The organism is Thermoanaerobacter sp. YS13, from assembly GCF_000806225.2.
Lineage (GTDB): Bacteria > Bacillota > Thermoanaerobacteria > Thermoanaerobacterales > Thermoanaerobacteraceae > Thermoanaerobacter > Thermoanaerobacter uzonensis.
In genome coordinates this window covers 1,407,230-1,463,093 of the sequence record NZ_JOOI01000001.1, presented here as the reverse complement: position 1 = coordinate 1,463,093, position 55,864 = coordinate 1,407,230, and the positions used below count along the sequence as shown (strand labels likewise).

At 33.8% G+C, this 55,864-nt stretch carries 73 protein-coding genes, 2 tRNA genes and 1 pseudogene (2 of these 76 cut by a window edge); 68 read left to right on the top strand and 8 right to left on the bottom strand.

What is annotated here, in order from left to right; translation table 11 throughout:
- From THYS13_RS07480 to THYS13_RS07390, 21 genes are all read left to right on the top strand, one after another.
- Positions 1-351 carry the 3' portion of a DnaB-like helicase C-terminal domain-containing protein gene (locus THYS13_RS07480; protein WP_042833845.1) on the top strand. The gene continues 864 nt to the left of window position 1, outside the view, so 351 of the gene's 1,215 nt are visible here — the last part of the coding sequence; its start codon lies beyond the left edge, outside the window; the stop codon is at positions 349-351.
- Between the two features lie 5 nt (positions 352-356).
- Entirely contained in the window at positions 357-572 is a 216-nt protein-coding gene (locus THYS13_RS07475) for a hypothetical protein (RefSeq protein ID WP_042833844.1), read from the top strand.
- The gene (locus THYS13_RS07470) at positions 572-766 is read left to right on the top strand and encodes a hypothetical protein (RefSeq protein WP_042833843.1); all 195 of its coding nucleotides are present in this window, start codon (positions 572-574) and stop codon (positions 764-766) included. Before THYS13_RS07475 ends, THYS13_RS07470 begins: the two co-directional genes overlap by 1 nt.
- A gap of 14 nt (positions 767-780) precedes the next feature.
- On the top strand, positions 781-1,104 hold the full coding sequence (locus THYS13_RS07465) for a hypothetical protein (protein WP_042833842.1): 324 nt from the start codon (positions 781-783) through the stop codon (positions 1,102-1,104).
- Positions 1,091-1,393 (top strand): hypothetical protein, encoded by a 303-nt coding sequence (locus THYS13_RS07460; protein WP_042833841.1) that lies wholly within the window; start codon positions 1,091-1,093, stop codon positions 1,391-1,393. Before THYS13_RS07465 ends, THYS13_RS07460 begins: the two co-directional genes overlap by 14 nt.
- Positions 1,380-1,571, top strand: a complete 192-nt coding sequence (locus THYS13_RS07455) for a hypothetical protein (protein ID WP_042833840.1) — start codon at positions 1,380-1,382, stop codon at positions 1,569-1,571. The genes THYS13_RS07460 and THYS13_RS07455 overlap by 14 nt, the downstream gene beginning before the upstream one ends.
- Positions 1,572-1,573: 2 nt before the next feature.
- Positions 1,574-1,960: a YopX family protein gene (locus THYS13_RS07450; protein ID WP_042833839.1), complete on the top strand. Its 387-nt coding sequence runs from the start codon at positions 1,574-1,576 to the stop codon at positions 1,958-1,960.
- Between the two features lie 4 nt (positions 1,961-1,964).
- A complete protein-coding gene (locus tag THYS13_RS07445; RefSeq protein WP_042833838.1) occupies positions 1,965-2,156 on the top strand; it encodes a hypothetical protein in 192 nt (63 codons plus the stop codon).
- Positions 2,157-2,175: 19 nt separating this feature from the next.
- Positions 2,176-2,499, top strand: a complete 324-nt coding sequence (locus THYS13_RS07440) for a hypothetical protein (RefSeq protein WP_153039603.1) — start codon at positions 2,176-2,178, stop codon at positions 2,497-2,499.
- A gap of 20 nt (positions 2,500-2,519) precedes the next feature.
- Positions 2,520-2,723: a hypothetical protein gene (locus THYS13_RS07435; protein WP_042833835.1), complete on the top strand. Its 204-nt coding sequence runs from the start codon at positions 2,520-2,522 to the stop codon at positions 2,721-2,723.
- Complete coding sequence (locus THYS13_RS07430) at positions 2,710-3,234, top strand: RusA family crossover junction endodeoxyribonuclease (RefSeq protein ID WP_153039602.1); 525 nt, start codon at positions 2,710-2,712, stop codon at positions 3,232-3,234. The genes THYS13_RS07435 and THYS13_RS07430 overlap by 14 nt, the downstream gene beginning before the upstream one ends.
- Positions 3,235-3,250: 16 nt before the next feature.
- Positions 3,251-3,532 (top strand): zinc finger-like domain-containing protein, encoded by a 282-nt coding sequence (locus THYS13_RS07425; RefSeq protein WP_042833834.1) that lies wholly within the window; start codon positions 3,251-3,253, stop codon positions 3,530-3,532.
- 33 nt (positions 3,533-3,565) lie between these two features.
- The gene (locus tag THYS13_RS07420) at positions 3,566-4,087 is read left to right on the top strand and encodes a helix-turn-helix domain-containing protein (RefSeq protein WP_052210495.1); all 522 of its coding nucleotides are present in this window, start codon (positions 3,566-3,568) and stop codon (positions 4,085-4,087) included.
- Positions 4,074-4,277, top strand: coding sequence for a hypothetical protein (locus THYS13_RS07415; protein ID WP_042833833.1), 204 nt, complete (start codon positions 4,074-4,076; stop codon positions 4,275-4,277). Before THYS13_RS07420 ends, THYS13_RS07415 begins: the two co-directional genes overlap by 14 nt.
- A gap of 18 nt (positions 4,278-4,295) precedes the next feature.
- A complete protein-coding gene (locus tag THYS13_RS07410; protein WP_042833832.1) occupies positions 4,296-4,475 on the top strand; it encodes a hypothetical protein in 180 nt (59 codons plus the stop codon).
- Between the two features lie 343 nt (positions 4,476-4,818).
- Positions 4,819-5,334: a hypothetical protein gene (locus THYS13_RS07405; protein WP_201035663.1), complete on the top strand. Its 516-nt coding sequence runs from the start codon at positions 4,819-4,821 to the stop codon at positions 5,332-5,334.
- 47 nt (positions 5,335-5,381) lie between these two features.
- Positions 5,382-6,008 (top strand): hypothetical protein, encoded by a 627-nt coding sequence (locus THYS13_RS07400; protein WP_042833831.1) that lies wholly within the window; start codon positions 5,382-5,384, stop codon positions 6,006-6,008.
- A 109-nt stretch (positions 6,009-6,117) separates the two neighbouring features.
- Complete coding sequence (locus tag THYS13_RS14295) at positions 6,118-6,261, top strand: hypothetical protein (RefSeq protein ID WP_161485932.1); 144 nt, start codon at positions 6,118-6,120, stop codon at positions 6,259-6,261.
- Positions 6,258-6,431 carry a hypothetical protein gene (locus tag THYS13_RS14290; RefSeq protein WP_161485931.1) on the top strand — a complete coding sequence of 58 codons (174 nt, stop codon included), beginning with the start codon at positions 6,258-6,260 and terminating at the stop codon, positions 6,429-6,431. Before THYS13_RS14295 ends, THYS13_RS14290 begins: the two co-directional genes overlap by 4 nt.
- A 14-nt stretch (positions 6,432-6,445) precedes the next feature.
- Positions 6,446-6,793, top strand: coding sequence for a hypothetical protein (locus THYS13_RS07395; RefSeq protein WP_042833830.1), 348 nt, complete (start codon positions 6,446-6,448; stop codon positions 6,791-6,793).
- Between the two features lie 134 nt (positions 6,794-6,927).
- Positions 6,928-7,740 carry an RNA polymerase sigma factor RpoD/SigA gene (locus THYS13_RS07390; protein WP_052210494.1) on the top strand — a complete coding sequence of 271 codons (813 nt, stop codon included), beginning with the start codon at positions 6,928-6,930 and terminating at the stop codon, positions 7,738-7,740.
- A gap of 166 nt (positions 7,741-7,906) precedes the next feature.
- On the opposite strand, the gene THYS13_RS07385 is transcribed toward THYS13_RS07390, so the two are convergent.
- Positions 7,907-8,695, bottom strand: coding sequence for an exodeoxyribonuclease III (locus THYS13_RS07385; RefSeq protein ID WP_042833829.1), 789 nt, complete (start codon positions 8,693-8,695; stop codon positions 7,907-7,909).
- A gap of 219 nt (positions 8,696-8,914) precedes the next feature.
- Between THYS13_RS07385 and THYS13_RS07380 the strand changes: the two genes are divergently transcribed.
- The 7 genes from THYS13_RS07380 to trxB all read left to right on the top strand — a co-directional run bounded on the left by THYS13_RS07380 (position 8,915) and on the right by trxB (position 12,608).
- Positions 8,915-9,000: transfer RNA gene (locus tag THYS13_RS07380), tRNA-Tyr, on the top strand.
- Positions 9,001-9,003: 3 nt separating this feature from the next.
- Positions 9,004-9,079: transfer RNA gene (locus THYS13_RS07375), tRNA-Lys, on the top strand.
- Between the two features lie 119 nt (positions 9,080-9,198).
- Positions 9,199-10,719 carry an FAD-dependent thymidylate synthase gene (locus THYS13_RS07370; protein WP_042833828.1) on the top strand — a complete coding sequence of 507 codons (1,521 nt, stop codon included), beginning with the start codon at positions 9,199-9,201 and terminating at the stop codon, positions 10,717-10,719.
- Between the two features lie 17 nt (positions 10,720-10,736).
- The gene (locus THYS13_RS07365) at positions 10,737-11,051 is read left to right on the top strand and encodes a MazG-like family protein (protein WP_042833827.1); all 315 of its coding nucleotides are present in this window, start codon (positions 10,737-10,739) and stop codon (positions 11,049-11,051) included.
- A gap of 80 nt (positions 11,052-11,131) precedes the next feature.
- A complete protein-coding gene (locus THYS13_RS07360; RefSeq protein WP_042833826.1) occupies positions 11,132-11,314 on the top strand; it encodes a spore coat protein in 183 nt (60 codons plus the stop codon).
- Positions 11,315-11,330: 16 nt separating this feature from the next.
- Entirely contained in the window at positions 11,331-11,606 is a 276-nt protein-coding gene (locus tag THYS13_RS07355) for a spore coat protein (protein WP_042833825.1), read from the top strand.
- A 24-nt stretch (positions 11,607-11,630) separates the two neighbouring features.
- A complete protein-coding gene (gene trxB, locus THYS13_RS07350; protein WP_201035662.1) occupies positions 11,631-12,608 on the top strand; it encodes a thioredoxin-disulfide reductase in 978 nt (325 codons plus the stop codon).
- Between the two features lie 29 nt (positions 12,609-12,637).
- Here trxB and THYS13_RS07345 read toward each other — a convergent pair whose 3' ends face one another.
- On the bottom strand, positions 12,638-13,621 hold the full coding sequence (locus tag THYS13_RS07345) for a LysM peptidoglycan-binding domain-containing protein (RefSeq protein ID WP_042833823.1): 984 nt from the start codon (positions 13,619-13,621) through the stop codon (positions 12,638-12,640).
- Between the two features lie 105 nt (positions 13,622-13,726).
- Between THYS13_RS07345 and cwlD the strand changes: the two genes are divergently transcribed.
- From cwlD to THYS13_RS07315, 6 genes are all read left to right on the top strand, one after another.
- Positions 13,727-14,407, top strand: coding sequence for an N-acetylmuramoyl-L-alanine amidase CwlD (cwlD, locus tag THYS13_RS07340; RefSeq protein ID WP_042833822.1), 681 nt, complete (start codon positions 13,727-13,729; stop codon positions 14,405-14,407).
- An 83-nt stretch (positions 14,408-14,490) separates the two neighbouring features.
- Positions 14,491-15,123, top strand: coding sequence for a pyrophosphatase PpaX (gene ppaX, locus THYS13_RS07335; RefSeq protein ID WP_042834007.1), 633 nt, complete (start codon positions 14,491-14,493; stop codon positions 15,121-15,123).
- An 18-nt stretch (positions 15,124-15,141) separates the two neighbouring features.
- Positions 15,142-16,086, top strand: coding sequence for a MoxR family ATPase (locus THYS13_RS07330; RefSeq protein ID WP_042833821.1), 945 nt, complete (start codon positions 15,142-15,144; stop codon positions 16,084-16,086).
- Positions 16,079-17,233, top strand: a complete 1,155-nt coding sequence (locus THYS13_RS07325) for a DUF58 domain-containing protein (RefSeq protein ID WP_042833820.1) — start codon at positions 16,079-16,081, stop codon at positions 17,231-17,233. Before THYS13_RS07330 ends, THYS13_RS07325 begins: the two co-directional genes overlap by 8 nt.
- Complete coding sequence (locus tag THYS13_RS07320; protein WP_042833819.1) at positions 17,202-19,382, top strand: transglutaminase domain-containing protein; 2,181 nt, start codon at positions 17,202-17,204, stop codon at positions 19,380-19,382. Before THYS13_RS07325 ends, THYS13_RS07320 begins: the two co-directional genes overlap by 32 nt.
- A 99-nt stretch (positions 19,383-19,481) precedes the next feature.
- Complete coding sequence (locus THYS13_RS07315; protein WP_042833818.1) at positions 19,482-19,895, top strand: universal stress protein; 414 nt, start codon at positions 19,482-19,484, stop codon at positions 19,893-19,895.
- Between the two features lie 9 nt (positions 19,896-19,904).
- On the opposite strand, the gene THYS13_RS07310 is transcribed toward THYS13_RS07315, so the two are convergent.
- A complete protein-coding gene (locus THYS13_RS07310) occupies positions 19,905-20,564 on the bottom strand; it encodes a BON domain-containing protein (RefSeq protein WP_042833817.1) in 660 nt (219 codons plus the stop codon).
- 141 nt (positions 20,565-20,705) lie between these two features.
- On the opposite strand from THYS13_RS07310, the gene cdaA reads away from it, so the two are divergent.
- The 18 genes from cdaA (at position 20,706) to THYS13_RS07220 (ending at position 38,658) form a co-directional block, all read left to right on the top strand.
- Complete coding sequence (cdaA, locus tag THYS13_RS07305) at positions 20,706-21,539, top strand: diadenylate cyclase CdaA (RefSeq protein WP_042833816.1); 834 nt, start codon at positions 20,706-20,708, stop codon at positions 21,537-21,539.
- Complete coding sequence (locus tag THYS13_RS07300; protein WP_042833815.1) at positions 21,529-22,719, top strand: YbbR-like domain-containing protein; 1,191 nt, start codon at positions 21,529-21,531, stop codon at positions 22,717-22,719. The genes cdaA and THYS13_RS07300 overlap by 11 nt, the downstream gene beginning before the upstream one ends.
- A gap of 197 nt (positions 22,720-22,916) precedes the next feature.
- A complete protein-coding gene (buk, locus tag THYS13_RS07295; RefSeq protein ID WP_201035674.1) occupies positions 22,917-23,981 on the top strand; it encodes a butyrate kinase in 1,065 nt (354 codons plus the stop codon).
- Positions 23,982-23,994: 13 nt separating this feature from the next.
- Complete coding sequence (gene ptb, locus THYS13_RS07290; RefSeq protein WP_042833813.1) at positions 23,995-24,891, top strand: phosphate butyryltransferase; 897 nt, start codon at positions 23,995-23,997, stop codon at positions 24,889-24,891.
- Between the two features lie 37 nt (positions 24,892-24,928).
- Positions 24,929-25,990 (top strand): Glu/Leu/Phe/Val dehydrogenase, encoded by a 1,062-nt coding sequence (locus tag THYS13_RS07285; RefSeq protein ID WP_042833812.1) that lies wholly within the window; start codon positions 24,929-24,931, stop codon positions 25,988-25,990.
- Positions 25,991-26,113: 123 nt separating this feature from the next.
- On the top strand, positions 26,114-27,187 hold the full coding sequence (gene buk / locus THYS13_RS07280) for a butyrate kinase (RefSeq protein ID WP_201035673.1): 1,074 nt from the start codon (positions 26,114-26,116) through the stop codon (positions 27,185-27,187).
- A 14-nt stretch (positions 27,188-27,201) separates the two neighbouring features.
- Positions 27,202-27,876, top strand: coding sequence for a hypothetical protein (locus THYS13_RS07275; RefSeq protein WP_042833809.1), 675 nt, complete (start codon positions 27,202-27,204; stop codon positions 27,874-27,876).
- A 14-nt stretch (positions 27,877-27,890) separates the two neighbouring features.
- Positions 27,891-28,103, top strand: coding sequence for a 4Fe-4S binding protein (locus THYS13_RS07270; protein ID WP_012995861.1), 213 nt, complete (start codon positions 27,891-27,893; stop codon positions 28,101-28,103).
- Between the two features lie 15 nt (positions 28,104-28,118).
- Positions 28,119-29,186 carry a 3-methyl-2-oxobutanoate dehydrogenase subunit VorB gene (locus THYS13_RS07265; protein ID WP_042833808.1) on the top strand — a complete coding sequence of 356 codons (1,068 nt, stop codon included), beginning with the start codon at positions 28,119-28,121 and terminating at the stop codon, positions 29,184-29,186.
- Positions 29,186-29,935, top strand: coding sequence for a thiamine pyrophosphate-dependent enzyme (locus THYS13_RS07260; RefSeq protein WP_042833807.1), 750 nt, complete (start codon positions 29,186-29,188; stop codon positions 29,933-29,935). The genes THYS13_RS07265 and THYS13_RS07260 overlap by 1 nt, the downstream gene beginning before the upstream one ends.
- Positions 29,936-29,937: 2 nt before the next feature.
- Positions 29,938-30,495: a 2-oxoacid:acceptor oxidoreductase family protein gene (locus THYS13_RS07255; protein WP_042833806.1), complete on the top strand. Its 558-nt coding sequence runs from the start codon at positions 29,938-29,940 to the stop codon at positions 30,493-30,495.
- 38 nt (positions 30,496-30,533) lie between these two features.
- Positions 30,534-31,424, top strand: a complete 891-nt coding sequence (locus tag THYS13_RS07250) for a bifunctional enoyl-CoA hydratase/phosphate acetyltransferase (RefSeq protein WP_042833804.1) — start codon at positions 30,534-30,536, stop codon at positions 31,422-31,424.
- A 30-nt stretch (positions 31,425-31,454) separates the two neighbouring features.
- A complete protein-coding gene (gene iorA, locus THYS13_RS07245; RefSeq protein WP_042833803.1) occupies positions 31,455-33,188 on the top strand; it encodes an indolepyruvate ferredoxin oxidoreductase subunit alpha in 1,734 nt (577 codons plus the stop codon).
- A 6-nt stretch (positions 33,189-33,194) separates the two neighbouring features.
- Positions 33,195-33,770: an indolepyruvate oxidoreductase subunit beta gene (locus tag THYS13_RS07240; protein ID WP_042833802.1), complete on the top strand. Its 576-nt coding sequence runs from the start codon at positions 33,195-33,197 to the stop codon at positions 33,768-33,770.
- Positions 33,771-33,897: 127 nt separating this feature from the next.
- On the top strand, positions 33,898-34,497 hold the full coding sequence (locus tag THYS13_RS07235; RefSeq protein ID WP_042833801.1) for a 1-acyl-sn-glycerol-3-phosphate acyltransferase: 600 nt from the start codon (positions 33,898-33,900) through the stop codon (positions 34,495-34,497).
- A gap of 130 nt (positions 34,498-34,627) precedes the next feature.
- Entirely contained in the window at positions 34,628-35,971 is a 1,344-nt protein-coding gene (glmM, locus tag THYS13_RS07230; protein ID WP_042833800.1) for a phosphoglucosamine mutase, read from the top strand.
- Positions 35,972-36,230: 259 nt separating this feature from the next.
- Complete coding sequence (glmS, locus tag THYS13_RS07225; protein WP_042833799.1) at positions 36,231-38,057, top strand: glutamine--fructose-6-phosphate transaminase (isomerizing); 1,827 nt, start codon at positions 36,231-36,233, stop codon at positions 38,055-38,057.
- A gap of 211 nt (positions 38,058-38,268) precedes the next feature.
- On the top strand, positions 38,269-38,658 hold the full coding sequence (locus tag THYS13_RS07220; protein WP_042833798.1) for a secondary thiamine-phosphate synthase enzyme YjbQ: 390 nt from the start codon (positions 38,269-38,271) through the stop codon (positions 38,656-38,658).
- 2 nt (positions 38,659-38,660) lie between these two features.
- On the opposite strand, the gene ligD is transcribed toward THYS13_RS07220, so the two are convergent.
- The 4 genes and pseudogenes from ligD to ytaF form a co-directional block, all read right to left on the bottom strand.
- The gene (gene ligD / locus THYS13_RS07215; RefSeq protein ID WP_042833797.1) at positions 38,661-39,584 is read right to left on the bottom strand and encodes a non-homologous end-joining DNA ligase; all 924 of its coding nucleotides are present in this window, start codon (positions 39,582-39,584) and stop codon (positions 38,661-38,663) included.
- 14 nt (positions 39,585-39,598) lie between these two features.
- The gene (locus tag THYS13_RS07210; protein ID WP_042833796.1) at positions 39,599-40,411 is read right to left on the bottom strand and encodes a Ku protein; all 813 of its coding nucleotides are present in this window, start codon (positions 40,409-40,411) and stop codon (positions 39,599-39,601) included.
- Positions 40,412-40,685: 274 nt separating this feature from the next.
- A pseudogene (locus THYS13_RS07205) lies at positions 40,686-40,991 on the bottom strand (redoxin domain-containing protein); the annotation flags it as partial.
- A gap of 66 nt (positions 40,992-41,057) precedes the next feature.
- Positions 41,058-41,705 carry a sporulation membrane protein YtaF gene (gene ytaF, locus THYS13_RS07200; protein WP_369819216.1) on the bottom strand — a complete coding sequence of 216 codons (648 nt, stop codon included), beginning with the start codon at positions 41,703-41,705 and terminating at the stop codon, positions 41,058-41,060.
- 117 nt (positions 41,706-41,822) lie between these two features.
- Between ytaF and THYS13_RS07195 the strand changes: the two genes are divergently transcribed.
- Positions 41,823-42,110, top strand: a complete 288-nt coding sequence (locus THYS13_RS07195) for a DUF503 domain-containing protein (protein WP_042833794.1) — start codon at positions 41,823-41,825, stop codon at positions 42,108-42,110.
- A gap of 114 nt (positions 42,111-42,224) precedes the next feature.
- Complete coding sequence (gene hcp / locus THYS13_RS07190; RefSeq protein WP_042833793.1) at positions 42,225-43,868, top strand: hydroxylamine reductase; 1,644 nt, start codon at positions 42,225-42,227, stop codon at positions 43,866-43,868.
- Between the two features lie 87 nt (positions 43,869-43,955).
- On the opposite strand, the gene THYS13_RS07185 is transcribed toward hcp, so the two are convergent.
- The gene (locus THYS13_RS07185) at positions 43,956-44,354 is read right to left on the bottom strand and encodes a helix-turn-helix domain-containing protein (RefSeq protein ID WP_042833792.1); all 399 of its coding nucleotides are present in this window, start codon (positions 44,352-44,354) and stop codon (positions 43,956-43,958) included.
- Positions 44,355-44,529: 175 nt separating this feature from the next.
- On the opposite strand from THYS13_RS07185, the gene THYS13_RS07180 reads away from it, so the two are divergent.
- The 14 genes from THYS13_RS07180 to THYS13_RS07115 all read left to right on the top strand — a co-directional run.
- Positions 44,530-44,715 carry a helix-turn-helix transcriptional regulator gene (locus THYS13_RS07180; protein WP_042833791.1) on the top strand — a complete coding sequence of 62 codons (186 nt, stop codon included), beginning with the start codon at positions 44,530-44,532 and terminating at the stop codon, positions 44,713-44,715.
- 298 nt (positions 44,716-45,013) lie between these two features.
- A complete protein-coding gene (locus THYS13_RS07175) occupies positions 45,014-45,379 on the top strand; it encodes a DUF6514 family protein (protein WP_042833790.1) in 366 nt (121 codons plus the stop codon).
- A 95-nt stretch (positions 45,380-45,474) separates the two neighbouring features.
- Positions 45,475-45,891 carry a holo-ACP synthase gene (gene acpS / locus THYS13_RS07170; RefSeq protein WP_042833788.1) on the top strand — a complete coding sequence of 139 codons (417 nt, stop codon included), beginning with the start codon at positions 45,475-45,477 and terminating at the stop codon, positions 45,889-45,891.
- Positions 45,854-47,386, top strand: a complete 1,533-nt coding sequence (locus tag THYS13_RS07165; RefSeq protein ID WP_042833787.1) for a bifunctional ADP-dependent NAD(P)H-hydrate dehydratase/NAD(P)H-hydrate epimerase — start codon at positions 45,854-45,856, stop codon at positions 47,384-47,386. Before acpS ends, THYS13_RS07165 begins: the two co-directional genes overlap by 38 nt.
- A 14-nt stretch (positions 47,387-47,400) precedes the next feature.
- Complete coding sequence (locus THYS13_RS07160) at positions 47,401-48,408, top strand: outer membrane lipoprotein carrier protein LolA (RefSeq protein WP_042833786.1); 1,008 nt, start codon at positions 47,401-47,403, stop codon at positions 48,406-48,408.
- Positions 48,409-48,427: 19 nt separating this feature from the next.
- Positions 48,428-49,594, top strand: coding sequence for an alanine racemase (gene alr / locus THYS13_RS07155; protein ID WP_042833785.1), 1,167 nt, complete (start codon positions 48,428-48,430; stop codon positions 49,592-49,594).
- A gap of 89 nt (positions 49,595-49,683) precedes the next feature.
- The gene (locus THYS13_RS07150; protein WP_003867471.1) at positions 49,684-49,959 is read left to right on the top strand and encodes a CopG family ribbon-helix-helix protein; all 276 of its coding nucleotides are present in this window, start codon (positions 49,684-49,686) and stop codon (positions 49,957-49,959) included.
- Between the two features lie 2 nt (positions 49,960-49,961).
- Positions 49,962-50,312: a type II toxin-antitoxin system PemK/MazF family toxin gene (locus THYS13_RS07145; protein WP_003867472.1), complete on the top strand. Its 351-nt coding sequence runs from the start codon at positions 49,962-49,964 to the stop codon at positions 50,310-50,312.
- A gap of 100 nt (positions 50,313-50,412) precedes the next feature.
- Positions 50,413-50,865, top strand: a complete 453-nt coding sequence (locus THYS13_RS07140) for a hypothetical protein (RefSeq protein WP_042833783.1) — start codon at positions 50,413-50,415, stop codon at positions 50,863-50,865.
- Between the two features lie 113 nt (positions 50,866-50,978).
- A complete protein-coding gene (locus THYS13_RS07135) occupies positions 50,979-52,991 on the top strand; it encodes a DUF5693 family protein (RefSeq protein WP_042833782.1) in 2,013 nt (670 codons plus the stop codon).
- Between the two features lies 1 nt (position 52,992).
- The gene (gene csaB, locus THYS13_RS07130) at positions 52,993-54,084 is read left to right on the top strand and encodes a polysaccharide pyruvyl transferase CsaB (RefSeq protein ID WP_042833781.1); all 1,092 of its coding nucleotides are present in this window, start codon (positions 52,993-52,995) and stop codon (positions 54,082-54,084) included.
- A gap of 2 nt (positions 54,085-54,086) precedes the next feature.
- Positions 54,087-54,824 (top strand): WecB/TagA/CpsF family glycosyltransferase, encoded by a 738-nt coding sequence (locus tag THYS13_RS07125; protein ID WP_042833780.1) that lies wholly within the window; start codon positions 54,087-54,089, stop codon positions 54,822-54,824.
- A gap of 11 nt (positions 54,825-54,835) precedes the next feature.
- Entirely contained in the window at positions 54,836-55,681 is an 846-nt protein-coding gene (locus THYS13_RS07120; protein ID WP_042833779.1) for a YitT family protein, read from the top strand.
- A 15-nt stretch (positions 55,682-55,696) separates the two neighbouring features.
- Positions 55,697-55,864: the start of a transketolase gene (locus THYS13_RS07115; protein ID WP_042833778.1), read on the top strand. The gene runs 654 nt beyond the window's last position; only the first 168 of its 822 coding nucleotides appear in the window; its start codon is at positions 55,697-55,699; the stop codon falls past the right edge of the window.

Sequence of the window (55,864 nt, the reverse complement as noted above, 5' to 3'; positions counted from 1 at the left end):
TTACAATTAATGCAGACAAGAGAAAGGGCAGAAAATAGGAATTTAGAAATAGGTAAAATGACAAGAATACTAAAGATGATGAATATAGATTTAAAAATTCCAATATTTGTATTATCACAATTAAATAGGGAAGGTGAAAGAGAACCCACATTAAAGAATTTAAGAGAAAGTGGAAATATTGAACAAGATTTTAATAACGTAATATTCCTTCACACACAAGAAGAAGAATTAGAAAAAGATATTAGAAAAATAAAATTAATTATTGCCAAGCATAGAGATGGCAACGTAGGGAAATATGACATTTTATTTGAACCTCGTTATATGGAATTTTATGAAATAGATAAAAGGTGATAATGATGGATATTCCAAAAAGAGAACAAGAATATCAGGAGTTGTTTAAACTGCTTAATGCTATAGAGAAACTGCCAAAGGAACAACAAAAATTTTATCAAACTATATTTAAAAAGAAATTTGATGTGCTTTACAGAGAATTTGATATATGGCTCACAAAAGTAAATGCGGAGTTAGATAAAAAAATTGAAGAGCAGCTCAAAAGAAAGGAGAATGTGTAGTGATTTACTTTAACTTTGATGAATTAGAGATAAGAAAAGAAGAAAGCAGGCAATTACGACAGCTTGTGTACAAGCTTGCAGAGGAAAATACAAAGCTTATGGGAGAAAACAAGCGACTTAAAGAAGAGAACGAGCGGTTAAGGAGAATTATAAGAATTTTTGCAGGGGAAGAAAAAACAATACTTAAGCAATAAAAAGGAGGAGAAAAATGACAGCGGAAGAGTACATGGAAAGATTATATAAAGCTTTATTGATTTATTTTGGTAGTGCAGGTAGTCCATTACCTATGCGTACTGGTGGAGAGGTAGAAACACAAAATATTTATGCAGGTAGGGAAGGTTGTTTACGTCTCGCAAGAGAATTTGGTGTTGGCTTAAAAGATTATGCGAAAGAAGAAAGAGAAAGAGTTATGAAGGAGAGTTATAGTTTTTTGTGTGTAAGATTGTATAATTTACGTCCGCCTGTAGATGCGAAAGAGTGGGCTAAAGAAATAATAAAAGCATGGGAGGAGAGAAAGCATGAAAGTATTTGAGAAGATGATATTAGAAGTGTTGTTAAATAAGATAGGGAATAAAGAGCAGTACAAAGAAGAACTTATAGATGACATTATGGCAGGTACAATAAGAATTACTTTCCCAGATGGCACAGTAGAAGAACAAGTACCATGTCCACTTTTCTGGGAACACGTAAAGCCGTGTATAGGAAGAGATAGAGTTATTGATGAAGTATGCGCTGAATTTGGAGGATGTGATAAAAATGACATTAAAAGGTGCTGGAAAAGATATTTTGATTTAGAGGTGAACGGTAATGTACGATTATGATGGGCTTATAAGAGAAACACTGAAGATGAAGTTATACAAAAAAATATGTAAAAAATGTGGGAAAGTATTTCTTACTGACGTAAGAAATCAAAGATTGTGTAAGTTTTGCAGAATAGAAAACAGAGAAGAGACAAATAGAAAGTATGAACTTAAGAGAAGAGAAAAGGTGGTGAAATAGAGGTGCGTGAAATAAAATTTCGTGCTTGGCACAAAGAAAGAAAAGAAATGTATTATCAAGACAAACCAATTCAAGCGGATTTTATCTTTATGGGAAATACCCTTGCAGTAGATTGTAAACAGATAAAAGAATTTATACCCTATGAAAAAGTTGTGCTGATGCAATACACAGGGCTAAAAGATAAAAATAACAAAGAAATTTATGAGGGAGATATAGTAAGATATTTTGACGGAATGACAGGAGGAATATATTTTGACGAAGAATTTGCAGCGTTTAGAATCGAGTGGCTAAAGTGTGACAAATATTCTAACATAGAAGAAATCATTGCAAAAAATTGTGAAGTTGTTGGTAATATTTTTCAAAATCCAGAATTATTAGAGGAGGAGTAATGCGATGAATAAAAATTCATGGTCTGGAAGAGTATTTGATAAAGAATCAGCTAAAAAGGAAGGGATTAACAATGAAAAATTTGTAGAGTCAATACAAATAAATACCGAAGTGAGATGTCCAGTTTGTGGTTCAAAGTTGGTACATGAGAGCGGGTGTGTGACCTGTTACAGTTGTGGTTGGAGTGCATGTGAATAAAAAAGGAGGGGAAAAAAGGATGGAAAGAATTAGAGCCCTAAAATACAAATATAGAATTTCTGAACTACAAAAATTATCAACAGCGGTCAAAAGGCGCAGGAGAAAAGAAAATATGTGGATAACAAAAATTATAGAACTAACGGACAAGTTAAAGAAATTAGAAAAAGCAAACTTAAGAGAAGAAGCAGAATTAAGACAGGTTTTATATATAACAGGGGTTGTATGGGAATGTTCAAATTGTCATAGAACATTTGTATTATACAACCCTAAGTCTGAAGGATATAATTACTGCCCTGTTTGTGGCGCAAAATTTAAAGAATATGTTTATCTGGAAGATGATTAAAAAAAGGAGGGTAAAAAAGGATGTTGATTGAAAAACTTATGGTAACTGAACAGCTTTATGACTTACTTCATAACGAAATAAACGAGGCAAGGCAACAAGAAAACCATGCAGAAACAATTATATCAACAAACTACTGGCGTGGTTATCGTGAAGGATTAGAAAGGGCATTATCAATAATGTTGAAGATGTTAAAAAGAGAGGGGAAAATGGATGGAACAAATTAATGGTGATGCAAGAATATTTGATGATGAAACTGCAAAAAAACTTAGATTACAAGGAAAAGAATGTGTGGGGAATATACAAATTCCTGCACGATTGAAGAGAATATTACTTACAATACCTGGCAAGCCATTTGGAAAACAAAGACCACGAGTCACAAAGAGAGGAGTCACGTACACACCAGCCGAAACAGTAAATTATGAAGCATTTGTAAAACTGCTATATATGCATGAATATAGAAATATCAAACTAGAAGGACCTCTAAGAATGATTATAAGAGCTTTTTATAAAATTCCTAAGGGTACAAATAAAAAAGATAAAGAACTGATGTTACAAAACATTCTAAGACCAACTAAAAAGCCAGACATGGACAATGTAGTAAAAATTATAGCAGATGCATTAAATGGACTGGCATACGACGATGATAAGCAAATTGTTGAAATGTATATAAGCAAGTTTTATTCAGAGGATGAATTTGTTGAAGTTGTGATAGAAAGCTGTAACGAAAAAGTTTGAACGAAGGGGGGTAAGAATGTTGAATTTACTACCTGTTATAAAAGAGATAAAGAAAAAGATAGAAGAGCTTGAAGAAGAAAAGAATGAACGAATCAAGGAAATTAATCAGCAGTACGAAGAAAGAATACAAAGATACAGTAATGCTCTGTTGGTTATACAAGAATTAAATGAGGCATGCGAATATTGTGAAGGGACAGGAAAAATTTTACCGAAAGATAGTGAATTAGAACCTTATTATACATCACAGTTCGTTAACTGTCCAGTTTGCTTGGGCACAGGAAGAAAAATACCAGATTAAGAAGAAAAAATTATATCAAAAGGAGATGAAAAAATGACAAAATTAGAGTATTTAAGACGGCAAAAAGGATTGACGCAAAGGGAATTTGCAGAAAAACTCCATATTTCACAAAGTATTATTTCTCAAATTGAAAGGGGCTTTAGGAAACCCTATCCCAAATTCATGGAATTAGTCTCTAAAGTCCTGGAAGTTCCACAATCTGAACTTTTTACGGAAAATGGGGAATGCAAATTTGTAGAAATGGAGTTAGAGGGAGAGATTATAAAAGCAACTGATATGTTAGTAAGATTAATTAAGGGAGAGGATAAAATGAAAACAACAGTAACATTTGCGGTTACTTTTAAAAATTTGGCGGAAATAATAGACAGTTTAAAGAAAGACAGCATAATGCGATTAGATATTGGTGATGTAAAAAAGTTGACAGTGAATGATTTAATAAGCTATTTACAAAGCTATGCCGATGAAGTGACGTATTTCAACGTGGATATTGATAAATCAGTATTGCCTTACATTTTAGAAGCAATAGGAAGGGATGAGGAGGATGATACTTTTTAAGCTGGCTACTGCACAAACTGGATATAAACCTGCTTATAAAAAACGAAAAGACAATGCTATTTTAAAAATTTCAAAATTTGAAGATGGCAGTATAGAATTTGCTTTATTATCGCTAGACGGTCAAATAGAATTAGGGCATGTCACAATTGAAGATGCAAAGCATGCATTGGGTCCTTTCTTGTTTAATTAATGCAAAAGGAGGTGTAATATGATGGAAAAAATCCAGTTTATAGCATCCTTACCACCAATTCAAAGTGCAATCAAAATAGGTGGCAATGGTGCAAGCAGAATACAATTAGATGTACCGTCAATAGAAATAGCAAATGTTGTTAAATTAGTAATGGCAGCAGGCAAAACTGTAAAAGTAACAATAGAAATAGAAGATTAATAAAAAGGTCGTAGTAAAAATAAAGCAGATACGGCACGTAGGCGAGTAGGAAAAAAAGTAAATTAATTTCAAAAAAAATTTCAAAAAACATGTCGCTTTTAGCTAAAAAATAGACACTAATATATATGGAAGGGCATATAGAAAGGGGAGGCAAAGAGGAGAGGCACAATACAAAATTATTAGCAGCAAAATTATATGGCTGCTAATAAATACCCTTCAGGCGGTCATATTTGGCTTAGAATCGATTTTTAACAGGTAAGTAATATTCTTATGTCTTACGAAAGTCAAAACGAAATAAATCCTTTTCATAAAAGCTAAAAAAATAAAGGCGGTGATGTGTACAATGGAATGTGAAGTAAAAAATAATTGCAAAACTTACTTAGAAGGTAAAAATCAATGTTGGATATGTGAAAATTACAGCTTATACAATCCTGTAAATCCCAAGATATTATCCAGAAGACAAATTCAACAGAGGGAAGAAAGAAAAGCTAAAAAGAAGGAACTAAAAAACAGCGAAGCAAGTAAGCGAGGGAAAAGGGCAAAAAGAAAAGGCTGGGAAGGTGAAACAGAAGTAGTAAAGCTATTAGAAAAATATAATATAAAAGCTGAGAGAGTACCTCTGTCAGGAATGTTAAAAAGTGAAAAGTATTCATGCGATGTATTATTAGAAAACGGCAAAAGAATAGAAGTGAAAAGACGAAAAAGTGGTTTAAAAACAATTCAGAATTGGCTTGATGAAGATCCAAATTCAAATTATGTCTTTTTTAGAGAAGATGGGAATAAAAGCAACTGGATTGTGATTATGCCAATTGAGGAATTTATCGAATTAACTCAAAAAGCTGAGGGGATAATGAAATAAACTTGGCCATATAAACATGGGAAAAATTTTTAAAAGGGGGATAAATAATGGCAAAATTTTGTTCCGAAGATTGTAAAGCATTATGTGATTTTTGCAAATATTATCGGGATTTTAAGATGGACATGGGGTTAAATAGTGCTGAATTAGAAAACAAAGGTTATTGTATTAAAAGGGAGATGGTGGTGGAAAGGGACGAGTCATGCAGTGATTTTATATGTTTCAATTTAGAATTTCAAAAAAGAAAAATTGTGATTAATACATGTTTTGGTGGTTTTGAATTGTCAGATTTAGGTTTTAAAAGATTGTTAGAATTACAAAACAAAGAATTTTATATGTACAATTATGTTTTTGATACACACGAACGTGATTTTAAATATATAAAAATTAATGAGGTTGGAAAATTACCAGTAGTATTTAGTAAGAAAGACTTTGGAAATAGCACTGATGATATTCCTGCAGATGACATATGGTATGAATACGAAGAAATATCATCACTATCAAGGGATGGTTCTATATTGGTTCAGGTAGTAGAAGAATTAAAAGACAAAGCAAGCGGTAAATTTTCAAGCTTAGAGATTGTAGAAATACCTGCTGATATAGATTGGGAAATAGAAAGTGACCGTGGTAAAGAATGGGTGGTAGAAAAACATAAAAAATGGGGGAAGGATTTATGACAATGCAGGAAGTTTATGAAACTATTATCGAAGACCTAAATAAAATATATCTAAAGAAAAATCACGATGCAGAAAGAAAATACATTAGTGAAAAAAGAAGGTGATAAGAATGTTTATGACTTTTGTAATAGTGTTGTATGGTACTGTATGCGTATTTGTAGGGTTTATGCTATGTGCGGTATTCACAAGTGGTAAAATAGCAGATTTAGAAACTCAATTAATGATGATAAAAAACAAGGGGGAATATAAATGAGTAATGATGTAATAAAATATTGCAGTCGTGCAATTGTGAGATACTTAAACGGCAATTATAAATTGTTTGAAGTTTATGTTAGACGGGCAGTGAAATTATATGAAGAAGAAAAGAAAAATGAAAGGTTACATGTACCTATAGCTGAACTAGCCAGAATAAAACGCTGGTAGAAAGGGTTGATATAATGGGATTGATAGATGAAAAGTTTAGCGAAGAAAAAGTAGAAATAGAAAAAGTTTTACATAACTATTGGAGTTATAAAAATAATCCAAATAAAGAGAAAAAAGAATTGATAGAGATGATAGATGAAGCGATTGAAGATATGAGAGAATATGATAGAGAGCATGGGACTCAATATTGTAAAGTGATTGAAAAAAGATTTTTTGAAGAATTGGGATGGCAACATGTATGTATGGAACTGAATATAGAAAAAAGCACCGTATACAACCTAGAAGAACAAATTTTAAATTATATTTTGACATTTCTATTAAAACATGGATGGCGTGTAGATAAAAAGGCAGAGGCTATTTAGCTCTGCTATTTTTTTAATAATAAGTGTCAGAATGTTCCTAAAATCAAGAATATAGTCTTGGAACAAATTAAGGTGTTTTTGTGGTATATGTACTAATAGAAGGAAAATTTGATAACTAAAGAAAGGTGAGACTTTTGAAAAATCTATATTTTAAACAAATTGAGCAAATATCACCTTTAACTGTTGAAGAAGAAATGGAATTAGCAAAAAAAATAAAAAACGGAGACTTAAAAGCTAAAGAAAAGCTTATTAAAGCAAATTTAAAGCTTGTAACAGATATAGCACAAAGGTATAAAAATTGTGGTTTAGATTTCATGGATTTAATACAAGAAGGCAATATTGGACTCATAAAAGCAATAGAAAAGTTTGATTATGATAAAGGATATAAGTTTGCTACATATGCTCAATGGTGGATAAATAAAGCGATAATTAAAGCTATACAGGATAAATCGCAAAATATTAGATTACCAAATTACATAATGGATTATATTGCAAAAATAAATAAATTAGAAAGTCAGTTTGAAAATAATTTAACCATGGAAGAATTATTAAAAGAACTTAATGTTACAATTCAAATGTTAAATGAAATAATGAGCCAAAGAAAAAATGTTTTATCATTAGATGTATATATTGACGATGAAGGAAATACAACATTAGGGGATACCATTGGAAGCAACGAAAATATTGAAGAAGATGTTACAAACAATATTGAACGCCAAGAAATACGTAAAGCTTTAGAGATTCTGTCTCCTTTAGAACGTACGGTCATAAAGATGAGATATGGGATTGACTATAAAGAGCCTTATTCATTAAAAGAAATAGGGAAAAGAATTGGTTACTCTTATAGTCGTGTACGTGATATTGAAATGCAGGCATTAACTAAACTTAGACAATATTTTATAATTAAAGGAGATGAGAGATTTGTACGCGGAATTAACAGAGGATGAAATAAAAAAAAAGATAAAAAAAGCAGACAAGTTTTTAAAAGAAAAGTCACGACTGATGACATCATGGCCGCCACCCGCGCCATCACCCCTATAGCCGTGGGCATGGCGGACAAAATTGAAGCTCTACGTGCATGGGCGGAAAAAGCAGCACGTAAGGCAAATGGAATCACACCCGTGCATTTTCTATGAGTCCATCTTTTAAGAGTAAAACAACAGGGCAATGATCACTTCCTAATATTTCTGAATGAATTTCTGCATCAATTAAATAATCTTTTAACCTTTCTGAAACAATGAAATAGTCAATTCTCCATCCTATATTTTTTTCTCTTGCGTTATACATATAGGACCACCATGTATAGGTATCTTTTTTATCTGGATAAAAATATCTAAAAGCATCAATGAATCCAGAGTTTAATAGAATTGTAATTTTTTCTCTCTCTTCATCTGTAAAACCGGCATTTCTTCTATTAGCAGATGGATTTTTTATATCTATTTCTTTATGGGCTACATTTAAATCTCCGCATAAAATTATAGGTTTTACGGAATCTAATTTTAGCAAATAATTTCGAAAGTCTTCTTCCCATTCCATTCTGTAAGAAAGTCTTGTCAATCCTCTTTGAGAATTAGGAGTATAGGTATTTACTAAGTAAAATTTTTCATATTCCAACGTTATAACTCTTCCTTCGTTGTCATGTTGAGGAATGCCTATTCCGTAGTTAACGGATAAAGGTTTATATTTTGTGAATACAGCAGTTCCTGAATAAGCCTTCTTTTCAGCAAAGTTCCAAAAAGCGGAATAACCTTCTACATTAAGTTCTTCAAGGTCTGTCTGATGGAGCTGTAATTTGGTTTCTTGTATACAAAAAATATCAGCATTTACTTTTTTGAAATAATCCATAAACCCTTTTTGCAAGCAGGCCCGTAAGCCATTTACATTCCATGAAACAAATTTCATATTTTTTCCTCCAATATTTTTGAGTTGCTATGTATTAAAAACTATGTGATTACTATCTTCATTATATAAAAAATAAATCAAATTCCAAAATTGTTTACATATTTTTACACAAAAATAACTGCATAAAAGCCCTTTACAAATAGAATTCTATATGATAAAATAAGCTACGTGGTTTTTGTTAAAGCTTCAGAGCAAAACTTTTTATTGTTTTAAAAATGTGGAGGGATACCCAAGTGGCCAAAGGGGGCAGACTGTAAATCTGTTGGCTGTCGCCTTCGATGGTTCAAATCCATCTCCCTCCACCATATGACCCATTAGCTCAGGAGGTAGAGCACCTGCCTTTTAAGCAGGGTGTCCCGCGTTCGAGTCGCGGATGGGTCACCAGTTGTAAAAGACAGTTATCAGTGATAACTGTTTTTTGTTTTTTTACAGCAAAAGTTTATGGTATAATAATATAAAATGTCGAAAAGGTCGGTTTTATAATTTTGAAGGGAGTTTTTGACATGAAAATGAGAAAATTGACTCCTGAAGAGGAGAAGCTTTTAGAGAATTTTGTGACAGATGTATACGGACCTGTCTATTTTATACATTCATTGCCGGAGTTTATCATTCCACCTATAAATTCGAAGGTCAGTAGAAGAGATACCAGCTGGAGGCTTAATATACTTGAGTCTTTGACAGATGGAGATTTAAACATAACTGACTACATACCCAAACATAACATACCTTTAGAAAAAGCAATACAAAAGGCGAAAGAATTTCACGAAAAGTGGGTTGAAAGATTTGGACATTCTTCTATTGCTGAGCAGCATTTAATGCACTTGTGCGTGGAAGATGTCTCAAGGCTTTTGTCAGGGGATATTGAACTTATGAACAGGCGGCCTGCCTTTATAGAGTGGAGCCAAAGGTATCAAAAGCCTACAAGAGATAAAGTAGTGATACCAAAAGAATTAGAAGGAAAGCCTGATTTGAAAGAAAAGTTTTTAAAAGTCTGGAACAACTCCTATGATGCCTATGAAAAACTTGTAGAAGTTTTGACAGGATATTTAGCCAGGGCGGAAGAGAAAAAAGAGGGGGAAAGTGAAGAAAGATTTTACAATAGGATTAGTAAAATTGCCTTTGAAGATGCGAGATATGCACTTCTTTTAGCTACCAAGACAAGTTTTGCAGTAGCTTTAAATGCCTTAGATTTACAGGATATAGTGAGAAAACTTTTCGCGCATCCTACTAAAGAGGCAAAGTTATTAGCCGAAAGAATAGTAGAACAAGGGGAAAAAATTGCACCTAGCATGTTACGACATACAACTCCTACTGTTTATCAATTAAAAGTTCACGATAGATTAAAGAATTTAGCAAGTGTTGTAAAGGAAGATGAGCTTTCAGATTCAGATGAGGATGTCATTTTAATAGACTATACAGGGAAAGATAGTAAATATTCTCCGGTAGATATTGTAATTATGCATATTTTGTTTACATATTCAGGTAAAAGTTTTGAAGCGGTGAGAAAAACAGTGAAGGAGATGGACGAAGAGGGGAAAAGTACAATCTTACAGCAGGCAGTTGAAGATATAGGGGAATTTGACCATTTAATAGAGGCATTTAAATCGGTCAGATTTAAATTTCAATTAAAGATAAGTGAAGCTAATTGGCATCAGCTTTTAAGGCATAGAACTATTGTCTTTGATTGCGGTGAACCGACAGTTGAAAATGGTTTTGTTATTCCTCCAAATATCGAAAAAGCGAAGGCTTCCGAAATTTTAATAAAAGCGATAAAGGCTTCAGAGGAATTGTTTATAGAATTAAAAGAAAAATTGCCTGAAGTAAGTCCTTACGTGGTAACAAATGCACACAAACGCTTGGTTCTTATGAATGCGGATTTATGGGCTTTTGATCATTTTGCAAATTTGAGATGCACTAATGAAGCTCAGTGGGATATCAGGAATGTTTCTTTTAAGATGCTTGATTTGATTAAGGAAGTAGCGCCCCAGTTAGCAACCTTTATGGCAAGGCGAAAAAAAGCTTAAAAGATGGAGATGAAATCATGAAAACCAGCTTTAAAGAAATAAGTTTGCCAAAGCTTAATAATTTGGCACCCTCATTGGAATCTACTGCCCTTAAATTAATGGAAGAAGCGGGAGAATTGGCACAAGCTATAGGAAAATTTAGAGGTTTAAACGGAGAAAATGTCACTTTAAGCGAAAAAGAGATAATGGAAAAAATTTCAGAGGAGCTTTTAGATGTTGCTCAAGTCGCAGTTTCAATGATGTTTGTCTTGGAGGAAAAGTATAATATAAATATTGAAGAAAAACTTAAAGAACATATCGAAAAATTAAAGAGGAAAGGGTATATAAAATAAAAAATATGCAGAAAAACTCTGCATATTTTTTATTTTTGTGCGCATATTAAAAATGAAATCTAAGAAAAAGGAGGATATGTATGCAACTATCAACCAAAGAATTACTTTATGTGGATGATATTTTATCAATGCAACAAAATATGACAAAAACTTTAAACGACTTTGCAACGAGATGTCAGGATCCCCAACTTAAAGCTTTATGTCAAAACCTTGCAGATAGGTGCCAAAATAATTTTAATTCTTTATTAAAACACCTAAGTTAAAGGAGGAAAAAGTATTATGTATGGAAATACTCAAATAACAGATAAAGAGATAATGATGAATATTTTGAACAGTTATAAACTGGCAGTAGAAATATTAAGTCATGCTGCAGTCGAAGCAGCGAATGAAAGTATACGAAGAGAGCATATCAATCTTTTAAATTCTACTTTGGAAGATCAAAGGACAGTTTGGAATGCTATAAATCAAAGAGGATGGTATCCTATAAAGGCAGCTCAACCACAAGATATACAAGAAACAAGGAACAAATTTAGACAACCTGTAGGGATGATGTAAATATAAGAAGTTTGTGATATAATAATGGAAGCAGTGATTTCACTGCTTCCATATTATATTTATTTTCAAAGGAGGAGTGATTTTATTATGTACGATCTAATTATTTTAGGAGGAGGTCCTGCGGGACTTACTGCTGGATTATATGCTGCAAGGTCAAGGCTTAAAACGGTACTCATTGAGAAAACTTATCTTGGTGGTCAGATTGTAAATACATATCAATTAGAAAATTACCCTGGTTATGAGGAAATAAGTGGTGCTGACCTTGTGGCAAAAATGGAAGCTCAGGTTAGAAGACATGGTCTTGAGATTGTTATGGAAGATGTTGAAAGCTTAGATATTACAGGAGATGTAAAGAAAGTTAAGACTTCTAATAAAACTTATGAAGCAAAAGCTATTATTTTAGCGATGGGCGCTACACCTAAAAAGTTAGGTGTTCCAAATGAGGATAGATTTATAGGGGCTGGTATCTCCTTCTGTGCTACCTGTGACGGAGCTTTTTACAGAGATGCCACAGTGGCAGTTATAGGCGGAGGGAATACAGCAGTAGAAGATGCGTTATACCTTACTAAATTTGCAAAAAAAGTCTATATAATTCATAGAAGAAATGAACTTAGAGCTACGAAAATTGAACAGGAAAAAGCCTTCGCAAATGAAAAAATTGAGTTTATTTGGGATACTGTAGTAGTTGATGTAGAAGGAGAGTATGGAGTAGAAAGACTCAAACTTAAAAATGTTAAAACAGGTGAAGAAAGCACTTTAGATGTAGAAGGAGTTTTTGTGGCTATTGGCTATTCACCAAATACAGAATTAGTGAAAGGGATTGTGGAACTTGATGAATATGGATATATCATGACAGATGATGATATGAGGACAAATATACCTGGAGTTTTTGCAGCTGGAGACATAAGGCATAAATCTTTAAGACAAGTTATAACGGCTGCTGGAGATGGTGCAACAGCAGCTTATGTAGCAGAAAAATATATAGACAGCGTCAAAAAATAGTCAGGATTTTTCCTGACTATTTTTTGACTTTATTCTTCTTTGCTTTCTTCTTGTTCTGCATTTATTTCTTGTACTTCTTGGTTGTAGGCTATTTCCTGTGAAGATGTAGGAATTATAATTCTCTGACCGGGATAAATCAAATTGGGGTCTTTAATATCTGCATTTGCCTTTAATATAGCGTCTACTGTTGTATTGAAAGTTTTTGCTATATTCCATAAAGTATCACCAGGTTTTACTATATAAACTTTTCCTGGTAGTGTAGGGGTAGTCACAGGAGGAGTTCCAAACAAGAGTGCATTCCATGTCACATTATCGACAATTCCTGTTACTGGAAGTCCTCTGCTTTGCTGATACGCTTTTACGGCTTCTTCTGTTTTTCTTCCAAAGATACCATCAATAGGACCAGGGTCAAAGCCCAAAGATTTTAGTCTTGCTTGCAAGTTTACTACAAAGGGTCCTTTATCTCCAATCTTTAGTGTGGGATATTCAATGGGTGGCGATGCGGGACAAGGAATTATTAATGTTTGTCCAGGGTATATCATATTTGGATTTATTAAATAATTTGCTTTAATTAGCTCCTCCAATGATACTCCAAATTTTTGTGCTATAGTCCATAAAGTATCTCCTGGCTGTACTGTGTAATAAGTTGGACAAGGCTTTTGTGCGGGAGGCAGTGAAGGTAGTGGTGGTTGTGGTGCGATTATTTTTGCTCCAGGGATGAATAACTTTTGACTCGGATATATTGTATAAGGGTATGTGAGATTATTTGTATAAATAATAGCTTCGTAAGGAACATTAAATTTTTGAGCAATAAGATATAGAGTATCTCCAGGCTGGACAGTATAATAACTTCCTTGTACTGGAATGATAAGCCTTTGTCCAGGATATATTAAAGATGGATTTATAATGTTGTTTCTTGTGATTATAGCGTCAACTGAGGTGTTAAATTTTTTAGCAATTGAAAATACCGTGTCTCCTGGTTGTACTACGTATGTGAATTCTAAAGTGACCATATTTTTACCCCCTTCCTTTAATCATAATATGTGGATTTTATTATTAAGTGACATATAAACTTTTTTAGATGAATAATTTTTACTAAAAGATAAGGGGATGGGGACATGGTATTTAAAAGGTGGATGATGTTTTTACTAATAGTAAGTTTAATAGTAGGGCTATATAGTTTTAAAAAAGGGTATTATATAACTGCTTTTAAAACTGTTCCAATAATTAATAAAGTTATTGTCATAGATGCGGGGCATGGAGGGCCAGACCCTGGTAAACCTGGTAAATATGGTAAAGATGAGGATGAGTTAAATCTTGAGATTGCTCAAAAATTAAGAGAACTTATTGAAGAAAGTGGTGGTATTGTAGTGATGACAAGGGAAGACGACACTTTGTCAGATAGTTCTCTTTCAAAGGATTTAAAAAATAGAGTGGTAAAAGCAAATGAAGTAATAGCAGATGTTTTAATTAGTATTCATTTAAATAGTTTTAGTCAATCTAAATACAAGGGGGCACAGGTATTTTATCAAAATAATTCTGAAAAAGGTAAACTATTAGCAGAACTTATTCAACAAGAGCTAAGAAATACATTAGATCCTAATAACGACAGGATGGCTAAAAGTTCTAATAGTTATTATATTTTGCGAAACGCTAAAATGCCGGCAGTTATTGTGGAATGTGGTTTTATGTCAAATCCTGAAGAAGAAAAACTTTTAAATGACGAAAATTATCAATATAAAATTGCTTGGGCAATATATAAAGGTTTAATACATTATTTTCAAAAAGTTTCAGAATAGCAAAATTTTTCACTTCATATCTTGTTATGAAGTGATTTTTTTTGTATACTAAAAGAAGAAGAGAATTTATGAAGGGAGATAATATGGGGATAAAAACAGTACTTTTCGATTTAGATGGGACGATTATTGATAGCAATGAACTTATTATTGAGTCTTTTAAATACACAATAGAAAAGCATTTAGGATATACCGTAAAACCGGAAGACGTTACTCCTTATTTTGGAGAACCCCTTCCAATAACTTTAAAAAGATTTAGCCAAGACAAATGGGATTTAATGCTGGATACTTATAGACAATACAATGAGTTTAATCATGATAAATATACCAGAATAAGAAAAGATGTAAAAGAAGCCCTTGAACTCATGTATAAAAATGGAATTAAAATGGGTATAGTTACATCTAAGAGGAGAGAATTGGCTATAAGGGGGTTAAGGCTTTTTGACTTGGAAAAATATTTTAAGGTAATTGTGGCATTGGAGGACACAGAAAAACATAAGCCAAATCCGGATCCAATTTTGAAAGCTTTGGAACTACTCAATGCTAATAAAGAAGAGACTTTAATGGTGGGAGACAGTCCTTATGACATATTATGTGCTTCTAATGCTGGAGTAAAAAGTGCGGCTGTTAAATGGACAATCTTGCCCTTTAATCTCTTAGAGGAAGCAAAACCGGATTATGTCATAAATAATATGCTGGAAATTCTAAAAATAATTTGAATATCTGGTGGGGTAAAAATGGAGAATATTGCTGTAGAAAAAATTATAGAGAATATAGAAAAGGTAATAATAGGAAAAAGAAAAGTTATTGAACTTGTGGTAATAGCTTTATTGGCTGAAGGTCACGTCCTAATTGAGGATGTTCCTGGTGTAGGAAAAACTTCTTTAGTTAAGGCTTTGGCTAAATCAGTAAATCTTAAATTTAAACGAATACAATTTACACCGGACTTGTTGCCTTCAGATGTTATAGGCATAACTATTTACAATCAATTAAAGAATGACTTTGAATTTAAAGCAGGTCCTATAATGAGTCAGATAGTTTTAGCTGATGAAATCAACAGAACTTCTCCTAAGACTCAATCTAGCCTTTTGGAGGCAATGGAAGAAAGACAAATAACTGTTGATGGGGTTACTTATTCTTTACCTAAGCCTTTTATGGTATTGGCTACCCAAAACCCAATTGAATATGAAGGGACTTTTAGATTGCCAGAAGCTCAATTGGACAGATTTATGATAAAAATAGAGATAGGTTATCCCGATGAATATCAAGAAATGAGGATTTTAAAAAATTTTGAGAAAGAGGACCCTTTAGAGTCTCTTTCTCCAGTAGCCGATGCTGAAGACATAAAGGAAATGCAAATGAAGGTAAAGTCTGTCTATGTAGATGACTTGGTCAGAAATTATATTGTCACATTAGTTGCTAATACCAGAAAAAGCAAAGCAATAAGGTTAGGTGCAAGTCCAAGAGCTACTGTAAATTTAATGAGAGCTGCTCAGGCAAAGGCCTTTTGCGAAGGAAGAAATTATGTTTTACCAGATGATGTAAAAGAATTAGCGGTACCTGTGTTATCGCATAGAATCATTTTAAAAAATGAAGAAAGATTTGAAGGATTGGACGAGAAAATGTTTATTAAAAATATTGTAGATACCACAAAGGTGCCGGTGATAAAAAGATATGCATAATAAAATTTTTCTTTTATTGCTCCTAATAGTTTCTTTTGCCTTTGCCATTTTTAGCGGTGGGAAAATACTTTATTTGCTTGTCTATGAATTTGCATTTTTTATCCTTTTGAATTACCTTTATATAAGGCATATAAAGAATTCTATATATATCCATGTTATATCTCATAAAAATGAAATTACTGTTGGAGAAGAGATAGCCTATGAAGTAACCTTGATAAACAATAGTTTTTTTCCTGTTTTTAATCTCAAAATTATTGACTATTCTTCACTAAATGCTAAATTTAAATCAGAAGAATGGTATCTTATGCCTTTTAAAAATAAAAAGGTACAAAAAAAATTTGTGATTACAAAAAGAGGAATATATTTTCTTGGACCTTTTGAAGTAGAGATAAAAGATCCTTTTGGAATTTTTAAGGTAGTAAAGAAATATGATTTTAAATTAAAGTTTGTAGTGCTACCAAGGGTTCATAATATAGAGGTGGAATTGAAGGCAAGACAACAGTTAGGGAATATAGAGGTGGAAAATAAAGCTTTTGAAGATTATACTAATATATCGCAATTAAGAAAGTACAATTATGGCGACAGTATTAAAAGGATTCATTGGAAGGTGTCAGCAAAGAAAAGAGAATTCTATGTGAAAGAATTTCAAGTATCCGCGATGAGTGAAGTTTATATTTTGTGGGATTTAGATAAAAACCATTTTGCTATGGATACCCAAGGAATAATGGATGAAAATAGTGCGGAGTGCATGCTATCTATAGCAAAATTTTGCCTTTTGCACGGCATCCCTGTAAGTGTTATAGATTACAATACTGGTATGGTTCAAGTGAAAGGGAGAAGGATTAAAGATTTTAAAAATTTTATTGAGGTTTCTTTAAGGAATTTTCCAGTTTACGAAAAAAGTTTAGAGGACTTTTTGAGATTATATAAAAGTATTCCCTATGATGTAACTCTTATTTTAATAACTCCTTATTTGAATAATGTAATTTTAGGAGAACTAGTGAATTTAAGAAGCAGTAATAGAGAATTAATAATTTATTATGTTAATGACCCAAAAGAAATTGAAGATAAAATTAACAAATTAGATATCGAAGTTGTTTTCTGGGGGAAGAAAGATGTCAAAAGAGCTAAAAAAGAGTTTGCATGAACACATTATGACAATTGCTCTGTCTCTTGTGGTTATATTATCTGCTGTTGGCGGCTTTAGATTTGCATATCCTTTCTATTATCTTTTACTATTAGATATGGCATTAGTAATATTTTTTGCTTTTTTGCTCAAAAGGCCACAACTGATAATATTTTTGCTTACAGGCCTTTTGCTTATAGATGTCATAGTTTTTATCAAATATCGCAGCTTATTAGTGAGTATTGTATCTTATATTGATGGTTTTATAAAATGGGCGGATATTTATATGAATTATACAATTTCGCCTCCAGGCTTTGACCTTTTAACAGAAAAATATAGATTTTTTATGATTATAATAACTGTTGTTATAGTAACACTGATTATTACGTTATTAAATATTATCATGAGGAGTTGGTTTTTAACTTTATTTTCAGGAATATTGTTTTTTGTTGTGCAGTGGTATAATTATGTAGATGCTGCTTACTTCTATATGACAGTCTATATTACGCTTTGTTTTATAGATATTGGAATGAAGAACTATTTTAAAAAAGGCAGTGCGAAAGCACCTATTGCAGTTTTTTTGATTGTTGCAATCTTTCTATCTTCTATTACCTCTATCAGCGCTCAATTGATGCCGAAAAACTTTAAACCTGTTAAGTGGGAAACATTAAATAATTGGTTTTATGATACTTTCCCTTTTACTAGAGATTGGAGAAATGGCGAAGGCACTAATGATGATTGGTTTGGAGAAACGGTTTTTACTACTTTTGCCAATGAATTAGGCGGAAATGTGAAACCGAGTAATTTTTTAATAATGGAAGTAGAAGCCGATGAAAGCACTTACCTTAGGGGAATGGTCTATGATACTTATACTTATTCCTCAAAAAGTCCTTTAATTTATGATAATTTTTCTAGTAGATGGGAAAATTCTAGACAACAGTATATGTATGTAGAAAGCACCGATAAAATTCCGCCAACTTTCAGTAATAATGTAAATTTTGAAGTAAAAACTATTACAATAATTCCACTAAAAATTAAGTCAGATATTCTTTTTTCCCCTTGGCAACCTCATAAACTAAGCTATGATTTTTATTATGAAGTTGATAATTTAAACTTAAGAGCAAAAACCTCTCATGGTACTGGAGAGCCTTATGTTGTTACTTATTTAAAGCCACAAATTGATTTAAATTCACTGAGGCAAAAAGGTAACGAGACTTTAAAAGGTGAAGAAAGAAGAAGATATTTGTCTTATCCAGCTACTCTTCTACCAAAAAGAGTGAAAGATTTAGCTTATTCTATCACAAAAGACAAAAAAACTCTTTATGATAAGGTAAAAGCAGTGGAAGAATATTTAAGACAATACCCCTATTCTTTAGATGTTCCTCCTACTCCTTCGGATAGAGATTTTGTTGACTATTTTTTATTCGATCTAAAAAAAGGATATTGTTCTTATTATGCGACAGCAATGGTGATTATGCTCAGGACAATTGGAATTCCTGCAAGATATGTAGTGGGATTTAGAATGCCGTCAGCACCTAGTAGTGATGGCAAATACAGGATTACCGCTGCTAATGCTCACGCGTGGGTAGAGGTATATTTTGATGACTACGGTTGGATTACTTTTGAACCAACACCTAATTATCCCTCATTAGAATTTCCGATGTCCCTCTCAAATAATAATCACTTAAATTTAGAAAATGATATGGAATTACAACCAGATAACGGGAGTAGAGATTCCCATAGCACAGTCGATAAACTGCAACAAAGTGATAATACGAAGACAACTTCTCAGGGAATTGCTTCTTTTAGTGATAATAGATTTAATATTTTGCCTTTTGGTTTAATATTGATAGTGACTTTAGTGACAATAATTTCTTTATATTGGTGGGATCGGAAGAAAAAAATTAATAATTTGGACAATAAGTTTTTGACGATATATTATTATGAAAAAATTGTAAAGTATTTAGCTAAAAAAGGCTTGAAAATGTTAGATACAGAAACTCCTTTGGAATATCAAAAAAGAGTGTTAGGAAATGGGTATATAGGTTTCAGTGAAGTTACGCGGATATACAATGAAACAGTTTATGGAGGTAAAACACCTTCTCAAGAAGATATAAGGTATTTAAAAGAATTTATAAAAGGATTAAAAAAAGAAACTAGTTACATCTAAAAAGAATATAAGGCTTATTAATAAATTTGACATAAAGTAGAGAATTCACATATAATAATATTGGAAGGAAAAGTATGCACCTGAAAGGGGTTTATTAAAATGGTTTTAAGTTACGAGCCTGGCGTGAAGAGCAGGATCATGGTATGCGTGACCCCGCAGAAAAGCTGCCGCAGGCTTGTGGAAAGAGGTGCTGAAAGAGCAAAAGAAACTAATGGTGAGTTTTGTGTTGTATATGTTAACAAAAATAACGACATTTCTAATGATTTAAAACAAAACAAAGTGTTGCTAGAGCTCTTCGATTTAGCACAAAAAATGGGTGGCAGAGTTTCTATTTTGGTGGGTAAAAAAATCTCAAAAACGCTGGCAGAATTTGCGAAAGAAAACAATATAACCGAGATAATAGTAGGCAAGTCTTTAAGGTCTGCTCTGGATGTTATATTTCATGGAGATGTGATAAATCCATTGAAAAAAGAAGTAGAAAAGAATGACATAAGAATAGAAGTCATAGAATGACATATCCTTCTATGACTTCTCTCTAATCTTTATATGATTTATCACTTTTTTTACCCCATTTACGCTTTGAGCTGCTTCATTGGCTAATTCTTTTTCTTTTAAATTATTCACATATCCACTTAATGTTATTGCCCCGTTGTTCGCTGTAATAACTAAATCAGGCAAACTCAAATCATAACGAGATAGCTTTTGTACTACTAAATTTACAAGAGATACATCATCTATTTTATGCTCTTTGTTAAGTTCTAATTTGCTTATTACACCTTTGACACCCATGGCTTGAGCTGCTTGACTTATGCTTTCTATTTCTTGCTGTGCGTTATTAATCTTCCCATATAAAGTTACGGTACCTTCGGTTACATCAACACCTAATTCTCCTATTTCTTCATGAAATTTGGAGTTCTGAAGATTTTTCAAAACACCCTGCTTTATATCTTTGTCTGTTATTTTGCTGTCTATTGCAATTGTGATGTTATTTTCTACTTTTTTTACACCTTCTACGCTTTCTGCTATTTTTTGAGCGTGATTTTTTTCGGATAAGTTATCTACTATTCCATACAAAGTTACATGACCATTTATACATCGGACATTTACATCTACTCCGTAAGACATCCTTTTCTTTTCTAATTTTTCCTTTATATTTTTTTCTATAATTTTATCTTTATTCATTTTCATCCTCCTTATTTTTTGCTAAAATAATTTTTCCACTTTAATTAAAATTTAATTCAGTTTAAATTATTTTTTATTCAAATTTGTTGTATAATTAATATGTACACATAATTTACCACAAAGCCTTGAGAGGTGAACTTTTTGTTTAATGGACTTATAGATATCATAAAAACAATGCGCATTAACGATGTAATAGATATTTTAATAATAGCTTATGTCCTGTATCGCTTAATTTTGGTAATACACAAAACACGAGCAGAGCAGTTGCTTAAAGGACTTGCCGTGTTAATTGTGATTACCAAAGTAAGTGAATGGCTACAACTTAGGACAGTCAATTATATATTGCGAAATGCTATGACGGTAGGAGTTATTGCGCTTTTAATTGTTTTTCAGCCGGAGTTAAGGCGTGGATTAGAATCTTTAGGTAGGAGTGGCTTTTTGGGCAAAAATTTCTTCTTTTTTAATGAAGAGGAAAAAGATATGTCAGAGGTGCTGGGAGAGATATGCGATGCGGTGCAATTTTTGTCTCGCTCAAAAATAGGGGCTTTAATTGTTTTAGAAAGGGAGACAGGCCTTAATGAACTCATTGAAACTGGTATAGCCATGGATTCTAAGATTTCCAGCGAGCTTTTAATAAATACTTTTATACCAAATACGCCTTTACACGATGGAGCTGTCATAATTCGTGGAGATAGGATTATGGCGGCGGGTTGTTTTTTGCCTTTAACAGACAACCAAAATCTAAGCAGTGAATTGGGAACACGCCATAGAGCGGGGATAGGTGTTACTGAAATATCTGATGCAGTTGCGATAATCGTTTCTGAAGAGACAGGCACTATTTCTCTTGCACAAAATGGCAGACTTTCAAGACATTTAGATGCAAGAACTTTGAAAGAGGTATTGTCCAGCATCTTTGAAGTAAAAGAAAACAAGAAGCCTGTATGGAAAAAATGGGGGAACAAACATGCTGACTAAAGACTTTACAATAAAACTGCTGTCAGTAGTATTGGCTTTTTTGCTGTGGCTTTATGTAATGGGAGAAGAAAATCCAGAAATTCCTTATGAAATAAGCAATGTGCCTGTCAAATTAACCAATAGCGATACATTAGAGAAAAAAGGACTTATTGTTTTAGACGAAAAAAATTATACAGTGAATGTAAAAGTAAGAGGAAGACGAAGTGATGTTTTAAATATAGCAGCTCAGAATATATCAGCTTTTGCAGATCTAAGCAGAGTAAGTTCTAAGGGGACAAATGTCATTCCTGTTACAGTGGAAGGATTACCTAGAAATGTCTCTTTAGTTTCAATAAATCCGTCAGAAATAAAAGTAGAAATAGATAATATTGCAAAAACGCAAATGCCGGTTACTGTAAAAATAATTGGCAATGTGATGGATGGCTATGCTATGCAACCTGCTATCCCCACGCCGGGAGAAGTATTGGTGACTGGGCCAGAAAGTAAAATTAATCTTATAAAAAATGTGATAGCTGGGGTCAATGTTTCTTATAAAAAAGAGGATGTAAAAATCTCTGTTCCAGTGGTTGCTGTTGACAGAGAAGGAAAAGAAGTAAAAGGCGTTACTATTATTCCTAATCTTGTGGAAGTATATATTCCTGTAAATAAATCTATACGTGTGCCTGTAGTTCCTAAAATATTCGGAAAACCAATGGAAGGATATATGATAGCATCTGTAAATGTACTGCCAGAGTATGTGTATATTACTGGTGATGAGACTGTCCTAAATACGATAAAATCTATAGGTACTAAGCAAATCGATATTTCTGGGAAAAATGAACCTGTCACTGAAAATGTACCTTTTGATTTGCCAGATGGTGTGAAACTTGTTAAAAGTGATATTAATGCAAAAGTATATGTGGATATACAAAAAATAGCGACTAAAGAGATTACTATAAGCAATATAGATATAAAAGGAGCAGACAACAAAAATGTTATAATTCAAAATCCAGATTTAGTCATTACTATATCTGGGCCAGAAAGTGTAGTTAATGGAGCTACAGCATCCGATTTTAACGCATATATAGACGTAACCAATCTGCCAATAGGTACTCATTCTTTATCTGTAAATATAAGAACTGATTTGAACTTACAAATAATTAAGGTTAAACCTGACAAAGTAACTGTTAATATTCAGTAGGCGGGTAATTTCCGCCTGTTAATTTTGCTAAAAATCTATCAATTCCACAAAATATAAAGTCTTTATAAAAAAATTTTAATTTAAGAGAAGGATTTTTGACAAATATGTAGAATTAAAATATAGGGTTAAAAAATTTTTAATAACACTCAAAAATTGTAATAGAACTTCATATTATGTATTAAGAAGGGCAGGTGAACCTGTTGAAAGTTTTAGTTATTAATCCGGGTTCTACTTCTACTAAAGTGGCATTGTATGAAGAGGAAAAAGAAATTGTAAAAACGGAGATTGTCCACGACATTGAAGCGCTTAAAAGATATAAGAGTATCATTGAACAATTTGATTTAAGGTTAAATGCTATAAATGATTGGATAGAGCAAAACAACATAAACTTAAAAGAAATATCTGCAATTGTGGTAAGAGGAGGACTTATTAAACCAGTTCAAAGTGGTACTTATTTTGTAAACGATATTATGCTTGAGGATTTGAGAAGGGGAGTTGGAGGTGAACATGCTTCAAATCTTGGTGGACTAATTGGAAGAGCTATAGGAGATAAACATAATATTCCTGTTTATACATTAGATCCTGTAGCTGTTGATGAAATGGAAGATGTTGCAAGGATTTCTGGCCTTCCTGAGCTTCCAAGAAAAAGTCAATCTCATGCTTTAAACATAAAAGCGTGTGTTCATCGATATGCAACGGAAAATGGTGTTAAAGAAGAGGAATTGGATCTTGTTGTGGCTCATATGGGGGGAGGTATTTCAGTAGCGGCGATAAAAGGGGGGAAAATTGTAGATGTAAACAATGCAAATCAAATGGGGCCCTTTTCTCCTGAGAGGACAGGCAGCCTGCCATCGATGAAAGTTGTTGACCTTTGTTATTCTGGTAAATACAGTTTTGATGAGATGAAGAAAAAAATTGTAGGTATGGGTGGGATGGTAGCACATCTTGGGACAAATGATGCGAGAGAAGTAGAGAGACGCATACAAAATGGTGATAAAAAAGCTAAATTAGTTTTTGAAGCTATGGCTTATCAAATTGCAAAGGAAATTGGCAGAATGGTGGCAGTATTAAAGGGGGATGTGAAATCAATAATTTTAACTGGTGGACTTGCTTATTCTAAACGACTAATAGAGATAATCATTGATATGACTAGCTTTATTGCACCTATAACTCTTTATCCAGGGGGAGATGAAATGGAAGCTTTAAGAGATGGTGCGTTAAGAGTTTTAAGAAATATTGAAAAACCCAAGATTTATAACTGATGAGGTGTAGGATATGAAAACATTTGAAGAAATGTATAATTGCGTAAAAGACTTGCCTCCCAAAACTATAGCAGTAGCTCAAGCGGCGGATGAAGATGTATTAGAAGCGATTAAAGAAGCTCATGAAAGAGGAATAGTAAAAGCCATATTAGTTGGTGATAAAGAAAAAATAGAAAGGATAGCATCTTCAATATCAATGGATTTAATGGACCACGAAATAATAGATACAAAAAATAACTTAGAAGCTTGTCGCGAAGCCGTAAAGCTTGTAAGCGAGGGCAAAGCGGATATATTGATGAAGGGTCTGGTACAGACGGCGGAAATATTAAGGGTTGTTTTAGATAAGGAAATTGGTCTTCGCACTGGAAGAACTTTAAGTCATGTGGCTGTTTTTGAATCTCCATATAACAGGCTTATACTTTTGACAGATGCAGCAATGAATATTGCCCCTGATTTGAAAGTGAAAATAGACATAATTTTAAATGCAGTAGATGTTGCAAGACAAATTGGAATTGATGCTCCAAGAGTTGCAGTTTTAGGAGCTGTTGAAACAGTTAATCCTGATATGCAAGCTACCTTAGATGCAGCAATACTTTCAAAAATGAGTGAAAGAGGTCAAATCAAAGGGGCTATAATAGATGGACCGTTGGCTCTTGATAATGCTTTATCAGTAGAGGCAGCACGGCATAAAGGGATAATAAGTCCCGTGGCAGGCAATGCTGATATACTTTTAGTTCCTGATATTGAAGCTGGTAATATGCTGTATAAAGCTATAACATATATAGCAGAAAGAAAGATAGCGGGTATAATAATGGGAGCAAAAAGGCCGATTATCTTGACTTCAAGGGCAGACTCCAGTGAAGCCAAATTTAATTCTATAATGTTGGCATCTCTTGCTTCTAATGTTTGATTATTAAAGTTGATTATTAAAGTAGGAGGAATATTTTATGAAAATATTTGAGATAATGGAAACCAAAGATTATGAAAATGTGATTTTATGCCATGACAAGACTTCAGGTCTTAAGGCGATAATTGCAATTCATGACACAACTTTAGGTCCTGCTTTAGGCGGATGTAGGATGTGGACTTATGACTCAGAAGAGGATGCAATAAATGATGCATTAAGGCTTGCAAGAGGAATGACTTACAAAAATGCTGCTGCTGGTTTAAACTTAGGTGGTGGTAAAACAGTTGTAATTGGAAATCCGAGAAAAGACAAATCAGAAGCATTGTTTAGAAGTCTTGGAAGGTATATAGAGTCCCTTAAAGGAAGATATATAACTGCTGAGGACGTGGGAACAAATTTAAAAGATATGGAATATATACGTTATGAGACAAAATACGTTGCAGGGCTTGCAGAAACCAGTGGTGACCCATCACCTTTTACAGCTTATGGCGTATTTAGAGGAATACAAGCGGCAAGCGAAGAAGTTTTTGGTACCTCAGATCTTAAAGGCATGAGAATTGCAATACAAGGAGTAGGAAATGTAGGATACAGCCTAGCAAATTATCTATATGAAGCAGGGGCAAAGTTAATTATAACAGACATATTTGAGGACAATGTAAAAAGAGCAGTGGAAGAATTCAAAGCCGAATATGTAAAGCCAGATGAGATATACGGGGTAGAATGTGATATATTTGCACCTTGTGCCTTAGGAGCGATAATAAACGATGAAACAATTCCACAGCTTAAATGTAAAATAGTAGCAGGTTCAGCTAATAACCAGCTAAAAGAAGAGAGGCATGGGGATATATTGCAAGAGAAAGGCATACTTTATGTGCCAGATTACATCATAAATGCTGGTGGGGTTATAAATGTAGCTGATGAGCTCAATCCTTCTGGCTATAACAGAGATAGGGCTATGAGAAAGGTTTCAATGATATTTGACACAGTGAAAAAGGTGATACAGAAGTCCAAGGAAGAGAATATTCCAACATATGTTGCAGCTGATAGAGTTGCGGAAGAGAGGATAAAAACTATTGCTGCCGTAAAAGACAATTATATTTAAATGGGGGCAGGATTTTCCTGCTCTTTTCTTAAAATTTGGAAATAACATTAATAAATTTTTGAAAAAATTTTAATGTAAAAACGAAATGTAATATAATATAAATTGAGGAAGTAGACGGAGGGGATTGTTTTGTTTTTGATTCTTGTGATAAATCCCGGGTCTACATCTACAAAAGTTGCCGTGTTTAGAGACAAAGAGCCTGTTTTTACTGAGACTTTAAGGCACAATACGGAAGAGCTTAGTAAGTATAAAAGTATTATTGACCAGTTTGAATTTAGGACTCAAGCGATTTTAAATATGTTAAAAGAAAAAGGCATTTCTCTTTCAGAAATTGATGCAATAGTAGGGAGAGGCGGACTTTTAAAGCCAATAGAAAGTGGAACTTATATTGTAAATGAAAAAATGATAGAGGATTTAAAGAAGGCTGAAAGAGGAGAACATGCTTCCAATTTAGGGGGTATAATTGCTTATACTTTAGCTAAAGAACACAATATTGAAGCTTATATAGTAGACCCTGTAGTAGTAGATGAATTAGAGAATATAGCAAGAATAACAGGAATGCCTGAGATTGAAAAATCTAGTATATTCCATGCTTTAAATCAAAAAGCAATTGCTCGCCGTTTAGCTGCTGATTTAAACAAAAAATACGAAGAAGCGAATTTAATTATTGCTCATTTAGGTGGCGGTATATCTATTGGGGCTCATAAACACGGCAGGGTAGTAGATGTAAATGATGCTTTAAATGGGGAAGGGCCTTTTTCTCCAGAAAGAGCGGGAGGACTTCCTGTACTTGACTTAGTAAAGTTATGTTATAGTGGTAAATACACCTATCAGGAGATGAAAAAGAAGTTAATAGGACAAGGGGGAATAGTAGCACATTTAGGCACTAACGATGTAAGAGAAGTTTATAAAAAAATTGAAGAAGGAGATAAAAAAGCAGAATTGATATTAGATGCTATGGCATATCAAACTGCAAAAGAAATAGGGGCTATGGCAGTGGTTTTAAAAGGCCATGTAGATGCAATAGGAATTACAGGTGGAATAGCGTATAACGAGGATTTTGTAAAAAGGATAAGTGAAAGAGTAAAATTTATAGCTCCTGTTTATGTATATCCAGGTGAGGATGAGATGTTAGCTTTGGCGCAGGGGGCATATCGGGTGCTTAGCGGTGAAGAAAAAGCTAAAATGTATAGTTAAAGGGATGATAGATAATGGATTTTAAAAGATTGACAATTGTAGTAGGGCATTACGGTACAGGTAAGACGGAGATTGCGATAAATTATGCTAGGTTTATAAGAGAATCAGGAAAAGAGGTAGAAATAGTCGATTTAGATATTGTAAATCCATATTTTAGGTCGAGAGAAGTAAGAAAAGAACTTTTTGATAAGTGGAGAATACGAGTAACAGGAGTAGAAGAGAAATATATGAATGCAGATGTACCTGCTATTTCTCGTAACATTTACGGGGCCTTATACAGCAAAGAAAAGTATGCGGTTTTTGACGTAGGAGGAGATGATGTAGGAGCTATTCCCTTAGGCCAATATCATCACATAATAAAAGACCAGGAGGCAGAAGTGTTATTTGTAATTAATGTAAATAGGCCCCTTACGAAAGATGTAAAATCAGTAATTGATTATCTTAAATCGATTGAAGAAGCAGCTAAAGTTAAAGTGACTCATTTGGTAAACAATACCCATTTGTCTTATGAAACAACAGTAGAGGATATTTTAAAAGGTCAAAAAGTGGTGGAGGAAGTCTCGAAAATTACAGGAATACCTATTAAGATGGTTACTTTGAAAAGAGAATTACTCAACCAAGTTCCTGACTTAGGATATCCAATATTTCCAATTGACCTTTATATGAAAACTCCATGGGATAAAATATGAGAGGAGGAATTTATGTGGCAAAAGTTATTTTTAATGAAGATTTATGTAAAGGTTGCGAGTTGTGTGTCAATGCTTGTCCTAAAAAGATTATTGAAATGGATTTAAGTAAAATAAATGTGAAAGGATATCATCCTGCTACTGTTAAGCCTGAGAATATGGACAAATGTATAGGTTGTGCATTTTGCGCTATGATGTGTCCTGATACAGTTATAACAGTTATAAAATAAATGGAGGGGAGTAAGATGGCTAAGGTATTAATGAAAGGTAATGAGGCGTTAGCGGAAGCAGCTATTCAAGCTGGGTGTAGACATTATTTTGGTTATCCTATAACACCTCAAAATGAGGTTACAGCTTACATGGCAAAGAGAATGCCAGAGGTAGGTGGCGTATTTTTACAAGCTGAGAGTGAGGTTTCTGCTATAAATATGGTATATGGAGCAGGTGGAGCAGGAGCTCGTGTTATGACTTCCACCAGCAGCCCTGGTTTGAGTCTTATGCAAGAAGGTATATCATATCTTGCAGGTGCTCAAGTACCTTGTGTAATTGTGAATATAATGAGGGGTGGCCCAGGATTAGGAGATATTCAAGGAGCTCAAGGAGATTACTTTCAATCTACAAAAGGAGGGGGCCATGGAGATTATAGATTGATTGTCCTTGCTCCTTCTACAATCCAAGAAATGGCAGATTTAGTTCAAGAAGCTTTTGATATTGCAGATGAATATAGGAACCCGGTTGTTATATTGGGAGATGGGATGTTAGGCCAGATGATGGAACCTGTAGATTTTGAAAATATTCAAAAAAGAAAGAGAGATATTCCACAAAAAACATGGGCTACTACAGGCAGAGGAAATAGAGAGCATAGAAATATAATAAACTCTTTATATATCGATCCACCTGTATTAGAGAAATATAATTATCAATTGTTTGAAAAATATGCAAAGGCCGAAAAGAATGAAGTTAGATATGAAATGATAAATTGCGAAGATGCGGATGTTATTTTAGTTGCTTATGGTACTATTGCCCGCGTAGCAAAGAATGTGATGAATATTGCAAGAAGAGAAGGGTATAAGGTAGGGTTAATAAGACCTATTTCTTTGTGGCCTTTTCCGAAAGAGCCTTTTGAACAGACAATTGATACGGCAAAAGCTTATTTGACTGTAGAAATGAGCATGGGGCAAATGGTAGAAGATGTAAAACTTGCAGTACAATTCAAAAAGCCGGTTTATTTCTACGGAAGGCCGGGTGGTATGATACCAGAACCAGCTGTGATGCTAGAACAAATTAAGAAAATAGCAGGAGGTGTTAAATAATGGCTGTTGTATTTCAAAAAACAAAGGGATTAACAGATACGCCTTTCCATTATTGTCCCGGTTGTACCCACGGTATAATCCATAGGCTGGTAGCTGAAGTTATGGAAGAATTAGATGTTTTAGATAAAGCAATAGGAGTTGCTCCTGTAGGATGTGCTGTATTTGCATATGAGTATTTTAATTGCGATATGCAAGAGGCTGCTCATGGAAGGGCTCCAGCAGTTGCTACAGGTATAAAGAGAGTTCATCCTGATAAAATTGTGTTTACTTATCAAGGAGATGGAGACTTAGCAGCTATTGGAACGGCAGAGATTGTTCATGCGGCGGCAAGGGGAGAAAATATAACAGTTATTTTTGTCAACAATGCTAACTATGGAATGACAGGAGGGCAAATGGCTCCTACTACATTAATTGGTCAGGAAACAACTACTACTCCTTACGGAAGAAAGCCAGAAATAAATGGTTATCCCATTAGAGTGAGTGAAATGCTAGCAACCCTTGAGGGAACAGCTTACATTGAAAGAGTATCTGTTTATGATGTAAAACATGTAATGCAGGCTAAAAAAGCTATAAAAAACGCATTTTTGGCTCAAATACAAAAGAAAGGATTTGCAATGGTGGAAGTTCTATCTAGTTGTCCTACTAACTGGGGTATGACACCAATAGAGGCATTAAATTGGATAAAAGATCATATGGAACCTTATTACCCTTTGGGTGTGTATAAAAACACCTTAGAGGAGGTTAAGTAATTATGGAAGAAAGAATAATCTTTGCAGGCTTTGGTGGTCAAGGAGTTTTGTCAATGGGGCTTATAATTACCTATGCGGGAATGTTTGAGGGAAAGAATGTGTCTTGGACTCCTTCTTATGGTCCTGAAATGAGAGGAGGAACAGCCTATTGCAATGTCACTGTATCGGATGAAGAGGTAGGCTCTCCGGTTATTACAGAGGCTACTTCTGTAATTGTAATGAATAGGCCTTCTTTAGACAAATACGAATCTTATGTAATACCAGGTGGTAAATTATTCATAAATACTTCATTAGTAGACAGAAAAGCAGAGAGAAAAGACATAGAAGTGTATGAAATACCTGCCAACGATATTGCCAGTGAATTAGGCAATTTAAAAATTGCTAACATGGTGATGTTAGGTGCTTTCATAGAAGCCACTAAAGTTGTAAAATTGGAAACAGTACTAAAAGCTCTGCCTGAGGTCTTTGGCAAAGGTAAAGAACATTTGATACCTATAAATGAAAAAGCCTTAAATAAGGGAGTAGAATTGGTAAAAAGTCTCATTACAACTAAAAAATAACCTCTTCGGAGGTTATTTTTTCTACAGGAGGTGCTAATTTGAAAAATTTAAGTGAGATTGTAAGAAAAGCAAAAGGACTTAATAAAAGATTTACTGTAGCGGGAGCAGAAGACAGTGAAGTGCTTTTAGCTTGTGAAGCCGCGAAAAAAGAGGGCATAGGGCAGCCTGTATTAGTTGGTTCAAAAGAAAAGCTAGAGGTATTAGCTAAAGAAACGAATATTAATATTGACGACTATGAAATAATTGACAAAGCGGAGGAAACAGAGAAATGTAAAAGGGCAGTCTTAGAAGTTAAAGAGGGTAGAGCATCTTTTGTGATGAAAGGTCTTGTTCCTACTGCTACTCTTTTAAAGGCCGTTCTTGACAGCGAATACGGCATTAGAGGAGAAGGACTACTCAGTCATGTAATGGTTTATGAAATTCCAAACTATCACAAGTTATTGCTTTTGACTGATGGAGGAATGAATATAAGTCCCACTTTAGAAGAGAAAGTGCAAATTTTAAAAAATGCTATTAAAGTGGCAAAAGCCATAGAAATAGAAAATCCTAAAGTAGCCTGTTTGTCGGCGGTAGAAGTGGTAAACCCTAAAATGCCTTCCACTGTTGAAGCTGCTAAATTAAAGGAAATGAACCAAAGAGGTGAGATAGAAGGAATAGTAGATGGTCCTTTAGCATTTGACCTTGCCATAAGCAAAGAGGCAGCAATTCACAAAGGAGTAAAAAGTGAGGTTGCAGGAGATGCAGATATATTATTAGTACCTTTTATAGAAGTTGGAAATGCTTTAGGTAAAAGTTTTACTTACTTTGCGAAGGCAAGAAGTGCAGGAATTGTGGTAGGAGCAAAAGCGCCAATTGTCTTAGTATCAAGAGCTGATTCCCACGAAGACAAGTTTAATTCTATAGCTTTTGCCTGTGCAGTATCTTTTTAATAAAGATAAATTAAATGGGGGGAAAGTTGAATGAAAAAAATAATGATGGGGGATGAAGCAGTAGCCCGTGGTGCTTATGAGTATGGCATCACTTTTGCTGCTGCATACCCTGGTACACCAAGCACAGAGATATTAGAGAATATAGCTAAGTACAAAGAAATATATTCGGAATGGGCTCCAAATGAAAAAGTTGCTGTTGAAGCAGCAATTGGTGCTTCTATCGCTGGAGCTAGAAGCCTTGCGGCAATGAAACATGTTGGCCTTAATATGGCAGCGGACCCACTTTTTACTTTTGCTTATACGGGAGTTAATGGTGGATGTGTAATTGTGACGGCGGATGACCCCGGAATGCATTCCTCTCAAAATGAACAGGACAATAGGTATTATGCAAAATTTGCTAAAATACCCATGTTAGAACCTTCAGACAGCCAAGAATGTAAAGACTTTGTAGGATACGCATTGGATATCAGCGAAAAGTACGATACTCCTGTTTTGTTAAGGCTTACAACAAGGGTAAGTCATGGCAAAGGAGTAGTAGAATTAGGTGAAAGACAAAATGGAGAGATGAAACCCTATAAAAAAGATATTCCTAAATATGTAATGGTGCCTGCTAATGCACAAAAAAGGCATGTAGTTGTAGAGGAAAGGTTAAAGGCTTTAAGACAATTATCAGAAGAAATTTACATTAATAGAATAGAATGGAATAATAGAGAAATTGGCATAATTACCAGTGGCATAAGCTATCTTTATGCAAAAGAAGTTTTTGGGGATGAAGTTTCAATTTTAAAATTAGGAATGACATATCCTTTACCCTCAGAACTCATAAAAAAATTCGCAGAAGGAGTTAAAAAACTGTACGTTGTAGAGGAACTGGAACCTTACATCGAAGAACATGTAAAAAGCTTAGGAATAAAGGTGATAGGCAAAGAGATATTGCCAATAGTTGGGGAATTAAATCCGGGTATAATAAGAAAAGCAATAAAAGGCCACGAATTGGAGCATATATCAGTTGATACAAAAGTGCCAGGTAGACCTCCTATGCTTTGTGCAGGATGTCCTCATAGGGGGGTTTTCTACGTATTGAAGAAAAAGAAAGTTCCGGTTTTAGGTGACATTGGATGTTATACTTTAGGGGCAGCTCCTCCACTGGAAGCTATGGATACCTGTGTTTGCATGGGAGCAAGTATTTCTGGATCTCACGGATTCCAAAAGGCCAATGAACACAATGGAAGGAAACAAAAGATTTTTAGTGTAATAGGTGACTCAACTTTTTTCCATTCAGGAATAACGGGTTTGATTGATATAGTCTACAATAAAGGAAATGCTGTGCCCATAATTCTTGACAACCGTATAACAGCTATGACGGGGCATCAGCACAATCCTGGAACTGGGAAAACTTTGATGGGAGAAGAGTCTCCAGAAATAGATATAGCGAAATTAAGTGAAGCAATAGGAGTAAAAAGAGTAAGAATAGTTGATCCTTTTAACTTAAAAGAAGTTGAAAATGCTGTTGATGAAGCTATGAATACTGACGATACAATGGTAATTGTAGCAAAGGGACCTTGTGCTTTGATTCCTCCGAGACCTCAGGGAGAGTGTAGAATAGACCAAGATAAATGCAAAAAATGCGGTTTGTGTCTAAGGATAGGTTGTCCTGCTATTAGCAAAAAAGATGGAATATTTAGCATAGACCCTGACCAGTGTACAGGATGTACAGTTTGTATGCAAGTATGTCCTTTCGATGCTATAGAAAAGGTGAGGTGAAATAAAGTGCAAGAAGTAAAGAGCATATTAATGGTAGGGGTAGGAGGGCAAGGCACTATTCTAGCCAGTAATGTTTTGGCGGAAGGACTATTAAAAAGTGGTTATGATGTAAAAATGTCAGAAGTCCACGGCATGTCTCAAAGAGGAGGAAGTGTCAATACTCAAATAAGGTTTGGAGAAAAAGTTTATTCTCCAGTCATTGAAGTTGGGGCTGCTGATGTTATCGTAGCCTTTGAAAAAATGGAAGCCGTGCGATGGCTAAATTACCTTAAAAAAGATGGTGTTATCATTCTAAATACTGTAGAAATACCTCCACTTTCTGTGCTCATAGGCAAAGAAGAATATCCTAAAAACTTAATTGAGGAAATATCAAAAAGCGCAAAGACAATTGCAGTGGATGCAGATAAGATAGCAGAAAGCCTTGGGAATGTAAAAACACAAAATATAGTTCTTTTAGGAGTACTTGTTAAATATTTAGGACTACAAGACATTGATTGGGAAGAGGTAATAAAAAATAACGTGCCACAAAAATTTGTTGAATTAAATATAAATGCATTTAAAAAAGGACTTGAGATAAACTGAGGAGGGGTAAATGGCTCCCTCCCTTTTTTATTAAAATTATAAAGAAGGATTGTCAAATATTATGACGAATATATTTTATAGCACTGACTTTATAAAGTTGCCATAAAAGGAAGGGAGGTATTATTTTTTGCTATATAGAATTTTACGTTTTATTGCAATATCGATTCTTAAGATATTTTATTCCCTTGAAGTGAAACATGAAAAACACTTGCCTGAGGGAGCTTGTATTTTTGTTGCAAACCATCAAAGTTTGCTAGATCCAGTTGTGGTAGCCTGTTCTGTAAAAAGACCCGTTATATTTTTAGCAAGTTCTGAACTTTATAAAAGCCGCTTTTTAAAATATTTTCTGAAAATTGACAAAGCAATTCCTATAAAGAAAAATTCTCCTGATATAAATGCCATAAAACAGGCGTTATTTAGACTAAAGGAAGGAAATTCTATAGGATTATTTCCTGAGGGAGGAATATCACCAACTGGCAAAGTAGAAAAAATGTATGAAGGGGCTATGTATCTAGCATATAAATCGGAAAGGCCCATTGTACCAGTGGCTATAAAAGGCACAAGAGAAATACTACCTTTTGGAAAATATTTTCCCAAATTTAAGGGAAAAATTGAAGTAAAAATAGGGGAACCAATTTACCCAAATCTGAATATTGATATAAAGATGGAAATTGTTGAATTGAGAGACAAAGTTATGAAAAATATATTAGCAATGTTGGAAGAATAGGCGAGGAAAAATGTCAACTAAATGAGTCCCTTACAAAATCTTGACGCGGACTGCGAAAATAGTGTAAATTGAAATATAGTTTTCACTGTGATAAAATATTATCGTATGATTTATTGAGAGGAGATAGAAAATGGCAAGGTTGTTTGGTACAGATGGTGTTAGAGGTATAGCCAATTATGACTTGACTCCACAACTTGCTTTTGAATTGGGAAGAGCAGGGGCCTATGTGTTGACTCACGGAACTCATAGGCCTAAGGTTGTGGTTGGTAAAGACAGTCGTATATCTGGTGACATGTTGGAATGTGCATTAACTGCAGGTCTTACCTCTGTAGGGGCAGAGGTTATAAGCGTTGGAATAATTCCTACTCCTGCAGTAGCTTACCTTACGAGATTGTACCAAGCAGATGCTGGAATTATGATATCAGCATCTCACAATCCCGTAGAGTACAATGGGATAAAATTTTTTGATAAAGATGGATATAAATTGCCAGATGAAGTAGAAGATAGAATAGAAAATATAATGAAAGAAAAAATTGAGTTGCCTTCTCCTATTGGTACGGGAGTAGGTACCAGGAAAGAATACACAAATTCTCATAGAGACTACATAGAATTCTTAAAATCTACAATTGATGGGGATTTAAAAGGAATGAAAATTGTAATTGATTGTGCTTATGGAGCTAGCAGCACAGTGGCGCCAATTTTGTTTAAGGAATTGGGTGCAGAGGTTATATTGTATGGAGCAGAGCCTATAGGGGAAAGGATAAATGTCAATTGTGGGTCTACGCATCCCGAGAAGTTGCAAGAGCTTGTCGTAAAAAACGGCGCGGATATAGGTTTAGCCTTTGACGGAGATGCTGATAGACTTATTGCAGTTGATGAGAAAGGAAATATTGTTGATGGAGACCACATAATGGCAATATGTGCTATAGACTTAAAGAAAAAAGGTAGGTTAAAAAATAACACAGTTGTGGCAACAGTTATGAGCAATATAGGCTTTGACATTGCACTTAAAGAACAAGGGATTAATCTCATAAGGACAAAAGTAGGGGATAGATATGTTTTGGAAGAAATGATAAAAGGCGGATATTCTATTGGCGGGGAACAATCGGGCCATATTATTTTCCTTGATGACAATACTACGGGAGATGGAGAAATTACTGCTTTAAAACTTTGTTCTATTTTAAAAGAGAGTGGTAAAAAATTGTCAGAATTAGCTGCCTGTATGGTTACTTACCCACAAGTCCTTATAAACGCAAAAGTAAAAAATGAGTTAAAAAATGCCTATTTAGAGGATGAAGAAATTAAGAGGGAAATTGAAAATTTAGAAAGAGAAATGAGAGGAGAAGGACGAGTACTTATAAGACCCTCGGGTACTGAGCCTCTTGTGAGAGTTATGGTAGAAGGAAAAGATTATGATAAAATTAGTCAAATGGCAAAAGAACTTGCTGAATTAATAGAAAGAAAATTAAATTAAATAAAAGTGCGAAAGGTATTATTTGAAAGGGGGGATGCCTATTGAAGAAGAGTAAAAGAAGATAAGGATTAAAAATTAAAAAGCGCCTGGGCTTAAAGTGTATACTTTAAGCTGACGAGGACAGGGTTTATCGAGCTATCGGCGGGTGCCCTGCGGTTTTCTGCGACCGATAAAGGACTGGTAAAACCACAGGCGACTGTGGCATAAAGCAGTCTGGGCAGGGATGAATATTTATTACAAAAGTGAGAGGAGACCGAGTATGTGTGGAATTGTAGGATATATTGGCGATAAACAGGCGACGCCAATACTTTTAGAAGGTTTGACAAAATTGGAGTATCGGGGCTATGATTCGGCAGGAATTGCCATTTTAAATGATGGCAATATAAATATAAAGAAAGCGAAAGGAAGATTAAACGTCCTAAAAGAACTTGTTGAAAAAGATAATATGGAAGGGACAATAGGCATAGGACACACAAGGTGGGCTACGCATGGTGAACCGTCTGATACAAATTCCCATCCTCATTTATCCCAATCAGGGCTAATTGCAGTAGTCCACAATGGCATAATTGAAAACTACCTGCCACTTAAAAAATGGCTATTGGAAGAAGGCTATACTTTTAAGTCTGAGACTGATACAGAAGTTGTAGCAAATTTGTTGGAGTATTATTACAATGGCGATATAGTAGAGGCTGTGAAAAAAGTTTTAGACAGAATTGAAGGTTCTTATGCCTTAGGTGTTTTGTGCAAAAACAATCCCGATATGATTGTAGCTGCGAGAAAAGAAGCACCTCTTATAGTTGGAATAGGCAATGGTGAAAACTTTATTGCATCTGATATCCCAGCTATATTAAAACATACAAGAAATGTATATTTTCTTGATGATCATGAGATTGCCATAATTAAAAAATACAGCGTAGAGTTTATAGACATGTTTGGAAGGCAAGTAGAAAAATCGCTTTTTGAAGTAAAATGGGATGTAGAGGCGGCTGAAAAGGGCGGTTATGAACATTTCATGATAAAAGAAATTCACGAGCAGCCAAGCGCTATAAAAGATACATTAAGAGGCAGAATAATTGATGATTCAGAAATAGTTTTAGATGATGTGAAAATTACAAAAGAAGACTTTGAAAAGATAGATAAAATTTTTATTGTGGCGTGTGGAACAGCTTATCATGCGGGTGTTGTTGGGAAATACGTCATAGAAAATCTTGCGAGAATACCTGTTGAAGTAGATGTCGCTTCAGAATTTAGATATAGAAACCCCTTAGTAAATGAAAGAACTCTTACAATTGTAATAAGCCAGTCAGGGGAGACAGCTGATACCATTGCTGCGCTAAAAGAAGCTAAGAAAAAAGGGTCAAGAGTTATAGCCATTACAAACGTAGTCGGAAGTTCTGTCTCCAGAGAAGCAGATGACGTACTATACACATGGGCAGGTCCTGAAATAGCTGTTGCTTCCACCAAAGCATATACTACGCAACTTATAGCTCTTTATCTTGTAGCTATGGACCTTGCAATAAAAAGAGGGACAATAACTAAAACAAAGGTTATGGAACTTTGCACAGAATTAAAGAAGCTCCCAGAAAAAGTTCAGTACCTTCTTGACAACAAAGAGACAATTCAAAAATTTGCTTATGAACATTACAACGCGAAAGACGTTTTTTACATTGGAAGAGGACTGGACTATGCCGTTGCTATGGAGGGTTCTTTAAAACTCAAAGAAATATCCTATATCCATTCAGAGGCTTATCCGGCTGGTGAATTAAAACACGGTACTTTGGCCCTTGTAGAAGAGGGAACACTTGTGATAGCTCTTGCAACACAAGATGACCTTTTTGAAAAGATGCTCAGCAATATAAAAGAAGTAAAAGCAAGAGGCGGTTTTTTAGTCGCCTTTGCAAAACAAGGCAATCTTCAGCTGGAGGACGTTGTAGATAAAGTAATATATATACCTGAGACGCTTAAAGAGCTTACCCCAGTATTGACAGTTGTGCCTTTGCAACTTTTAGCATATTATATGGCAGTTGAAAAAGGCTGCGATGTAGATAAACCGCGTAACCTTGCAAAATCAGTTACAGTAGAATAAAGGAATATTAAAAAGGTTGAAAAGGACAATGAAAGTTCCTTTTCAGCCTTTTTTTGTTATCTCTAATATTTTATAAGGGAATGGAATTTTAAATAAGTTAAAAATAATTGTGAGTTAATGAACTAATAATATTAAAGGCATGTTGACATACTATTAAACAATTTGCTATTATAAAAAGCAAATCCAGAAAACAAAAAATGGAGGAGTCGTTATGGTTGTTTTGGAGATAAATACACCGACAAGGGAAGTTATGGTGGATATTACTGATATGGTAATGCAAGAAATTAAAAAATCTGGCGTTGTTGATGGGGTTTGTGTTATCTTTGTGCCTCATACAACAGCGGGAATTACAATAAACGAAAATGCGGATCCAACTGTAAGAGAAGATATAATAGCAGCCTTAGAAAAAATAATTCCTAATATACGTTTTAAACACATGGAAGGCAATTCTGATGCGCATATAAAGGCGTCTCTTATGGGAAGTTCAGTAACTTTAATTATTGAAAATGGAAAACCCTTTTTGGGAACTTGGCAGGGTATTTACTTTTGTGAATTTGATGGTCCAAGGAGAAGAAGAGTGTATATTAAGTTTTTGAAGTGAGTTTATTCAAACCTGCACTCTTCTGGTTTTATGTTATACTCAAATTGAATAAAAGAAGGTGCCCTCATCTTCATGTTTTCAGACCATTCCATAAATCTCACTTTACATGTTAGCAAGGGTTTTAACCACTGCACATTTTTTTCTTTAAAGTTATAATAATTATCTGAGGCTTTTATCTCCTTGGCAACTTCGTAGAATGCTTTTAATTCCTTCTGGGATAAGCCTGATTCACAACTTCCTATGTTTATTAAATTATTCACCTCATCGTAAAGCCCCAGTATGAGGGCTGTTTTGTCAGTTCTGTACCCTATAATAACGGCATTTATTACAATAAAATGTTTTGACTTAAGCCAGAGTTTACTCCTTTTTCCTATTAAATATTTTGAATCTGCTTTTTTGGCAACAATTCCTTCAAGTCCTCTTTTACCTGTCTCTTCAAAAAGCATTTTTCCATGTTCAAATATAAAATCTGATATTTTTATGATCTTGTTTTCTTTAACTGTTTTTCTAAGTATATCTTTTCTCTCTATAAGTGGCAATTCTACAAGAGATTTGCCATTTAAGTACAATATATCCCATGTTATGAAAATTACGGGCGTTATCTTGGTTAAAAGATTTATTTTTACTAAATTTTGTTGATGTTTTCTCGACATAATGCTTTTGTAACTGGGCTTGCCGTTTTTTAAAACTACAAGTTCACCGTCAAGTATTGCTTCTTTTGCTTTTATTTGTTTATAAAGTAATGCCAAATCTGGAAACTGATAGGTTATATCAACAAGCCTTCTATCTTGAAGTCTTGTTTTATTTGAAAGAAAAGCAATAGTCCTTGAACCATCCCATTTGACTTCATATATCCATTCGGGGCTATCAAAAGGGTCACTGCTGGATGCCAGCATAGGTGATATTTTTTCTTCCATCATAGACATATTCAATCTTCCTTTTATGCGCCTTTTCTTTTGCGTCCTTTTTTTGCTTTTTCTTCATTCTTTACAGATTCAATGCTCGCTTTTAATGCACTTACTAAATCAAGAACATTATCGGCTTCAGGTGCTTTTTGGGGAATATCTATATCTTTGTCCTGTATTTTTAACTCAATCATTTCAATTAACGCTTTTCTGTAGCTATCATCATATTTTTCGGGTTTAAAATCGGAGGTCAAAGTATCAATAAGTTGTTTGGCCATTTTTATTTCATTTTCCTGTAAGCTGACTTCTCTTAAGGGAGGAAGTTGGTTTGTGTTTTTTATTTCATCAGGGAAATGCATTGTTTCCATGACCATATATTTTTCATCATACACTCGTATGCATGCGAGGTTTTGCTTTGACCTAATTACCACTTTTGCTATTGCAACTCGCTTTGTTTCTTTCATAGAATCTCTTAAAAGTATGTAAGGCTTTGTACCAATATCTTCGGGTACGATGAAATATGTTTTGTCATAATATATGGGGTCTATTTGTCCTATATCGGTAAAATCTACTATATCAATGGTTTTAACTGTTGGCATAGGTATCCTTTCCAAATCTTCTTCATCTATAATGACAAATTTACCTGGTTCGTATTCATATCCTCGTACTATTTCCTCATCTGAAACGGGTCTATTACATACGGGGCATATTTTTTCATATTTTATGGGGGATTTACATTCTTTGTGAAGTTGCTTAAAATGTATGGCATGGTCTTCTGTAGCGGTATACAGTTTTATGGGGATACTTACAAGACCAAAACTTATTGCTCCTTTCCACATTGAGCGCATATTTAAATCACCTCATATTTAATATTCCCATTAAGAAACTTTTTATTTATAAAAACATATATATATATATATTGCAGACTATAGACAAACTTTCGTAAAGGAGATATTTTACATAAGGAGTGACTTGTTACAAAGAGTTAACAAAACTTAGCAAGACCGAGGGGGGAGGCAGGGCCGAAGCCATGGATGGCAGAGGCGAGCACCTTAAAGCATGGATGCCACCTGACGTAAGTACCCTGCCGGAGCTCGAAGGTAAAGCTTAGTTTTGTCGCTAAGGAATTTCTATACCAGTATTTTTGTATATATTTTGTACCCAAGCTAAATGGGAAGGATTGCTGTCTACACTTAATCCTATCAATTGTACATTTCTCTCTACAAAACTGGTATAAACTTGTGTAAAAGCTATAAATTCAGTAGTGCAAACAGGTGTAAAATCTCCTGGATGTGAAAATAGTACAATCCATTTACCTCTATAATCTGATAATTTTATAGGTCCAAAAGTGCTATTGGCTTTGAAATCTGGGGCAGGTGCTCCTATTTGAGGAAGGCAAGTTCTTAGTATGTTATCCACTGCTTCCATAAAATCACCTCGGAGTTTTTGGTACACTATATTATATTCAAAAGATTTGTCAATTGTTATATCTTATTACAGCAAAGCGTTAAATGCTATAAAGAGCAAAATAACGCCACTTATCACTGTGCCAAATTGCCCAATGGTGAAAGAACCTATTCGTATTTCTGCAACTCTTTTTCCTAATTTTACTCCTCCCCATACAGAAATAAAGCTCCCAATTGATGTAGTTAAGGATATAGCAAAAGGGGAGAGGCCTAAAAGACCTGCACCTAAGCCATTGGTAAGGGCGTTTGCTGAAAGGGCTATTCCTAAAAGAATTGCTTCAAACAAATTGATTTCTCCCGATTTGTCCAAATCTGCAATTTCAGGATTTTCTAAAATGCCTTTTATAGAATCAGCTTTTGATTGTTGTATATCTTTATTAAGTGACTTACGAGGTACGGCCAGCAAAATAATTCTAAGTCCGATTATAAACAGCAAAAAAGCTCCTACAAAAATAGGAAGTGACCCTGGAAGTATTGAATTTAACCATTTGCCAAAGGCAATTCCGGATATGCTAAATAAAAAAGCGATTACTGCGATAATTGTATTACAAAAAAGGCTTATTCGTATATTTCGTATACCATAGGAAATGCCTACTCCAAAATTATCTATGCTTGATGATATTGCAAAACCAAGAATAATTAGCCATTTCATATGTTCACACTCCTCTCTATCCAGCCTCTATTTATAATACGCGTTAGATAGAGAAGGTGTGATTTTATTGAAACAGTTTATTATGTAAGGTATAATTATATTGTAAAAATTTTCTGGAAAAACTTATGTAAGGAGATATATATGATTGTATCTTATTGTAAAATATATCTACGTGCAAATTGGGTTCATTCTTTAAAAGAAAAAAGAATGATTGTAAAAAGTATTGTGGGTAAAGTAAAAAGTCATTATAATGTTTCTATATCTGAAATAGAAAACCAAAATTTACACAAATCAATTGTCATAGGTTTCTCAGTGTGTGGCAGTGACGCTGTTTTAACAAATAAAATAGTTCAAGAGGTTGTAGACTATATTGAAGAAAATACAGATGCTTATATAGAAAATATAGAAATGGATACAATAAATGTGTGACTCCAAATGAATATGCTCATTTGGAGCTTTTATTTTGTGATTTTTATCACAGATTCTTTTGAGTTTTTGGCTTATCATAATCTATGAACGAGAACTTAAAAAGGAGGAAGCAAAATGAGTATGTTTTGTTATCAATGTCAAGAAGCTTCAAAAGGCATAGGGTGTACAGTACGAGGCGTATGCGGTAAGACAGACGATGTTGCAAATCTTCAGGATTTGCTGATTTTTACATTGAAAGGCATATCGTTTTTAAATTTAAAAGCAAGAGAGGCAGGAGTAAATAAAGAGAAGACGGACAGATTCCTTTTTGAAGGATTATTTTCCACAATAACTAACGTTAATTTTGACAGAAACTTCTTTATTAACAAAATAAAAGAAGCTGTTGCATTAAGAGAAGAAATAAAAGAAGACCTCAAAAAGGCAGGAGTTGAAGTAGACGAATCCTGTGAGGCAATAAACTGGGTTTATTATACAGATAAAGATATAGAAGCAATAGCAGCTGAAGTAGGAGTTTTATCTACAAAAGATGAAGATATAAGGTCTTTGAGAGAGCTTATCACTTATGGTGTAAAAGGTATGGCGGCTTATGCATATCACGCATATCAGCTGGGATACAAAAATGATAATATATTTAGGTTTATGGAGAAGGCTTTAGCTAAAGTTTTAGATGACAGCTTAACGGCAGATGATTATGTGGCTCTGGCTATGGAAACAGGAAAATATGGCGTTGATACAATGGCGCTCCTTGACAAAGCAAATACTTCGACTTATGGCCATCCTGAGATAACAAAAGTTAATATTGGTGTGAGAAATAATCCTGGAATATTGATAAGCGGTCATGATTTGAAAGACTTGGAGCAATTGCTAGAGCAAACTGCTGGTACAGGGGTAGATGTTTATACACATGGAGAAATGCTTCCTGCTCATTATTATCCAACTTTTAAGAAATATACACATTTTGTTGGTAACTATGGAAATGCATGGTGGCAGCAGGATAAGGAGTTTGAGCTATTTAACGGACCAATTTTAATGACTACAAACTGCCTTGTACCTCCAAAGGATTCCTACAAGGATAGAGTTTATACTACAGGTGTTGTAGGCTTTGAGGGAGTAAAATACATTCCAGAAGGTCCAGACGGAAAGAAGGACTTTTCAGAAATAATTGAACATGCAAAGAGATGCAGGCCACCTGTGGAGATTGAAAGAGGGGAAATAATTGGTGGGTTTGCTCACAACCAAGTTTTAGAGCTGGCGGATAAAATTGTAGAAGCGGTAAAGACAGGAGCTATAAAGAGATTTTTCGTAATGGCAGGCTGTGACGGCAGAATGAAGAGCAGAACCTATTATACCGAATTTGCTAAAGCTCTTCCTAAAGATACAGTCATTTTAACTGCAGGCTGTGCAAAATACAGGTACAACAAGTTAAACCTTGGAGATATAAACGGAATTCCGAGAGTTTTAGATGCAGGACAGTGCAATGACTCTTACTCATTGGCTGTGATAGCCATGAAGCTTAAAGAAGTCTTTAGCTTAAGTGACATAAACGAGCTTCCTATTTCTTACAACATTGCATGGTATGAACAAAAGGCTGTTATAGTGCTTTTAGCACTTTTGTACCTCGGAGTAAAAAATATTCATTTAGGACCTACGCTTCCTGCTTTCTTATCGCCAAATGTCACAAAAGTATTAGTTGACAAATTTGGCATTGGTGGTATTACAAACGTAGAAGATGATATGAAAATGTTCATGGGTGAGTAAAGATTACGGCTGCAAAATGCAGCCGTAATCTTTTGTCATTATGATTAATTATTAATCATAATGGTTAAAATTATACTATGGTTAAAATTATACTTTCTTTTCTTTTTTAATGAACTTTTCTAAATCAGTGGTATTCAAACTCACTTTTATATACCCTTCTATATCTCTCTTTCTTTCCTCAGGCAATGTTTCAAAGGCTTTAAAAATTATTTTATCCTTTTCACTGATGCTTTCTAACTCTTCTCTCGACAAGTATTTTTCCCCTTCTTCTTTTATATATTCTATTTGTTGTCCAGTAAGAAGCCAATCTATTGAAACATTAAGGGCGTTTTTTAACTTTATCAAAGCATTGGAAGAAGGCATTGATTTGTTATTTTCAAGGTCACTTAAATTTCCAACAGATAAACCTGTGAGTTTGCTCAAAGCTGTTATAGTTAAATTATTTTTTTTACGAGCATATTTTATACGTTCGCCGACTGTATCCATAACACTCCTCCTTTGTTTTTCTGAATTACGATATTAGTATTGACATTTTCGTAATTCAGATATATATTTAAAATAGTTAATTTTTAATCATTATCTATTTTAACACAAATATTTTATTATTCCTACTGAATAAATATGCTAACTTTTGCTTGTAGGGAAAATAGGGGGTGCTTTGATGAAAAAAAGAAGGCTTACAGATTTTGGAAAGTTAGTGAATGACAGATTGGCGGAACTGAATATGACACAAAAAGAATTGTCGCGATTGATAGGTACCAGTGAGCCATATTTAAGCATGATTTTACATGGTGAAAGGTCAGGGAAAAAATATATGGATAAAATAAAGGAGATATTAAAACTTTAAAAAAGAGTTTTAGTATTTTCTGAAATTTTCCTGATAGAAATTTTTTATAAATTTTTTTCGACAATTATAGTTCTAATATTAAACATAGATAGAATAATTTACAATTTTCGATATTGCAAAAAACACCAAATAGTTTTACATAGACTTGTTAAATGTTTGCTAAAGTAAAAAAAGTGTCTTTTCTGTCGATAAAAAATTTTCAAAAAAATAAAGGATTTTTTAGAAAAAAATAGAATATATTAATATGTATTGTAAGTTAATAATTAATCTTAAAAAATAAATTGGAGGGGATAGTAAAATGTATTACAGGAAAGTGACCGAGTACATATCGACAAGGGAGGAAGCAAGGAGAAACATAATTACTCACTACACAGTGGTCATGTCAGAAATAAGTGTTTTAAACGGAAAGGAGGAAGTAAAATTGCCGTCGTATGGTATCAAAATTCTTCAAGAAATTTTAGATGGAGAAAAGGATAAAATTGAAATAATAGAAGAAAAAGTGATAAATATAAGCCCTTACTTTGAAAAAGTGGACAAGCTAGCACAATTCTTTAAAGAAATGACAGTATCGCCTGTTCATCTGTATGAAGTAATTGACGATATGTGTGAAGATTATATAAGTGACTATGATAGACAAGCTAAATTGTGTAAGGTTGCTATTTAAGAAGGTGTCATGCCTTCTTTTATTTTTTTGAAGGATTTTGTGAATTAATAGAGAAATAATATAATGTAATTAGGATAATTGGAGGAACTGTATATATGGAACTTTTTGTGGGAACGGATATTGTAGAAGTTGAAAGGATAAAAAAAGCTTTTGATGCAAATACTAAATTTTTGGAACGGTTATTTACTCAAAAAGAGATAGAGTATTTTAACAGTAAAAATATGAAATTACCTCATATAGCGGGTTTTTTTTCGGCGAAAGAAAGCATCTCAAAAGTCTTAGGGACAGGTATCAATGGTTTTAGCTGGAAAGATATTGAAATATGTCACGATGAAAAAGGAGCTCCTGCTGTAATTTTAAAGGGGGAGGCTAAGAATATTGCGGATAAAAAAGGAATAAAGTACATAAAGCTGTCTATTTCTCATACGAAAACCTATGCTATAAGCTGTGCTATTGCTATTGGAGGTGAAAAAAATGATAGTGCTGACATCAAAACAGATGAGAGAAGTTGAAAAAATAGCTATAGAAAAAATAGGAATTCCTTCTATAAGTTTAATGGAGAATGCGGGAAGAGAAACGGCGCTAGAAGTAAAAAAGATTTTAAATGAGAGGAATTTAAACTCTGTAATAGTTATATCGGGGAAGGGGAATAATGGTGGAGATGGTTATGTAGTAGCTAGAAATCTTTATAATTGGGGAATCGATGTAAAAGTATTTTTAACTACAAGTTTAGGTGCTATTTCAGGGGATGCAAAAGTAAATTTAGATGCAATCATAAATATGGGGATTTATGTAGCGGAAATTACTCAAAGAGAACATCTAAAATTTTTGGAAAAAACCATTAAAGACAGCGATGTGATTGTGGACGCAATTTATGGAATTGGGCTTAAAGGAGAAATAAGCGGCATAACAAAAGAGATTATAGAAATGATAAACCAAGCCAATAAGATTGTGGTATCTGTTGATATTCCTTCTGGGTTAAATGCTGATACAGGTAAAGTGGAAGGATGTGCTGTTAAGGCTACCAAAACAGTTACTATGCAATTTCTAAAGCCTGGTTTATTAATATATCCGGGTGCCGATTATGCAGGAGAAATTCGTGTTGCTGAAATAGGGATTCCGTACCGGTTGGCTGCAGAAGTAGGTTATAATTATAATCTTGTGACTTCAGAGGATGTAAAGCTTCCAAAACGGCATGGAAATACTCATAAAGGGGATTATGGTAAAGTTTTGATGATAGCTGGTTCTAAAAATATGACAGGGGCGGCGTATCTGTGTGCTAAAAGTGCTATTAAGGCAGGTTGCGGATTGGTGAAATTAGCAGTTCCACAAAGTGTGCAATCAGTAATTCAAGGAGGACTTTATGAGATTATAACTTATGGATTAGATGAGAAAAATGGTATTTTATCCTACGATGCTTTAAGTAGTGTACTTAAGTTAATAGAGGAAAGTGATGCTATTGCTATAGGACCAGGGTTGACTCATGATAGAGATATTTCACAATTGATATATGATATTGTAAAAAATACGGATAAGCCTATAGTTTTAGATGCTGATGCTCTTAATGCTTTGGTAGGAAGGTTGGAAGTTATAGAAGGTAAAAAAGTTATTTTAACTCCCCATTATGGGGAAATGTCAAGATTGACAAGCCTCGCGATTGATGAGATTAAGAATAATCTTTTTGAAGTAGCAAAAACTTTTATTGATAGGTACAAAGTGACACTTGTACTTAAAGGTTCTAAAACTGTAATAACGACAAAAGAAGGGAGCATATATATAAATAACACAGGCAATCCTGGGATGGCAACTGCTGGCAGTGGAGACGTTCTAACAGGGATGATTGCGGCTTTTTTGGCTCAAGGGTTTAGCGAAGAAAAAGCGGCAATTTATGGTGTGTTTTATCATGGGAAGGCAGGAGATATTGCTAAAGAATATGTGGGAGAGTATGGAATGACAGCGATGGATATCCTTGAGAACATTCCAGAGGCTCTTAAATGTTGTTTATAAGAGGGTGAGAGTTCTTGAAAAAGAGCTTTTTTGTAATTGTTTTTGTGCTTATATTTCTTCTTTCGGGGTGTGGAATAAAAACAAAAAAAGTTAAAGATCCTTTTATTTCTATTAAAGAACAATTAGATAAATTAGAAAGTTATACTGCCACAGCAATTGTAGAGCTTTATAACAACAAGATAGATAACAAATTTGCAGTTGTGCAATTTTACAAAAAAGGTAAATTTCGATTAGAAGTTTTAAAAGAAAGTGGGAGTCCGGATAAAATTATTGTATATGACGGCAAAAGAAGTTATGTATATTTTGCAAAGGTGAATCAGGTTTTTGTAGCGGAAAATACAGAAGAGATTCTTTTGTATTCGATGATTACTTCTTTTATAAAAAACTATATTAATTCAGCTGGAGAGGTAGAAAAAAGAGAGATGGATAAATTTTATTTAATAACAGTTCCTATTTTGGATAAAAATATTTTCATGTACAAAGAACAAATGGCTTTTTCTAAAGAGGATTTGGCACCTAAAGAATTGACAATTTTTGATATCAATAATGAAATTTTTTCAAAAATTATTTATAAGGATTTTAAATATAACCCTGAGATAAATGACAAGTTATTTACTAAGGATAGCGTAATGACGTTAGCGGGGAATCTTTTAAATTCTACAGTAATAGAAATAGATGCAAAAGAGGTTTATAAGTATTGCGGCATAAATCCTGTAATGCCTGTGTATTTACCACAAGGCTTTAAACTTTTAAATGTATTAGTAAATGTTAATGAAAATAATGGAGTTACTTTTGTGTATACTTCGGGTAAGAATTTGATGGAAATTTTTGAAACTGTGGTTGACCAAAACAAAATAGTTAATGAAAAGGGAGTTCTTTTAAGTGAAGGAGTGTATTATAAAGAAAAAGACAATGGGGAAAAGGAGTATACTACGATGGTAAATGGTATGCAAGTAAAAATTACAGTAACCGGGGATTTGAATGAAGAGGAGATACTTAAAGTGATAAAATCCTTGAGGTGAAAAACAAGGGGGATTTTTAATGTTTGATAATATAAGGCCAACAAGAGCAGAAATATATTTGGATAATATAGTGCATAATTTGAGTGAAGTAAAGCGATGGGTGGGCAAGAAAGCAAAAATAATGGGGGTAGTGAAAGCCAATGCTTATGGTCATGGAGCTTGTCAAGTGGCAAAGGTTTTAATAAAAAATGGGATTTCTTATTTGGGAGTAGCTACAATAGAAGAAGCGTTAGAATTAAGGGAATGCGGAATTAATATTCCCATACTCGTTTTTGGATATACGCCTTTAACTCAGGTTAAAGAATTAATTGTGCACAATATAACTCAAACTGTTTTCGATATAAACTATGTTAAAGAGTTAGAAAGAATTGCCTTAAATGTGGGTAAGAAGGCTAAAGTTCATGTAAAAATTGATACAGGGATGGGACGGATAGGATATACAGATTTAAATGTAGCTGAAAAAGAGATAGAAAAAATGATGGGAATGGAAGGGGTAGAGGTAGAAGGCATATTTAGTCATTTTGCTACTTCTGATGAAAAAGATAAAACATATGCTGAAAAACAGTTTGATATGTTCAAGAAATTGTTAGAAAGCTTAAAGCAAAAAGGGATAAACATTCCTTTAAAGCATATAGCTAACAGTGGAGCAATTATTGACCTTAAATATACTTATTTAGACATGGTAAGGCCAGGAATAGTTCTATACGGTAGTTACCCTTCAGAAAAAGTTGAAAGACCATTGGATTTAAGACAGACTATGGGGTTTAAAACTAAAATAGTGTATATAAAAGAAGTACCTGAAGGTACTTCCATTAGTTATGGAAGGACTTTTATAACTAAAAGAAAAAGCAAAATTGCTACATTGCCTCTAGGGTATGCTGATGGTTTTAATAGATTACTCTCTAATAATCATCATGTCTTAGTAAAAGGAAAATATGCTCCTGTAATTGGGAGAATTTGTATGGACCAAACGATGATAGATGTCACCGATATAGAAGGAGTAGAAGTAGGGGATGATGTAACTATTTTTGGAAATCAAGATGGAGAAAAAATAGCAGCAGAGGAGATTGCTAAAAAATTAAATACTATACCTTATGAAGTATATTGTGGAATATCTAGAAGGGTACCTCGAATATATATTTACAAAGGAGAGGTAATTGAGGTAAAAAATTATTTAAAAATTTGACTTTTATAGTATAAAATTTACAAATGATTGACATCATTATATATAGTAATATATAATAAATTATATAAGTGCGTAAGGAGGTCCTAAAAGTGGGCGAAACAAAGCGAATACTTGTAAGCTTGCCGCAAAGTTTATTAGAAGAAGTTGATGTCCTTGCCGCTATGGAAAACAGGAATCGCAGTGAATTTATAAGAGAAGCGATGAAATTATATATACGCGAGAAGAAAAAAATTCAAATACGTGAGAGCATGAAAAAGGGATATCTTGAGATGGCAGCAATTAACAGCGAACTTGCGGAAATGGGCCTAACCGCAGAAAACGAATGTTTTACAGGATATGAAATGAAATTGAAAAAGTGTGATTGACTATGGTGATAAAGAGGGGAGACATTTTTTATGCCGATTTAAGCCCTGTAATAGGCTCTGAACAGGGCGGAATTCGGCCTGTACTTATAATTCAAAATGATATTGGTAATAAATATAGTCCAACAGTAATAGTAGCGGCAATTACATCTCAGATCAACAAAGCCAAATTGCCCACTCATGTTGAAATAAATGGGGCAGAATATGGCCTTAACAAAGATTCTGTAGTATTGTTAGAACAAATCAGGACTATTGACAAAAAACGTTTAAGAGAAAAAATTGGCCATTTTGATCAGGAAATGATGGAGAAAGTCAATGAAGCTTTGCAAATAAGTTTAGGGCTGATTGATTTTTAAGGACTTATCTTTTAGGATAAGTTCTTATTTTTTTGTTGAAATAGGATTTGTTTTTTTATAAAATAGAAATGGAAGAGGGGAATTATAGGAGGAAGAACAAATGAAAAAAGTTTATGCGCTTATATTGGCGTTTGTTGTGATTTTAGTGGCTTTGAGTGTAGGGTATGCTGATCAAAATCCTGAACCAGGAAGTCAGCAAGACCCCCTTGTCAGTAAAAGCTATGTTGATTCGCAATATAATCAGGTGAAAGCTTATGTTGATGATAAACTAAAAGAGGTAAAGACAGAAGCAAGCTATGAAGTAATTGAATTAAATTCTGGCGAAGTTTTAACTATGGAAGGTGGCACACAAGCGATAGTCAGGATTGCAAATTCAGCAGTAATTGTTACAAAAACTGATGGAGTAGCGGACCTTACTGCAGGTACAAATTTAAAAAATAATGATATTATACCTGCTAATCACCTTTTGCTTTTTCCACGCTCTGATGGCAGAGGTATAAAAGCGACAAAACACACATACATAGTTGTGATGGGTAAATATACAAAAAATTAACAGCGCTTTGCGCTGTTTTTTCATGCTCTAAAGAAATTTTTGTGATATAATATGAGTAGTTACCCTTTTAAATATCGATGTGTTACAAAAGCAAATACAAAGGAGAGATTAATTTGAAGCTAAAGAAAATACTTGTAATATTTATTGTTATTTCTTTAGTAGTATCTATTTTCTCAGATATAAACAGAATAAGAGTAGAAAACAAGTATAATACAGTGGAAATTGTAGGAGATTTAAAAAGTTTCAAAGACCTTGCTTCTGTAACAGGCAGAGACTTGATTTCTGTGCTTTCTGATATGAAAGCAGCTGGTCTTATCGGTGTTGCTGTAAATGAGGTTACTCTTGAAAGCCTTCAACAGTCTGGTAAAATTTCTTTAAGTCTTTTAAAAGACGTAGGAAATCTTTATTTGTTGTCTTCAAACTTAGGGAATGTAGCATTGGAAGACTACTTAAAGAGTCTTACAGATAAGGAAAAGGAGCAGTATGGAAACTACATAGTTGTTACAACAAAAGATGTAAAGATATTCAATTTTCTTAAAGAGGCTTTAACAAGAAGAGTACCTGAAGACGAATTAAAAATGCTTGAAAAGAGAGGTAGCTATGCCTTTGTTATCAATAAACCCAAAGATGTTTTTATAACAAAGGGGTTGGGATTTGATGAAAGCGATTTAGAACTGGTAAAATCTTTAGGCTTTGATGTGATACCGCGAATTGAGAATTTTACTGGGATAAAGGATAAAGATATAAAAGACTATGTTGATATATTGAAGAAATTTGATGTAAAAACTGTAATTTTTAATGGTACTGATGTCTTAGGAAATCCTGGAAAAATATCTTATGCTGCTTCTTTATTTAAGAAAAATGGCATAAACGTAGGAATTATAGATGTGCCTATGGGGAAAAAACTTCAAGAGGGAATGAATAAATTTGCTAAGTTTGATGATTATAGGGGGATAAAAGTCTTTGGAGTTTCAGAAGCAGAAACTCAAAAATACGATACTTCTGAAATAGTAAATAGATGGTACAGAGGGATAATAGAGAGAAATGTGAGAATTGTTTATATGAGAGCAAAAATAGATAATTCCAAAAGTGCTGCTTACAACATACAACAAAATCAATCTATGATTGAAGATATGACAAAATACATAAAAAAAGCTGGATTAAATGTTGGTGTTGCTAAGCCTCTTTTGGAGCTTCATCAGTCAACTCTTACGGAAATACTCATAAGTTTAGGAGTTATTGCTGGTGGCTTGTTGCTTTTACAGATGTTAGGAATCGGAGAATATGTGTTAATTTTATTAGGATTATTGGGTGCTATACTGACTTCTTTAGTGTTGGTAAGCAGATTTAACGATTTAGGGGTCAAAGTAGTAGCATTAGCTTCTTCTATAATTTTTCCTTCTCTTGGCATAGGATATTTTATAGACAAAACGAGAGAAATATTGCACAAAAGGAAAAATCTCAGTTTTACATATACCTCTTTAAAAATATTTATCAATTCATTATTGATTCCTTTTGTGGGAGCTCTTATTATAGCGGCTATAATGGCTGATAGCAAATATATGTTAAAAATTGACTACTTTAGGGGTGTAAAATTTTCTTTTGTACTACCTTTAGTGTTTTATGTTTTGTACTATATTATAAAGATATACAATGCTAATGACTGGAAGACGTTTATAGGGAGAGTAAAGGAATTTTTAAACATAGACATAAAAGTATGGCATTTGGTAGCTATTGTTATAGCAGGGATTATTGGAATTATATACATTTCAAGGACGGGAAATGAACCTATTGTTAAGCCGACAGAATTAGAGCTTAAATTTAGAGATTTTCTTGAGCATACTCTTGTAGCAAGACCTCGGACGAAGGAGTTTTTAATAGGAGACCCTGCGATTATATTAGCAATTTATACTGCTTTTAAACGTTCAAAAACCTGGACATTTATTATGGGAATATTTGCTTCGATAGGCATATTGTCGATTGTCAATACATTTAGTCATATTGAAAGTGTGCTTACGATTGCGATAGAGCGTACAGTTATTGCATGGATATTGGGGGCTTTAATTGGTATGGTTGTTGTATTTATAATGGACAAGGTCTTAAAAAATATAAAAAGGGAGTATTGATATGAAAACAGTCATATCCGGCTATTACGGATTTGATAATATTGGGGATGAAGCTGTTCTAAAATGTCTGGTAGAAGGTTTAAAAGAAAGAGGCTTAACTGATATAACAGTTCTTTCTAATAAACCTGATGAAACTAACAAAAAGCACCAGGTAAAAGCAGTAAACAGAAACTCTTTAAAAAAAATATACAAAGCGCTAAAGCAGGCAGATGCATTGTTAAGTGGCGGTGGTAGTCTTATACAAGATAAGACCAGTAGTAAGAGTTTGTGGTATTATCTCGGAATAATGCTTATGGGGAAATTTCTTAGAAAAAAAGTATATGTTATAGGACAAGGCATTGGTCCAGTTGATAAAAAGTTTAACAGATGGCTTACTGCAAAAATTTTAAATAAAATTGATGGGATAGCTGTAAGAGATGAATTATCAAAAGAATATTTGAAACAGCTAAATGTCAGAAAACATGTAGTGGTAGCAGCAGATCTTGTGCTAAACTTTCCTTGTAGTGATGACAAAAAAGTTTTTGATAAAGTCCGCGAAAAAGAAGGAATTGATTTAAATTCCTCAGAATATGTTTTGATTTGTACAAGAGAATGGGAAAATTCTGAATTATCAAGGGTTGAGTTGGCAAGGGCTGCAGATTTAATTGCCCAGGATTATGGATATAAGATTGTTTTTCTTCCTTTTTATCACGAAGATATAGAAGAGAGCGATAGGGTTGCTACTTATATGAAAACGCCTTATGAAATTTTAACTGGGGAATACGAGATAGAAGAGATTTTGAATATTATTAAAGGCAGTAGCTTATTGATAGGTGTAAGACTGCATTCTTTAATCTTTGCGTTTATATCCTTAGTTCCATTTGTTGGTATATCTTATGACCCTAAGGTGGAGGGTTTTCTAAAATCTGTTGGTGAAAGCAGTGCAGGAGATATTAATTCTTTTACTGCCGAAAATATTCTAAAAAGAGTAAATTCAATTTTACAGCAAAAAGAAGAGTATATAAATAATATGTCTAAGCGTTTAGATGAACTAAAAGAAAGAGCAAAAAAGAATTTTGACATATTATTTGAACATAATAAATTTGAGGTGTGAAGATGGAAAGATTGGATATATTTGGGGTACCAATAGATCGAGTGACGATGAAACAAGCGGTAGAGATTTTAAAAAATTTTTTGCAAGAAGACAGACTGCACATTGTTGCAACACCTAATGCGGAAATTGTAATGATGGCACAGAAAGATAAAGAATATATGGAAATATTAAATAATACTGATTTAAATGTCCCAGATGGAAGTGGTATTGTTTTTGCTTCAAAAGTTTTTAAAAATCCGCTGTCTGAGAGAGTAGCAGGTTTTGACCTTATGATGGAATTTATAAAGGATATATCTTCTAGAAATATAAAAATTTATCTATTAGGGTCAGCTCCTCAAATTGCAGAACAAGCTCGTGTCAATTTAGAAAAATTATATCCGAGTGTGAAAATAGTAGGAACTCATCATGGCTATTTTACTCAAGAGGAAGAAAATAAAATCATAGAAGAGATAAATAATAAGAGTGCAGAAGTTCTTTTTGTGGCTTTAGGTGCTCCTAAACAAGAGAAATGGATATATAAAAACAGAAACAAATTAAAAGTAAAGATAGCAATGGGGGTAGGAGGAAGTTTTGATGTAATAGCTGGAAAGGCTAAAAGGGCTCCTTATTTATATAGAAAATTAGGCTTAGAGTGGCTATACAGGTTAATTAAAGAGCCTTGGAGATATAAAAGGATGATGGCACTTCCTAAATTTGCTCTGAAAGTTTTGTTACACAAAGGAAAAGTTGACATGCGATAAGGGGATGTATTATGAAAGTTTCACTTAAGAAAATAATAATAGACTTTTTCTGGGTTACGATAGGCACATTACTTGTTAGTTTGTCCCTTGACCTATTTTTGGCACCTAACAAAATTGCTCCTGGTGGAGTAAGTGGACTTGCAGTTGTTCTACAACATTTGTTTGGATGGCCAATTGGAGCAGTTACATTGGCAATAAATATTCCGCTTTTTATCATTTCGACTAAAGCTTTAGGAACAGGTTTTGGAGCTAAAACACTTTATTCAACTATTTTATTAGGTGTTTCTATTGATGCATTGGCTTTTTTAAAACCACTTACCCATGATACTATGTTAGCAGCAGTATATGGTGGTATAATAATGGGTGTAGGGTTAGGCATTGTGATAAAATATGGAGCAACAACTGGTGGAACAGACATGGCTGCTATGACCTTGCATAAATACATACACTTTTTAAGTGTGGGTAGAATACTGCTTATAATAGACTTTGTAATAATAACTTTAGCAGGCATAGTTTTTAGTCCGGAACTTGCCCTTTATGCATTAGCTACTGAATTTATTTCCATTAAAGTTATTGACCTCATGCAAGAAGGTAGTGGCGATGAGAGAATTGCTATAATTATTTCTGATAAGTATGAGGAAATTAGTAAGTCAATATTGGAGGAGATGGAAAGGGGGGTAACAGAACTAAAAGGAAGAGGGGGTTATTCAAAAAAGGACAAAAATGTTTTATTGTGTGTTGTAACTCGTAGAGAAGTTACAACTTTAAGAAGCCTTGTGAAAAGAATAGACCCCAACGCTTTCGTGATATTATCAACAGCCCATGAAGTTTTAGGAGAAGGATTTAAAAACATGTGAAATGGAGGTATTAGTATGAACAAAGAATTTTTAAAGCAAAAGGCAAAAGAAGTGAGAATAGACATCATAAACATGTTAGCAGAAGCAGGATCTGGCCATCCTGGGGGGTCATTATCCTGTGCAGATATTTTAACACTACTCTATTTTGACAAAATGAATGTAAAGCCTGACAATCCCAAATGG

Excerpts from the sequence above, each read along its gene's own strand:
- THYS13_RS07395 (WP_042833830.1), top strand. The coding sequence starts at position 6,446 with ATGGGATTGATAGATGAAAAGTTTAGCGAAGAAAAAGTAGAAATAGAA.
- THYS13_RS07465 (WP_042833842.1), top strand. The coding sequence starts at position 781 with ATGACAGCGGAAGAGTACATGGAAAGATTATATAAAGCTTTATTGATT.
- THYS13_RS07175 (WP_042833790.1), top strand. The coding sequence starts at position 45,014 with ATGTATTACAGGAAAGTGACCGAGTACATATCGACAAGGGAGGAAGCA.
- THYS13_RS07415 (WP_042833833.1), top strand. The coding sequence starts at position 4,074 with ATGATACTTTTTAAGCTGGCTACTGCACAAACTGGATATAAACCTGCT.
- THYS13_RS07195 (WP_042833794.1), top strand. The coding sequence starts at position 41,823 with ATGATTGTATCTTATTGTAAAATATATCTACGTGCAAATTGGGTTCAT.
- THYS13_RS07145 (WP_003867472.1), top strand. The coding sequence starts at position 49,962 with ATGGTGATAAAGAGGGGAGACATTTTTTATGCCGATTTAAGCCCTGTA.
- THYS13_RS07435 (WP_042833835.1), top strand. The coding sequence starts at position 2,520 with ATGTTGATTGAAAAACTTATGGTAACTGAACAGCTTTATGACTTACTT.
- ptb (WP_042833813.1), top strand. The coding sequence starts at position 23,995 with ATGAAAACATTTGAAGAAATGTATAATTGCGTAAAAGACTTGCCTCCC.
- THYS13_RS07400 (WP_042833831.1), top strand. The coding sequence starts at position 5,382 with ATGGCAAAATTTTGTTCCGAAGATTGTAAAGCATTATGTGATTTTTGC.
- THYS13_RS07120 (WP_042833779.1), top strand. The coding sequence starts at position 54,836 with ATGAAAGTTTCACTTAAGAAAATAATAATAGACTTTTTCTGGGTTACG.
- THYS13_RS07315 (WP_042833818.1), top strand. The coding sequence starts at position 19,482 with ATGGTTTTAAGTTACGAGCCTGGCGTGAAGAGCAGGATCATGGTATGC.
- THYS13_RS07125 (WP_042833780.1), top strand. The coding sequence starts at position 54,087 with ATGGAAAGATTGGATATATTTGGGGTACCAATAGATCGAGTGACGATG.
- acpS (WP_042833788.1), top strand. The coding sequence starts at position 45,475 with ATGGAACTTTTTGTGGGAACGGATATTGTAGAAGTTGAAAGGATAAAA.
- THYS13_RS07355 (WP_042833825.1), top strand. The coding sequence starts at position 11,331 with ATGTATGGAAATACTCAAATAACAGATAAAGAGATAATGATGAATATT.
- THYS13_RS07405 (WP_201035663.1), top strand. The coding sequence starts at position 4,819 with ATGGAATGTGAAGTAAAAAATAATTGCAAAACTTACTTAGAAGGTAAA.
- trxB (WP_201035662.1), top strand. The coding sequence starts at position 11,631 with ATGGAAGCAGTGATTTCACTGCTTCCATATTATATTTATTTTCAAAGG.
- THYS13_RS07185 (WP_042833792.1), bottom strand. The coding sequence starts at position 44,354 with ATGGATACAGTCGGCGAACGTATAAAATATGCTCGTAAAAAAAATAAT.
- alr (WP_042833785.1), top strand. The coding sequence starts at position 48,428 with ATGTTTGATAATATAAGGCCAACAAGAGCAGAAATATATTTGGATAAT.
- THYS13_RS07300 (WP_042833815.1), top strand. The coding sequence starts at position 21,529 with ATGCTGACTAAAGACTTTACAATAAAACTGCTGTCAGTAGTATTGGCT.
- cwlD (WP_042833822.1), top strand. The coding sequence starts at position 13,727 with ATGGTATTTAAAAGGTGGATGATGTTTTTACTAATAGTAAGTTTAATA.
- THYS13_RS07445 (WP_042833838.1), top strand. The coding sequence starts at position 1,965 with ATGAATAAAAATTCATGGTCTGGAAGAGTATTTGATAAAGAATCAGCT.
- THYS13_RS07320 (WP_042833819.1), top strand. The coding sequence starts at position 17,202 with ATGTCAAAAGAGCTAAAAAAGAGTTTGCATGAACACATTATGACAATT.
- csaB (WP_042833781.1), top strand. The coding sequence starts at position 52,993 with ATGAAAACAGTCATATCCGGCTATTACGGATTTGATAATATTGGGGAT.
- iorA (WP_042833803.1), top strand. The coding sequence starts at position 31,455 with ATGAAAAAAATAATGATGGGGGATGAAGCAGTAGCCCGTGGTGCTTAT.
- THYS13_RS07330 (WP_042833821.1), top strand. The coding sequence starts at position 15,142 with ATGGAGAATATTGCTGTAGAAAAAATTATAGAGAATATAGAAAAGGTA.
- THYS13_RS07345 (WP_042833823.1), bottom strand. The coding sequence starts at position 13,621 with ATGGTCACTTTAGAATTCACATACGTAGTACAACCAGGAGACACGGTA.
- THYS13_RS14290 (WP_161485931.1), top strand. The coding sequence starts at position 6,258 with ATGAGTAATGATGTAATAAAATATTGCAGTCGTGCAATTGTGAGATAC.
- THYS13_RS07275 (WP_042833809.1), top strand. The coding sequence starts at position 27,202 with ATGGATTTTAAAAGATTGACAATTGTAGTAGGGCATTACGGTACAGGT.
- THYS13_RS07385 (WP_042833829.1), bottom strand. The coding sequence starts at position 8,695 with ATGAAATTTGTTTCATGGAATGTAAATGGCTTACGGGCCTGCTTGCAA.
- THYS13_RS07410 (WP_042833832.1), top strand. The coding sequence starts at position 4,296 with ATGATGGAAAAAATCCAGTTTATAGCATCCTTACCACCAATTCAAAGT.
- THYS13_RS07440 (WP_153039603.1), top strand. The coding sequence starts at position 2,176 with ATGGAAAGAATTAGAGCCCTAAAATACAAATATAGAATTTCTGAACTA.
- THYS13_RS07475 (WP_042833844.1), top strand. The coding sequence starts at position 357 with ATGGATATTCCAAAAAGAGAACAAGAATATCAGGAGTTGTTTAAACTG.
- THYS13_RS07265 (WP_042833808.1), top strand. The coding sequence starts at position 28,119 with ATGGCTAAGGTATTAATGAAAGGTAATGAGGCGTTAGCGGAAGCAGCT.
- THYS13_RS07285 (WP_042833812.1), top strand. The coding sequence starts at position 24,929 with ATGAAAATATTTGAGATAATGGAAACCAAAGATTATGAAAATGTGATT.
- THYS13_RS07260 (WP_042833807.1), top strand. The coding sequence starts at position 29,186 with ATGGCTGTTGTATTTCAAAAAACAAAGGGATTAACAGATACGCCTTTC.
- THYS13_RS07140 (WP_042833783.1), top strand. The coding sequence starts at position 50,413 with ATGAAAAAAGTTTATGCGCTTATATTGGCGTTTGTTGTGATTTTAGTG.
- THYS13_RS07325 (WP_042833820.1), top strand. The coding sequence starts at position 16,079 with ATGCATAATAAAATTTTTCTTTTATTGCTCCTAATAGTTTCTTTTGCC.
- THYS13_RS07360 (WP_042833826.1), top strand. The coding sequence starts at position 11,132 with ATGCAACTATCAACCAAAGAATTACTTTATGTGGATGATATTTTATCA.
- glmM (WP_042833800.1), top strand. The coding sequence starts at position 34,628 with ATGGCAAGGTTGTTTGGTACAGATGGTGTTAGAGGTATAGCCAATTAT.
- THYS13_RS14295 (WP_161485932.1), top strand. The coding sequence starts at position 6,118 with ATGTTTATGACTTTTGTAATAGTGTTGTATGGTACTGTATGCGTATTT.
- THYS13_RS07420 (WP_052210495.1), top strand. The coding sequence starts at position 3,566 with ATGACAAAATTAGAGTATTTAAGACGGCAAAAAGGATTGACGCAAAGG.
- hcp (WP_042833793.1), top strand. The coding sequence starts at position 42,225 with ATGAGTATGTTTTGTTATCAATGTCAAGAAGCTTCAAAAGGCATAGGG.
- THYS13_RS07430 (WP_153039602.1), top strand. The coding sequence starts at position 2,710 with ATGGAACAAATTAATGGTGATGCAAGAATATTTGATGATGAAACTGCA.
- THYS13_RS07220 (WP_042833798.1), top strand. The coding sequence starts at position 38,269 with ATGGTTGTTTTGGAGATAAATACACCGACAAGGGAAGTTATGGTGGAT.
- ppaX (WP_042834007.1), top strand. The coding sequence starts at position 14,491 with ATGGGGATAAAAACAGTACTTTTCGATTTAGATGGGACGATTATTGAT.
- THYS13_RS07460 (WP_042833841.1), top strand. The coding sequence starts at position 1,091 with ATGAAAGTATTTGAGAAGATGATATTAGAAGTGTTGTTAAATAAGATA.
- THYS13_RS07180 (WP_042833791.1), top strand. The coding sequence starts at position 44,530 with ATGAAAAAAAGAAGGCTTACAGATTTTGGAAAGTTAGTGAATGACAGA.
- THYS13_RS07370 (WP_042833828.1), top strand. The coding sequence starts at position 9,199 with ATGAAAATGAGAAAATTGACTCCTGAAGAGGAGAAGCTTTTAGAGAAT.
- THYS13_RS07365 (WP_042833827.1), top strand. The coding sequence starts at position 10,737 with ATGAAAACCAGCTTTAAAGAAATAAGTTTGCCAAAGCTTAATAATTTG.
- THYS13_RS07310 (WP_042833817.1), bottom strand. The coding sequence starts at position 20,564 with ATGAATAAAGATAAAATTATAGAAAAAAATATAAAGGAAAAATTAGAA.
- THYS13_RS07210 (WP_042833796.1), bottom strand. The coding sequence starts at position 40,411 with ATGCGCTCAATGTGGAAAGGAGCAATAAGTTTTGGTCTTGTAAGTATC.
- THYS13_RS07165 (WP_042833787.1), top strand. The coding sequence starts at position 45,854 with ATGATAGTGCTGACATCAAAACAGATGAGAGAAGTTGAAAAAATAGCT.
- glmS (WP_042833799.1), top strand. The coding sequence starts at position 36,231 with ATGTGTGGAATTGTAGGATATATTGGCGATAAACAGGCGACGCCAATA.
- THYS13_RS07255 (WP_042833806.1), top strand. The coding sequence starts at position 29,938 with ATGGAAGAAAGAATAATCTTTGCAGGCTTTGGTGGTCAAGGAGTTTTG.
- ligD (WP_042833797.1), bottom strand. The coding sequence starts at position 39,584 with ATGTCTATGATGGAAGAAAAAATATCACCTATGCTGGCATCCAGCAGT.
- THYS13_RS07455 (WP_042833840.1), top strand. The coding sequence starts at position 1,380 with ATGTACGATTATGATGGGCTTATAAGAGAAACACTGAAGATGAAGTTA.
- THYS13_RS07425 (WP_042833834.1), top strand. The coding sequence starts at position 3,251 with ATGTTGAATTTACTACCTGTTATAAAAGAGATAAAGAAAAAGATAGAA.